This is a genomic window from Bradyrhizobium sp. Kon58 (genome assembly GCF_055807455.1).
The window spans coordinates 227441-285111 of sequence record NZ_JBVVOT010000006.1; the positions used below are offsets into that span (position 1 = coordinate 227441).

49 protein-coding genes and 1 pseudogene (2 of these 50 running past the window's edge) are annotated in these 57671 nt (G+C 64.4%); 20 read left to right on the forward strand and 30 right to left on the reverse strand.

Going from position 1 to position 57671, the window contains the following annotated elements:
• The 9 genes from AC0L20_RS13975 to AC0L20_RS14015 all read right to left on the reverse strand — a co-directional run.
• Positions 1 to 1851: the 5' portion of a cation-translocating P-type ATPase gene (locus AC0L20_RS13975; protein WP_473288979.1), read on the reverse strand. The gene continues 342 nt to the left of window position 1, outside the view; the window shows 1851 of its 2193 coding nt (coding positions 1-1851); the start codon lies at positions 1849 to 1851; the stop codon falls past the left edge of the window.
• An 11-nt stretch (positions 1852 to 1862) separates the two neighbouring features.
• Positions 1863 to 2348: a FixH family protein gene (locus AC0L20_RS13980; protein WP_473288980.1), complete on the reverse strand. Its 486-nt coding sequence runs from the start codon at positions 2346 to 2348 to the stop codon at positions 1863 to 1865.
• 15 nt (positions 2349 to 2363) lie between these two features.
• Complete coding sequence (gene ccoG, locus AC0L20_RS13985; protein WP_473288981.1) at positions 2364 to 3830, reverse strand: cytochrome c oxidase accessory protein CcoG; 1467 nt, start codon at positions 3828 to 3830, stop codon at positions 2364 to 2366.
• Between the two features lie 111 nt (positions 3831 to 3941).
• Positions 3942 to 4817 carry a cytochrome-c oxidase, cbb3-type subunit III gene (gene ccoP, locus AC0L20_RS13990; protein ID WP_473288982.1) on the reverse strand — a complete coding sequence of 292 codons (876 nt, stop codon included), beginning with the start codon at positions 4815 to 4817 and terminating at the stop codon, positions 3942 to 3944.
• Positions 4818 to 4823: 6 nt separating this feature from the next.
• Entirely contained in the window at positions 4824 to 4988 is a 165-nt protein-coding gene (locus tag AC0L20_RS13995; protein ID WP_007594016.1) for a CcoQ/FixQ family Cbb3-type cytochrome c oxidase assembly chaperone, read from the reverse strand.
• A 13-nt stretch (positions 4989 to 5001) separates the two neighbouring features.
• On the reverse strand, positions 5002 to 5736 hold the full coding sequence (gene ccoO, locus AC0L20_RS14000; protein WP_247288469.1) for a cytochrome-c oxidase, cbb3-type subunit II: 735 nt from the start codon (positions 5734 to 5736) through the stop codon (positions 5002 to 5004).
• 10 nt (positions 5737 to 5746) lie between these two features.
• Positions 5747 to 7396, reverse strand: a complete 1650-nt coding sequence (ccoN, locus tag AC0L20_RS14005) for a cytochrome-c oxidase, cbb3-type subunit I (protein WP_473288983.1) — start codon at positions 7394 to 7396, stop codon at positions 5747 to 5749.
• A gap of 317 nt (positions 7397 to 7713) precedes the next feature.
• Entirely contained in the window at positions 7714 to 8139 is a 426-nt protein-coding gene (locus tag AC0L20_RS14010; protein ID WP_473288984.1) for a CBS domain-containing protein, read from the reverse strand.
• A gap of 38 nt (positions 8140 to 8177) precedes the next feature.
• Complete coding sequence (locus AC0L20_RS14015; protein WP_473288985.1) at positions 8178 to 9011, reverse strand: universal stress protein; 834 nt, start codon at positions 9009 to 9011, stop codon at positions 8178 to 8180.
• Between the two features lie 204 nt (positions 9012 to 9215).
• Between AC0L20_RS14015 and fixL the strand changes: the two genes are divergently transcribed.
• The 4 genes from fixL (at position 9216) to AC0L20_RS14035 (ending at position 12640) form a co-directional block, all read left to right on the forward strand.
• Complete coding sequence (gene fixL / locus AC0L20_RS14020; RefSeq protein WP_473288986.1) at positions 9216 to 10733, forward strand: sensor protein FixL; 1518 nt, start codon at positions 9216 to 9218, stop codon at positions 10731 to 10733.
• A 3-nt stretch (positions 10734 to 10736) separates the two neighbouring features.
• Positions 10737 to 11354 carry a response regulator FixJ gene (fixJ, locus tag AC0L20_RS14025; protein ID WP_473288987.1) on the forward strand — a complete coding sequence of 206 codons (618 nt, stop codon included), beginning with the start codon at positions 10737 to 10739 and terminating at the stop codon, positions 11352 to 11354.
• Between the two features lie 58 nt (positions 11355 to 11412).
• Positions 11413 to 11835: a response regulator gene (locus AC0L20_RS14030; RefSeq protein WP_473288988.1), complete on the forward strand. Its 423-nt coding sequence runs from the start codon at positions 11413 to 11415 to the stop codon at positions 11833 to 11835.
• 103 nt (positions 11836 to 11938) lie between these two features.
• The gene (locus AC0L20_RS14035) at positions 11939 to 12640 is read left to right on the forward strand and encodes a helix-turn-helix domain-containing protein (RefSeq protein ID WP_007594028.1); all 702 of its coding nucleotides are present in this window, start codon (positions 11939 to 11941) and stop codon (positions 12638 to 12640) included.
• A 38-nt stretch (positions 12641 to 12678) separates the two neighbouring features.
• Here the strand turns inward: AC0L20_RS14035 and AC0L20_RS14040 are convergent, their stop codons facing one another.
• From AC0L20_RS14040 to AC0L20_RS14055, 4 genes are read right to left on the reverse strand one after another with little or no spacing between them, the layout of a single operon-like run.
• The gene (locus AC0L20_RS14040; protein ID WP_473288989.1) at positions 12679 to 13992 is read right to left on the reverse strand and encodes an MFS transporter; all 1314 of its coding nucleotides are present in this window, start codon (positions 13990 to 13992) and stop codon (positions 12679 to 12681) included.
• Between the two features lie 23 nt (positions 13993 to 14015).
• Positions 14016 to 14537, reverse strand: a complete 522-nt coding sequence (locus tag AC0L20_RS14045; protein ID WP_473288990.1) for a PRC-barrel domain-containing protein — start codon at positions 14535 to 14537, stop codon at positions 14016 to 14018.
• Positions 14538 to 14559: 22 nt separating this feature from the next.
• Entirely contained in the window at positions 14560 to 16764 is a 2205-nt protein-coding gene (locus tag AC0L20_RS14050) for an amylo-alpha-1,6-glucosidase (RefSeq protein WP_473288991.1), read from the reverse strand.
• Positions 16765 to 16820: 56 nt separating this feature from the next.
• Positions 16821 to 18584, reverse strand: a complete 1764-nt coding sequence (locus tag AC0L20_RS14055; RefSeq protein WP_473288992.1) for an ABC transporter ATP-binding protein — start codon at positions 18582 to 18584, stop codon at positions 16821 to 16823.
• A gap of 277 nt (positions 18585 to 18861) precedes the next feature.
• Between AC0L20_RS14055 and AC0L20_RS14060 the strand changes: the two genes are divergently transcribed.
• On the forward strand, positions 18862 to 19932 hold the full coding sequence (locus AC0L20_RS14060; RefSeq protein WP_473288993.1) for a glycosyltransferase family 4 protein: 1071 nt from the start codon (positions 18862 to 18864) through the stop codon (positions 19930 to 19932).
• Positions 19933 to 20108: 176 nt separating this feature from the next.
• On the opposite strand, the gene AC0L20_RS14065 is transcribed toward AC0L20_RS14060, so the two are convergent.
• The 5 genes and pseudogenes from AC0L20_RS14065 to AC0L20_RS14085 all read right to left on the reverse strand — a co-directional run bounded on the left by AC0L20_RS14065 (position 20109) and on the right by AC0L20_RS14085 (position 26261).
• Positions 20109 to 22040 carry an alkyl/aryl-sulfatase gene (locus AC0L20_RS14065; protein WP_473288994.1) on the reverse strand — a complete coding sequence of 644 codons (1932 nt, stop codon included), beginning with the start codon at positions 22038 to 22040 and terminating at the stop codon, positions 20109 to 20111.
• Positions 22041 to 22163: 123 nt separating this feature from the next.
• Positions 22164 to 23444 carry a TRAP transporter large permease gene (locus AC0L20_RS14070; protein WP_473289061.1) on the reverse strand — a complete coding sequence of 427 codons (1281 nt, stop codon included), beginning with the start codon at positions 23442 to 23444 and terminating at the stop codon, positions 22164 to 22166.
• 216 nt (positions 23445 to 23660) lie between these two features.
• A pseudogene (locus tag AC0L20_RS14075) lies at positions 23661 to 24224 on the reverse strand (TRAP transporter small permease); the annotation flags it as partial.
• 67 nt (positions 24225 to 24291) lie between these two features.
• A complete protein-coding gene (locus AC0L20_RS14080; protein WP_456765409.1) occupies positions 24292 to 25305 on the reverse strand; it encodes a DctP family TRAP transporter solute-binding subunit in 1014 nt (337 codons plus the stop codon).
• 185 nt (positions 25306 to 25490) lie between these two features.
• Positions 25491 to 26261 (reverse strand): methyltransferase domain-containing protein, encoded by a 771-nt coding sequence (locus AC0L20_RS14085; RefSeq protein ID WP_473289062.1) that lies wholly within the window; start codon positions 26259 to 26261, stop codon positions 25491 to 25493.
• A gap of 137 nt (positions 26262 to 26398) precedes the next feature.
• Between AC0L20_RS14085 and AC0L20_RS14090 the strand changes: the two genes are divergently transcribed.
• Together AC0L20_RS14090 and AC0L20_RS14095 are read left to right on the forward strand one after the other, a co-directional pair.
• The gene (locus AC0L20_RS14090) at positions 26399 to 27142 is read left to right on the forward strand and encodes an SDR family NAD(P)-dependent oxidoreductase (protein WP_007594043.1); all 744 of its coding nucleotides are present in this window, start codon (positions 26399 to 26401) and stop codon (positions 27140 to 27142) included.
• A 149-nt stretch (positions 27143 to 27291) separates the two neighbouring features.
• On the forward strand, positions 27292 to 28335 hold the full coding sequence (locus tag AC0L20_RS14095; RefSeq protein ID WP_473288995.1) for an alpha/beta hydrolase family protein: 1044 nt from the start codon (positions 27292 to 27294) through the stop codon (positions 28333 to 28335).
• Between the two features lie 94 nt (positions 28336 to 28429).
• Here the strand turns inward: AC0L20_RS14095 and plsY are convergent, their stop codons facing one another.
• Positions 28430 to 29110 (reverse strand): glycerol-3-phosphate 1-O-acyltransferase PlsY, encoded by a 681-nt coding sequence (gene plsY, locus AC0L20_RS14100; RefSeq protein WP_473288996.1) that lies wholly within the window; start codon positions 29108 to 29110, stop codon positions 28430 to 28432.
• Positions 29111 to 29458: 348 nt separating this feature from the next.
• Positions 29459 to 30520, reverse strand: coding sequence for an isocitrate/isopropylmalate dehydrogenase family protein (locus AC0L20_RS14105; protein WP_473288997.1), 1062 nt, complete (start codon positions 30518 to 30520; stop codon positions 29459 to 29461).
• A 168-nt stretch (positions 30521 to 30688) separates the two neighbouring features.
• On the opposite strand from AC0L20_RS14105, the gene AC0L20_RS14110 reads away from it, so the two are divergent.
• Positions 30689 to 32077, forward strand: coding sequence for an MFS transporter (locus AC0L20_RS14110; protein ID WP_473288998.1), 1389 nt, complete (start codon positions 30689 to 30691; stop codon positions 32075 to 32077).
• Positions 32078 to 32081: 4 nt separating this feature from the next.
• On the opposite strand, the gene AC0L20_RS14115 is transcribed toward AC0L20_RS14110, so the two are convergent.
• Complete coding sequence (locus AC0L20_RS14115) at positions 32082 to 33701, reverse strand: B12-binding domain-containing radical SAM protein (RefSeq protein ID WP_473288999.1); 1620 nt, start codon at positions 33699 to 33701, stop codon at positions 32082 to 32084.
• 257 nt (positions 33702 to 33958) lie between these two features.
• Between AC0L20_RS14115 and AC0L20_RS14120 the strand changes: the two genes are divergently transcribed.
• From AC0L20_RS14120 to AC0L20_RS14165, 10 genes are all read left to right on the forward strand, one after another.
• The gene (locus AC0L20_RS14120) at positions 33959 to 34408 is read left to right on the forward strand and encodes a (2Fe-2S)-binding protein (protein ID WP_473289000.1); all 450 of its coding nucleotides are present in this window, start codon (positions 33959 to 33961) and stop codon (positions 34406 to 34408) included.
• 11 nt (positions 34409 to 34419) lie between these two features.
• Positions 34420 to 36606: a xanthine dehydrogenase family protein molybdopterin-binding subunit gene (locus AC0L20_RS14125; protein WP_473289001.1), complete on the forward strand. Its 2187-nt coding sequence runs from the start codon at positions 34420 to 34422 to the stop codon at positions 36604 to 36606.
• Between the two features lie 54 nt (positions 36607 to 36660).
• A complete protein-coding gene (locus AC0L20_RS14130) occupies positions 36661 to 37932 on the forward strand; it encodes an FCSD flavin-binding domain-containing protein (protein WP_473289002.1) in 1272 nt (423 codons plus the stop codon).
• Complete coding sequence (gene soxX / locus AC0L20_RS14135; RefSeq protein WP_473289003.1) at positions 37925 to 38377, forward strand: sulfur oxidation c-type cytochrome SoxX; 453 nt, start codon at positions 37925 to 37927, stop codon at positions 38375 to 38377. Before AC0L20_RS14130 ends, soxX begins: the two co-directional genes overlap by 8 nt.
• 8 nt (positions 38378 to 38385) lie before the next feature.
• Positions 38386 to 38853: a SoxY-related AACIE arm protein gene (locus AC0L20_RS14140; protein WP_473289004.1), complete on the forward strand. Its 468-nt coding sequence runs from the start codon at positions 38386 to 38388 to the stop codon at positions 38851 to 38853.
• Positions 38853 to 39170 (forward strand): thiosulfate oxidation carrier complex protein SoxZ, encoded by a 318-nt coding sequence (gene soxZ / locus AC0L20_RS14145; protein ID WP_473289005.1) that lies wholly within the window; start codon positions 38853 to 38855, stop codon positions 39168 to 39170. The genes AC0L20_RS14140 and soxZ overlap by 1 nt, the downstream gene beginning before the upstream one ends.
• Positions 39167 to 39946: a sulfur oxidation c-type cytochrome SoxA gene (gene soxA / locus AC0L20_RS14150; protein WP_473289006.1), complete on the forward strand. Its 780-nt coding sequence runs from the start codon at positions 39167 to 39169 to the stop codon at positions 39944 to 39946. Before soxZ ends, soxA begins: the two co-directional genes overlap by 4 nt.
• A gap of 78 nt (positions 39947 to 40024) precedes the next feature.
• Positions 40025 to 41347, forward strand: a complete 1323-nt coding sequence (locus tag AC0L20_RS14155) for an ABC transporter substrate-binding protein (RefSeq protein ID WP_473289007.1) — start codon at positions 40025 to 40027, stop codon at positions 41345 to 41347.
• Entirely contained in the window at positions 41344 to 42282 is a 939-nt protein-coding gene (locus tag AC0L20_RS14160) for a carbohydrate ABC transporter permease (RefSeq protein ID WP_473289008.1), read from the forward strand. The genes AC0L20_RS14155 and AC0L20_RS14160 overlap by 4 nt, the downstream gene beginning before the upstream one ends.
• The gene (locus AC0L20_RS14165) at positions 42279 to 43103 is read left to right on the forward strand and encodes a carbohydrate ABC transporter permease (protein WP_204510551.1); all 825 of its coding nucleotides are present in this window, start codon (positions 42279 to 42281) and stop codon (positions 43101 to 43103) included. The genes AC0L20_RS14160 and AC0L20_RS14165 overlap by 4 nt, the downstream gene beginning before the upstream one ends.
• On the opposite strand, the gene AC0L20_RS14170 is transcribed toward AC0L20_RS14165, so the two are convergent.
• Complete coding sequence (locus tag AC0L20_RS14170; protein ID WP_473289009.1) at positions 43104 to 44759, reverse strand: regulator; 1656 nt, start codon at positions 44757 to 44759, stop codon at positions 43104 to 43106. It lies immediately after the preceding gene.
• A 10-nt stretch (positions 44760 to 44769) separates the two neighbouring features.
• A complete protein-coding gene (locus AC0L20_RS14175; RefSeq protein ID WP_473289010.1) occupies positions 44770 to 45471 on the reverse strand; it encodes a cysteine hydrolase family protein in 702 nt (233 codons plus the stop codon).
• Positions 45472 to 46153: 682 nt separating this feature from the next.
• Between AC0L20_RS14175 and AC0L20_RS14180 the strand changes: the two genes are divergently transcribed.
• Positions 46154 to 49630, forward strand: a complete 3477-nt coding sequence (locus tag AC0L20_RS14180; RefSeq protein ID WP_473289011.1) for an indolepyruvate ferredoxin oxidoreductase family protein — start codon at positions 46154 to 46156, stop codon at positions 49628 to 49630.
• A 132-nt stretch (positions 49631 to 49762) separates the two neighbouring features.
• Here AC0L20_RS14180 and AC0L20_RS14185 read toward each other — a convergent pair whose 3' ends face one another.
• The 4 genes from AC0L20_RS14185 to AC0L20_RS14200 all read right to left on the reverse strand — a co-directional run bounded on the left by AC0L20_RS14185 (position 49763) and on the right by AC0L20_RS14200 (position 54704).
• A complete protein-coding gene (locus AC0L20_RS14185) occupies positions 49763 to 51478 on the reverse strand; it encodes an FAD-dependent oxidoreductase (RefSeq protein WP_473289012.1) in 1716 nt (571 codons plus the stop codon).
• A gap of 59 nt (positions 51479 to 51537) precedes the next feature.
• Complete coding sequence (locus AC0L20_RS14190) at positions 51538 to 52557, reverse strand: S1C family serine protease (RefSeq protein WP_473289013.1); 1020 nt, start codon at positions 52555 to 52557, stop codon at positions 51538 to 51540.
• 91 nt (positions 52558 to 52648) lie between these two features.
• Positions 52649 to 53098: a gluconate 2-dehydrogenase subunit 3 family protein gene (locus tag AC0L20_RS14195; RefSeq protein WP_473289014.1), complete on the reverse strand. Its 450-nt coding sequence runs from the start codon at positions 53096 to 53098 to the stop codon at positions 52649 to 52651.
• A 7-nt stretch (positions 53099 to 53105) separates the two neighbouring features.
• Complete coding sequence (locus AC0L20_RS14200; RefSeq protein WP_473289015.1) at positions 53106 to 54704, reverse strand: GMC family oxidoreductase; 1599 nt, start codon at positions 54702 to 54704, stop codon at positions 53106 to 53108.
• A 196-nt stretch (positions 54705 to 54900) separates the two neighbouring features.
• On the opposite strand from AC0L20_RS14200, the gene AC0L20_RS14205 reads away from it, so the two are divergent.
• Positions 54901 to 55689 carry a thermonuclease family protein gene (locus AC0L20_RS14205; protein ID WP_473289016.1) on the forward strand — a complete coding sequence of 263 codons (789 nt, stop codon included), beginning with the start codon at positions 54901 to 54903 and terminating at the stop codon, positions 55687 to 55689.
• 217 nt (positions 55690 to 55906) lie between these two features.
• Here the strand turns inward: AC0L20_RS14205 and cyoD are convergent, their stop codons facing one another.
• The 3 genes in view from cyoD to cyoB are tightly spaced (each overlapping or abutting the next) and all read right to left on the reverse strand, a layout consistent with a single transcriptional unit that may run on beyond the window.
• A complete protein-coding gene (gene cyoD, locus AC0L20_RS14210) occupies positions 55907 to 56296 on the reverse strand; it encodes a cytochrome o ubiquinol oxidase subunit IV (protein WP_247367096.1) in 390 nt (129 codons plus the stop codon).
• On the reverse strand, positions 56293 to 56934 hold the full coding sequence (locus tag AC0L20_RS14215; protein ID WP_456765434.1) for a cytochrome (ubi)quinol oxidase subunit III: 642 nt from the start codon (positions 56932 to 56934) through the stop codon (positions 56293 to 56295). The genes cyoD and AC0L20_RS14215 overlap by 4 nt, the downstream gene beginning before the upstream one ends.
• Positions 56934 to 57671: the end of a cytochrome o ubiquinol oxidase subunit I gene (gene cyoB, locus AC0L20_RS14220; RefSeq protein ID WP_473289063.1), read on the reverse strand. The gene runs 1263 nt beyond the window's last position; 738 of the gene's 2001 nt are visible here — the last part of the coding sequence; the start codon falls outside the window, past its right edge; the stop codon is at positions 56934 to 56936. The genes AC0L20_RS14215 and cyoB overlap by 1 nt, the downstream gene beginning before the upstream one ends.

Consider the following 57671-nt stretch of genomic DNA (forward strand, 5'->3'; position numbering starts at 1 on the left):
GACCTTCATGCCCCGCTGCTTCAAGACCTCGATCCGCGCGATCTTGTCGGCCGGCGTCACCCCGGCCCGCCATTCGGAGATGCCCAGCGCATGGGCCGCCGCGATCACCGCCGGCTCACGGTCGCCGGAGAGAATCTCGATGCCGATATTGCGCGCCTTCAGCGCCGCGATCACAGCCTGCGCATCGGGGCGGAGGCCCTGGCGCACAGAAAGGATGAATTTTTCGCCGCCCTTGCTGAAAGCCACGACGGAGGCTTCGGGATCGAGATGTGTCACGTCGGAGACCAGCGTCTCGGCGCCGCAGAAGGACGGACGGCCGAGGCGGAGCTCGATGCCATCGACCATGGCGCGCACGCCCTGGCCGGCCTCCTCCACCGCGCTAACGATCGGCGATCTGGCGTCGGAGGCCTGCGCGACCGCGGCCGCGACCGGATGATGACTCGACAGCGCGAGCCGCCCGGCAAGCTCGAAGATCTCAGCGGGGATGTCGGCCGCATTCATCACTTCGAGATCGGGCAGCGTCAGCGTGCCGGTCTTGTCGAAGATGACGTGATCGGCTTCCGCGAGACGCTCGATGGCATCGCCGGAGTTCAGCAGGACCCCCGCCTTGAACATCGCGCCCGAGGCTACTGTCTGCACCGTCGGAATGGCGAGCCCGAGCGCGCAGGGACAGGTGATGATCAGCACCGCGACGCCGGTCACGATCGCATCATGCCAGCCGGCGCCCGCGATGACCCAGCCGAGGATAGTGACGAGCGCGGTGGCATGCACCACTGGCGCGTAGAGTCGCGAGGCGCGGTCGGCGAGCCGCATGTAGCGCGAGCGCGCCTGCAGCGCATTGTCGAGCAGCCGCGTGATCTCGGCGAGCAGCGTCGCCTCGGAGGCCGCGGAGACCCGTACCCGCAAGCTGCCCGAGATGTTCATCGAACCCGCATAGACCGGCGTGCCCTGCTCGGCCGTGACATAGAGCGTCTCGCCGGTGATCAGGCTCTGGTCGATTTCGGAACGACCTTCGATCACGGTGCCGTCGACCGCGCAGCGCTCGCCGGGTCGCAGCAGCACGATGTCGCCGGGATAGATCGCGGCCACCGGCACTTGAGATATCTCGCCAGGTCCGACGAACTTGGCCGCGGTCTCCGCCTTGAGCGCGGCGAGATTGCCCGCGACCGCGCGGGTCCGCCGCCGCATGTTCTGGTCGAGGAAGCGGCCGACCAGGAGGAAGGTGAGCAGCATGATCGCGGCGTCGAAATAGGCGTGCTCGGCGTGGTTGACGGTCTCGACCACCGACATGCCGAGCGCCAGCGTCACGCCGATCGAGATCGGCACGTCCATGTTGGTGGTCTTGGCCGACAGCGCGCGCCAGGCCGAGCGGAAGAACGGCTGGCCGGCATAGGCCGCCGCCGGCAGCGCGATCAGCGCCGACAGCCAGTGGAAGAAATCGCGCTGCTCCGGCAGCATGTCCGAGACGTTGCCGGACCACACCGGGATCGACAGCATCATCACGTTCATGGTGGCGAACGCGGCGACGCCGAGGCAGCGCAGCAGGAATCGCGATTCGGCGACCTCGGTCGCCTCCGCGCTCGCGGTCTCGTAAGGATAGGCCTTGTAGCCAAGCTCTTCGAGGCGGTCGATAAAGCGGGCCGGATCGAGCGTGCCCGCCTTCCATTCCAGCGCAACGCGCCGGTCGGTGAGGTTCACGCGCGCCAGCGTGACGTCGGGAATCGCGGACAGGCCGCGCTCGATCTTGGCCATGCAGCCGGCGCAGTGAACGCCCTCGACCGCGAGATCGATGTGCTGGACGCCCTCGCCCGCAGTCCGGACGTAATGCGAAAAATCCCGCGAGACGTGCATGGCAAAATCCTTCAGTTCAGGATCACGCGGTTGCGCGACATGAACACGCGCGTTCCCCGCGCCCCGCCCTCGATCACCAGGTCCCACTGGCCCGGCGCGACCGATGCGGCATTGCCGCGATAGAGGCCGATGCCAGCCTCCGAGAGCTCGATGGCGAGATCGGCGCGCTTGTCGGTCGGCCGCTCCAGGCGGCCGCCGAATTTCAGTCCGGCGATCGGCTGTCCGCTCGCGTCGCGCGCCTCGACCTGAAGCACGGCGCCGCCATCGGCGCGGCGCTCGACATGGGCGTTGACTTTCCATTTGCGCGCGGCCTGGTCCTGCGCCGCCGAAATTTCGCGATCATAGGTGAGGCCCGCGGCATAGGGACTGTCGACGTCCGTGCCCGGCAGCGTCGCGATCGCGAGCTTCATCATGGTCACGTTGACGCCGATCACGACGCCGAAGAAGGCGACCAGCATCAGAAACACCTTGGTTCCGGTCAGCGGCTTGGTTGCCATGGCGGGCTCCTGATCCTACGGCGCGACGAAATTGTCGGTGGCGCTGGCGACTTCGCCGAGGCCGATATCGGTGACGTGAAAGCGAACCGGGATCGACTTTTCCGGATTGCTCTCCACCGGCGCGGTCACGAGCACCCGCAGCTCGCTGGTGGAGTCGCGCGGAACCACGATCATCGGCCGGTCCTGCGTCACGGAATCGATCCCGATGACATGGATCGTCGCATTGACCGGACCGTTCGCGTCGATCGCGATGACGCGGTCGTAGCCGCTCTTGTTGAGCAGCCGCACCGTATAGGCGTTGCGGATCGAGCCGTCGCTGAGCCTGACCGCGACCGGATTGCGGTCGTGCAGCACGTTGACGTCGAGCAGGCTGCGGGTCGCCAGCGTATAGATCATGATGCCGCCAACCGCCGCGATGATCGCACTGTAGGCGACCGTGCGGGCCCGGACGATGCGGTAGATCGGCGCCTTACCTTCCTGGCGGCGCTGGATGTTGACGTCGTTGTCGTAGCCGATCAGCCGCTTCGGCCGGCCGATCTTGGTCATCACGTTGTCGCAGGCGTCGATGCAGAGCCCGCACTGGATGCATTCGAGCTGCGGTCCATTGCGGATGTCGATGCCGGTCGGACACACGGCGACGCATTGATAGCAGTCGACGCAGTCGCCGACTTGCTCGCCGAGCGCGCGCAGCTCGGCAGCCTTCTTCACTGACGTACGCTTCTCGCCGCGATCGTAACGATAGGTCACGTTGAGCGCCCATTCGTCGGTGAGCGCGGCCTGGATCCGCGGCCACGGGCACATATAGGTGCAGACCTGCTCGCGCATGAAGCCGGCGAGCACGTAGGTCGTCGCGGTCAGGATGCCGATCCAGATATAGGCGATCATCGGCGCCTGGAAGGTGACGAGTTCCCTGACCAGCGTCGGTGCGTCGTTGAAATAGAGCACCCAGGCGCCGCCGGTCCACCACCCGATCAAGAGCCAGATCGAATGCTTGAGCACGATCTCGGAGATGCGCTCCAGCTTCATCGGGTCGGACGATTTGTCCTTCTTCATCCGCTCGCGCCGGTCGCCCTCGATCAGACGCTCGACCGCATAGAACAGGTCCGTCCACACGGTCTGCGGACAGAGATAGCCGCACCAGATGCGGCCGCCGACCGAGTTCATCAGGAATAGCGCCACCGCGGCGACGATCAGCAGGCCGGTGAAGTAGTAGACCTCCTGCGGCCACAGTTCGATGAAGAAGAAATAGAAGCGGCTGTTGGGAAGATCGATCAGCACCGCCTGGCTCGGAGCACCGAGGCCGCGATTCCAGCGCACGAACGGCAGGAAGTAGTAGACGCCGAGGCAGAACGCCATCAGGCCCCATTTGATCCGGCGGAAGGTGCCGGAGATGCTCTGGGGATAGACTTTCTTCTGGGCCACATAGAGCGGCCCGTTGTCATCGTCTAATGGGAGCTCTTTTGGGTTCACGGTCCTGTTCATCGCCTGGAGCTTTTCGAGAGGTGCGATTAAACCTAGACCCGACGCCGCAGCATCAGTTGATCCAGCGCAAGCGGGGGCGTTTTTTGTTCGCCCCCGCCTGTCCCGAATTGGCTATTTTCCGCCGCCCAGCGAGTGGACGTAAACTGCCATCGCCTTGATGGTGGCGGGATCGAGCCGCCCTTCCCAGGCTGGCATCACACCCGCCCGGCCCTGGCCGATGGTCTCGATCAGCGACGCCTCGTCCGAACCATAGAGCCAAATCTTGTCGGTCAAATTGGGAGCGCCCATCTCCGGGTTGCCCTTGCCGCCGTCGCCATGGCAGGCGACGCAATTCTCCGCGAAGATCTTCTCGCCCTTGGCAGCGTCATAGCCCTTGCGGGTCGGAAGGCCCGACAGTGCCCGGACATAGTTGGCGGCCGTGACGATCTCATCCGGCTTCAGCACGCCGTCCTTGCCGAAGGCGAGCATCTGGCCTTCGTGCCCCTTGGCGTGGCCGGAACGTGCGCCGAACTGGATGGTCTGCATGATCTGGTCGAGCGATCCGCCCCACAGCCAGTCGTCGTCGTTCAGGTTCGGATAGCCCTTGGCACCGGCGCCGCCTGAGCCATGGCACGGCGCGCAATTGTCGCCGAACACGGTCTTGCCCTTGGCGCGTGCGAGCGCCAGCAGCGCCGGATCCTTCTCGATGTCGGCGAGCGAGGCCGCGCCCAGCGCCACCATCTTGGCTCCGCGGATCTTCTCGAGATTGGCGAGCTCGACCGCGACGTCGGCGCGCGTCGAGTAGCCGAACAGTCCCGTGGTATTGCTGGAGATCAGCGGCCAGGCCGGATACACGATCCAGTAGCCGATCGCCCAGACGATGGTGAGGTAGAACGTGATTACCCACCAGCGCGGCAGCGGCGTGTTGAGCTCCTTGATGCCGTCCCACTCATGTCCGGTCGTGGACCTGCCGGAGACGGGATCGATGTCGCTATGATGATCGGTCATGATCTCTTACTCCTCCCGCAACGGCAAATGTGCCGCTTCGTCGAAAGCTGCCTTGTTACGGGGCCAGAATGCGTAGGCGATGATCGCGACAAAGATCGCGACGAACACCGGCGTCCAGATCGTGGTCACGAGACCGGACGCGAGATTGTCGAGGGTCAGGATGGCTTTCATCGTTGGTGCCTTCTCAGCGAAGATTGGCTTTCTCGTTGTAGATCTTGAAGTCGACCAGCGTGCCGAGCATCTGGAGATAGGCGATCAGGGCGTCCATCTCGGTCGGCGTGCCGGCCTTGCCATCGAAGTTGCGCACCACGGCCTTGGCGTAGCGCTTGGTGAAAGCGTCGGAGCCGGCATTGTCAGGATCGGCCTGCGCCTTCATGTCGGCGCCCGCATTGGCGATCTGGTCGTCGGTATAGGGCGTGCCGACGGTCCGCAGCGTGCGCATGTGGTCGGCGATCGTGTCCGGATCGACCTCGGTCTTGCTGAGGAACGGATAGCCGGGCATCACCGACTGCGGCACGATTGCGCGCGGGTTGGTCAGATGGGTGACGTGCCAGTCGTCGGAATATTTGGCGCCGACGCGGGCAAGATCGGGACCGGTGCGCTTCGAGCCCCACTGGAACGGATGGTCGTACATGCTCTCGGCGGCCAGCGAGAAATGGCCATAGCGCTCGACCTCGTCGCGCAAGGGCCGGATCATCTGCGAATGGCAGAGATAGCAGCCCTCGCGGATGTAGACGTTGCGCCCGGCGAGCTCCAGCGGCGTATACGGCCGGATCCCGTCGACCGCCTCGATCGTGCTCTTGAGGTAGAACAGCGGGGTGATCTCGACGAGACCGCCGATCGCGATCACCAGCAGGATGCCGACGATCAGGATGATCGAGTTCTTTTCGAAGATTTGGTGGCGTGTCCAGAACGACATGGAAAACTCCTCATTCCGCCGGCTGGAGAGCGACGGGCATCTGGACTTCCTGTTCGCCGACGCGAACCGTCATCCAGAGATTATAGGCCATGATCAACGCGCCGATCAGGAACAGCCCGCCGCCGGCAGCGCGGATGATGTAGAAGGGATGCATCGCCTCGACGGTCTCGATGAAGGAATATTCGAGGAAGCCGAGCGAGGTGTAAGCGCGCCACATCAGGCCCTGGAGGATGCCGGACACCCACATCGCCGAGATGTAGAGGACGATGCCAAGCGTCGCGATCCAGAAGTGCCAGTTGACGAGCTTGAGGCTGTAGAGGCCCTTCCGATTCCAGATCCAGGGTACGAGGCAGTAGAGCGCGCCAAAGGAGACGAAGCCGACCCAGCCGAGCGCGCCGGAGTGCACGTGGCCGATGGTCCAGTCGGTGTAGTGGCTGAGCGAGTTGACCACCTTGATCGACATCATCGGGCCTTCGAAGGTCGACATGCCGTAGAAGGCGACGGAGACCACGAGCATGCGCAGCACGGGATCAGTGCGCAGCTTGTCCCAGGCGCCCGACAGCGTCATCAGGCCGTTGATCATGCCGCCCCAGGAGGGCATCCACAGCATGATGGAGAAGGTCATGCCGAGCGTCTGGGTCCAGTCCGGCAGCGCCGTGTAGTGCAGATGGTGCGGGCCGGCCCAGATGTAGAGGAAGATCAGCGCCCAGAAATGGATGATCGAGAGACGGTAGGAATAGATCGGCCGCTCGGCGCGCTTGGGGATGAAGTAGTACATGATGGCAAGGAAGCCGGCGGTCAGGAAGAAGCCGACCGCGTTGTGGCCGTACCACCACTGGAACATGGCGTCCTGGATGCCGCCCCAGGCGATGTAGGATTTCGAGCCGAACACCGAGACCGGCAGCGCCGGGTTGTTGCCGAGATGCAAGACCGCAATCGTCACGATGAAAGCGAGATAGAACCAGTTCGCGACGAAGATGTGCGGCTCCTTGCGCTTGATGATCGTGGCAAGGAAGACCAGCAGATAGGTGACCCAGACGATGGTCAGCCACAGATCGGCGTACCATTCCGGCTCGGCATATTCCTTCGACTGGGTGACGCCGAGCAGATAGCCGGTGCCGGCGATCAGGATGAAGAAGTTGTAGCCTACGACGACGAACCAGGGCGCGAGATCGCCTGCAAGGCGAACGCGGCAGCTCTTCTGGACGACGTAGAAGGAGGTCGCGATCAGGACGTTGCCGCCAAAGGCGAAGATCACTGCGGACGTGTGCAGCGGACGCAGGCGGCCGAAGCTGGTCCAGGGCAGATCGAAGTTCAGCGCCGGCCACGCCAGTTGCGAGGCGATGATGAGGCCGACGAGAAAGCCGGCAATGCCCCAGAACATCGCCATGACCGAGGAGAACTTGATCGGCCCCATGTTGTAGTTGGGGCGTCCGTTGATCTCCGCAGGCGGCAGCGCCGCCGGCCGGTCGAGGTAGCGGTTGATGATGCAGAAGACCGCGGCGACGCTCGCTGCCGCGCCCAGCGCGGCGTGGAAGGCGAAGGGCGCATCGAGCGCCTTGGCCGAGGCAATCACGCAGAGGAAGGCGGTGACCGCGAACACGACAGCCAGGCCGCTTTCACCTGACGTCATGGACTTGGAGATGGAGGGCTGGCTCATGCGGATTCTCTCTGAAAGAACACAGGGCCAGAAACCACATTCGCCCTCGCGGGGAATTGATTGAAATCAAGCTATGTGGATTTCTGTTAATGTGGGTGATGCGGCGCCAGTTGCAGTGCCCTCTCCCCTTGCGTGAGAGGGCAGCGAGGACGGCGCGGCAATCTCACTTGGGTGAGGGGTTGGTCTCGACGAAGAGTCTTTCGGTGGAGAAAACCCCTCATCCGGCGCCATAGCCGAAGCTTCGCTTCGGCGTTCTCAAGAACGGCGGCCGAAGGCCGCCTATGCCACCTTCTCCCACAAGCGGAGAAGGGGAAACGTCACTCTTGTGCCGTCGCCTTGAGCGCCGCGATGACGTCCTCGCGCGCGACGATTCCGACCAGCTTCTGCGCGCCGTCGAGCACGATGATGCTCCTGATGCGGTGCTCGACCATAATCTGGAGCACGCGCGTCAGCCGCGTGTCGGGGCTGACATAGATAAAGTCGGGCGTCATGACGTCGCCGATCTTGCGGCTCATCAGGTCGCGATAGCGCGGCAGCATCTGGCTCGGCGTGAAGGCGAAGCACTTCAGGATGTCGAATTTCGTGACGATGCCGACGACCTGCCCGTCGTCCTCGACGGGATAGGAATTGAAATCGTCGCGTTCGAACATTTCGCTGAGCGCGAGCAGGTCGAGGTCGCGCCTCACCGTCCTGACCTCGTGCGTCATGTAGCCGTCGACGGTCTGCTCAAGGAATCTGTACACGGCGCGTCCTCTTTGATTCGTCTTGCACCGCTCCCGCGTCAGTGCGACAGCAGCACGCAGCGGGCAGATTGAGTGACCAGGTACTGGGTGACGCCGCCGAGGATCAGTTCGCGGAAGCGCGAATGACCGTAGGCACCGGCGACGATCAGGCTGGCGCCGACATCGCCGGCAATTTTCTCCAGTTGCCCGGCAACGGTTTCGTTGCGGGCCGCTTCGGAAACGCGCGCGATCGCGGTCACGCCATGGCGGGCAAGCCACGCCGTCACGTCGGTCACGCCAGCGACCGCGGCGGCGCGATCGTCGTCGCCTTCGGGAATTGCAAGGACGGTGACATCCCTGGCCTTGCGCAGTATCGGCAGCGCATCGACCAGCGCCCGCCGCGCTTCCGGCGTATCCTTCCACGCCACCAGGACGCTGCGCAGATCGAGCCAGTTGACGCCGTCAGGCACGACCAGGATCGGCCGGCCGGCTTGCATCACCAGATCCTTTGGGCTCGCGAGCGCGAAGGCGTCGGAGAAGGCCGGGCTCTGCCCGCCGGCGACCACGATGTCGGCGCAACGCGCCTGGGTGAACGTAAAGCGCGCCGGGAAATCCATGGCGCTGCGCCATTCCACATGTCCGCCGCGATTCCTGATCGCGGCGCGGAATTGCGCCTCGAGCTCGCCCAGGCGTCGCTTGACCGAGGCTTCTCCCTCATCGATCAGTCCCTGCCCTGCGGCGCCATCGCTGAAGTAGAGCGGCGGGGCGAACTGCGCCGCGGCAACGCCGATGATCGACGCCCCAAATCGTTCGGCAAGCTCGCCCACGACCTGAAGCCGCGCCTCGTTCGGCTGATCGAGCGCCAGGCTGACCATCACGGTCGCGTATGTCATCGGAATCTCCGGGGCAATGAGCTTTGATCCGATCGTAAGCCGGCCGCCGGCTGGCAGGATGAGATAGATCAAAACCTTGGATCACCGCGCGGGGCCGAAATCTGCCAATGGTATAAGACATCGGAACTTGCCTCTGGCCCCCCCTTGGGTACATTGCCGACGGTAACGCTGTGCGGTTCCCCGCATCAGAATGGGAGTGATCGTGTGGCGCCGACCCGTGTGATTCATCCGCAAGATGACGGCCGGGGCGAACATTTCCGCGTTCGAATCGAAGGATTTGGCGTCGGGACCTGGGATCTCGATCTCAAGACACTGGAATTGGAGTGGTCGGAGACGGCCAGAATCCTGTTCGGAATCGAATCCGGCCAATCGGTGAGTTACCCGCTGTTCCTGTCCCGGCTGGAGCCGAACGACCGCGAGCGGATCGAGAGTGCGATCCGGCGCGTCTCCGAACGGGGCGGCAGCTTCGACGTGTCGTTCAGGGTCACGGGGGCGTCGGGCAGAACGCAGTGGATCCGCGCCCGCGCGGGGCTGATTCGAGACGACGCCGGCGCCGCCCGACATCTCAGCGGCATCTTTCTTGACGTCGATGAGGAGAAGCAGGTCGAGGAAACCCTGCGCACCCGCGAGAGTCACCTCCGCTCGATCCTCCAGACGATTCCCGACGCCATGATCGTCATCGACGGCCATGGCGTCATCCAGCTCTTCAGCGCGGCGGCCGAGCGCCTGTTCGGGTGGGTCGAGTCGGAAGCGATCGGCCAGAACGTCCGCATCCTGATGCCGGAGCCCGACAGCTCACGTCACGACGGCTACATCGCGCGCTACCGGACCACCGGCGACCCGCACATCATCGGCATCGGCCGGATCGTGACCGGCAAGCGTCGCGACGGCACGACCTTTCCGATGCACCTGTCGATCGGCGAGATGCAGTCGGGCGGCGAGCCCTATTTTACCGGTTTCGTCCGCGATCTTACCGAGCATCAGAAAACCCAGACGCGGCTCCAGGAACTGCAGTCCGAACTTGTCCACGTCTCGCGGCTGAGCGCGATGGGCGAAATGGCGTCCGCGCTCGCTCACGAGCTCAACCAGCCGCTGGCAGCGATCAGCAACTACATGAAGGGGTCGCGGCGGCTGCTCGCCGGAAGCCAGGATCCGAATACGCCGAAGATCGAGAGCGCCCTGGACCGCGCCGCCGAGCAGGCGCTGCGCGCCGGCCAGATCATCCGCCGCTTGCGCGACTTCGTCTCCCGCGGCGAATCGGAGAAAAGGATCGAGAGCCTGTCCAAGCTGATCGAAGAGGCCGGCGCCCTCGGGCTGGCAGGCGCGCGCGAGCAGGACGTGCAGCTTCGCTTCAGCCTCAATCCCAATGCCGATCTCGTGCTCGCCGACCGGGTGCAAATCCAGCAGGTGCTGGTCAATCTGTTCCGCAACGCGCTGGAAGCGATGGCGCAGTCGCCTCGGCGCGAGCTCGTCGTCGCCAACACTCGCGTCGCCGACGACATGATCGAGATCGAGGTCTCCGATACCGGCTCCGGATTCCAGGACGACGTCATGCCAAACCTGTTTCAGACTTTTTTCACCACCAAGGACACCGGCATGGGAGTGGGACTGTCCATCAGCCGCTCGATCATCGAGGCTCACGGCGGCCGGATGTGGGCCGAGAGCAACGCATCGGGTGGAGCGACATTCCGCTTCACGTTGCCGGCAGCCGACGAGAACTGATCCATGACGACCAAGGGAATCATCTACGTCATTGACGACGACGAGGCGATGCGGGATTCGCTGAATTTCCTGCTGGATTCAGCTGGCTTCGGCGTCACACTGTTCGACAACGCGCAGAGTTTTCTCGATGCCCTGCCCGGCCTCGTCTTCGGCTGCGTCGTCTCCGACGTGCGCATGCCCGGCATCGATGGCATCGAACTTCTCAAGCGCCTGAAGGCGCAGCGCAGCCGGTTTCCGATCCTGATCATGACGGGCCATGGCGACGTGCCGCTCGCGGTCGAGGCGATGAAGCTCGGTGCCATGGATTTCCTGGAAAAGCCGTTCGAAGATGACCGCCTCGTCGCCATGATCGAATCCGCGATCCGCGAGGGCGAGCCGGCGGCCAAGAACGAGGCCATCGCCCAGGACGTCGCAGCTCGCGTCGCTTCCCTGAGCCCCAGGGAACGCCAGGTCATGGAGGGGCTGATCGCGGGCCTCTCCAACAAGCTGATCGCCCGCGAGTACGACATCAGCCCACGCACCATCGAGGTCTACCGGGCCAATGTGATGACCAAGATGCAGGCCAACAGCCTGTCGGAACTGGTGCGGCTGGCAATGCGGGCCGGAATGCTCAACGATTGAAGTCAGCAGGATTGAGGCAAGTCAAAACCGTCCGCCCGCCCTGTGCTACCAGATCGGAATGATTGCGATCAGCTCCCATCCTGAGCGGCTCCCGATGTCGTCACCCGCGAAACCAACCGTCTATGTGGTGGATGACGACGCCGCCGTGCTGGGCTCCCTGCGCTTCCTGTTGGAAACCGACGGTTTTGCCGTGCGGACCTTCAGGAATGCCACGGCGCTGCTCAATGCGGCGAGCCCGTCCGGTGCAGACTGTTACGTCATCGATTACAAGATGCCCGACATCAACGGCATCGAGCTGGCCGGGCGACTGCGCCAGTCCGAGGGCGACACCCCGGTGATCTTGATCACCGGCTATCCCGACCCGAATATCTCGGCCCGGGCGGCGGCCGCAGGCGTGAATGAAGTGATTCTGAAGCCGCTTCTGGATGAAAACCTGGTCAAACGCATTCGCCACGCCATCCAGAACCGGGTCCATAGCTGACCTACGGGATTGTACGTAAGGCACCCCCCTTAAGATATCTCGCGAAATTTTCGAGGCACCCGATACCGCGTACCAAAGCGTCATCACAACGGAGATGGCGCAGATGCTGACCCAGACGATCAACACCCAGGCGATCAAGACCCAGATCAACGGCAGCAAGATCGCCCCGGGCCATCCCGTCTCTGACCAGTTCGGTGCGATCGCTGGCCATGTCGGCCTCGTTGCCACCGAGTTCTCCTACCGCAAGGAAGAGGAGATCTATGGCGAGGACGAGCCGGCCGAGTACGTCTATCAGGTCGTCACCGGCGCCGTGCGCAGCTACAAGCTTCTCTCCGACGGCCGCCGCCAGATCGGCTCCTTCCACCTTCCCGGCGACGTGTTCGGCCTCGAATCCGGCACCACCCATCGCCTTGCCGCTGAAGCTATCATCGACACCACGGTGCGCCTCGTGAAGCGCGCGAGCCTCGAGAAGGCCGCAGCCACCGACGTCCAGGTCGCCCGCAAGCTCTGGGCCATGACCGCCGGTGAACTTCGCCACGCCGAAGACCACATGCTGCTGCTGGGCCGCAAGACCGCGATGGAGCGCGTCGCAACCTTCCTGCTCGAAATGGACCGCCGCCTCGCGGTTGCCGGCATGATGGCGCTGCCGATGTGCCGCCGCGACATCGGCGACTATCTCGGTCTCACGCTCGAGACCGTCTCGCGCGCGCTGTCGCAGCTTCACGCCCAGGGCATTCTCGGCTTCTCGGGCGCCCGCCAGATCGTACTGCGCAACCGGGCACGCCTGCACAATCTCGACGCCTGATCTCCCCTCTCCCACCCCCTCATGGCCGGCTGATTGGTTCAGCCGGCCATTTCTTTTGCTGCGATCATGCCCTTGCGCCGCGTCTCCGGCATCACAAGCAGAATCAGCAGAAGTCCCGTCGCCGCGACGCCGGAGAGTCCGGTGAACGCCATGGCATTGCCGAATTTATCGCTGACATAGCCGCCGAGCGCGGTGCTCAGCGACGCGCCGATGCCCATGGCCGTGCCGACGATGCCCTGCGCAAGGTTGAAATGGCCGCTGCCGAAGGCGACGTCGGCCACGATCAGCGGGATCATCACCGCGAACACCGCCGCGGTGAGGCCGTCGAACACCTGCACGAGTACCAGCAGATACGGATCGCGCACGGTCGCAAACAGCAGGCCGCGAATCGTCAGCGCCGCAAATCCAATCAGCAGCAGCGGCCTGCGCCCCCACGCTTGCGCCTTGCGCCCGACGCTCGGCGACAGCAGCGCCACGATCGCCTGCGGCACGACGATGCAAAAGGCGACGAGCACCGTCGCCCACTCGCTCGATCGCGCCGTCACCGCGCTTGCCATCAGCGGCATCATCGAGGCGTTCGCGAGCTGCAACAGGAGCACGCTGAGCGCGAAGACGATGAGCGGCCGCTGCCGGATCAGATGCCAGATATTGGTGTCGCCGCGATCCTCCGCCTCGCGCGGCATCTCGCCGTGACAGCGCGCGATGTCGACCTCGTGCTCGCGGATGCGAGAGAGCGCGATCAAGGTGGGGATTGCGAGTAGGAACGTGACCAGGAAAACCGAGCGGCTCGACAGCAGATAGCCGGCCGTTCCCATCACCGCGGCCGCAACGCCGTTGCCAAGCGAAGCAAAGCGCGCGTTGCGGCCGAGACGCTCGCCGATCGCGAACGGGCCGACCAGACCGAGGCTGATCGCCGCGATCGCCGGTCCGAGCACGCAGCTCGCCGCCGCGTGCAAGGTGGCCGCAGCCACCACCACGGGGAAGATCGGCATCGCCGCATAGGCGAGCGCGCAGCAGCCGATGGTGGCAATCGCGAGGCCTGCGACCAGCCGCTCGGACTTTGCGGCATCGATGATGGCGCCGCCCGGCATCTGGCCGATCAGGGCAACGATGCCGCCGATCGACAGCACGAGGCCGATCTCGACCTGGGTCCATTTCTGGGTCGTCAGATAGACCGCGATGAACGGCCCGAATCCGGTCTGAACGTCGGCGAGGAAGAAGATGAACCAGTCGAGGCCGCGCAGGCTCTGGCGCGACGGCGCCGGAATGCCGGCAGGCGACGGCGCCGCAAATTTGTCCTGCTCAACGCGACCCTCGCGATCCGCATGATTCGGCTTCCTCGACAACAGCACCGGCGGCCATCCCTCCCCGCGCCTCACTGAACGGCTTGCAGCGGCTGCAGGCTGCCGGACGCGCCGAGCACCACCATCGGCGTGTCCTCCTTGTATTCCGGCGCGGCTGCGACCTGTGCCTTGGTCAATTCCAGCGTGATGCTGTCCTTCTTGTTGACGATCTTGCCGAACCGCATCGCGTTCCAGTCCACCACGATCTTGCGGCTGCCGACGCCGAGGAAGCCGCCGAAATCGATCACGGCGGCACGCACGTGCCCGCTCCGATCGACGATGACGTCGACGATGCGGCCCATGTCCTCGTTCGCCGCGCTGAGCACGTCACGGCCGAGCACACCGTGCGCATCGCTCGCGCCGATGATCGTGACCGACGGCGGTGGCGCGGCATTCTTTGGCGTGACGGGGACCGATGACGCCGGCGGCTGCGCCGTCGGCGGTGCATTCGCTTCAGTCGCGGGTGCGGGCGGCTCCTCCGCGGCGCGTGACACGGCGAGCGTCATTCCGCAGACGATCACGACGCCCAGGGCCAACCATCCGGCGGTACGCATGCACCCTCCTTCCGGCGCGCCGCTAGCGCGCCAGCACGATCGAGACCTGGATCTGGCCACGCGTGCGCAACACCTCCAGCGCCACGTCGTCGCCATGGCGGCTGACGCGCAGGTCCACGCTGGACTCGCCCAGACGCAGATCGCGCAAGATCACCTCGTGCAGAAACGCTGGCAGATGCGGATTGCGCAGCCGGATCTCGCCGCGCGCCACGTCGAACTCGATGCCCAGCGCCGCCTCCAAGAGCGTGAACGCCGTCGCGCTGGCCCAGGCCTGCGGCGCGCAGGCGACCGGATAGAGCGTCGGGCCCCGCCGCTTTTCACGCCGGAAACCGCAGAACAATTCGGGCAACCGGCGCAGGTCCATGTAGGTCGCGGCGTCGAACAGACCCTTGAAGACATGCGCGACCGAATGCTTGAGCCCGTAGCGCGCGAGCCCAAGCGCGATCAGCGCATTGTCGTGCGGCCAGATCGACCCGTCATGATAGGACATCGGGTTGTAACGCACCTCGCCGACAGCGACGGTGCGGATGCCCCAGCCCGAGAAGAAATGCGGCCGCATTAAATCGGCGGCGACGAGGCGCGCGCGGTCCTCGCGGATCATGCCGCTGAACAGGACCTGGCCGGCGTTGGAGGTCCGCACCTTGCAGGGCCGCTTCTTGCCGTCGAGCGCAAGCGCATAGGTGCCGAGCTCCTCGCACCAGAACGCGGCCTCGAAACGCTCGCCCAGCGTCTTGGCCTCGGCTTCGAGCTTCCTGGCGAGATCAGGCTTGCCAAGCCGGAGCGCGCAGCGCGCGGCGAGCCGCTTGGCGGCAAAGACGTAGCCTTGCACCTCGGCCAGCGCGAGATTGCCTTCCGCAAGCTGGCCATCGGCATGGAAGATCGCGTCGTAGGAATCCTTCCAGCCCTGGTTGGCGAGGCCCTTTTCCGTCGCGCGCTGATATTCGACGAAGCCGTCCTTGTCGGGATCCCCGGGGCCGTCGATCCAGGCCAGCCCCGCCTCGATGGCCGGCCACAGCTCGGTCAATGTCTTCTCGTCGCCGGTGCGTTCGAAATAGCTTCCTGCCAGCAGGACGAACAAGGCCGTGGAATCGACGCTGCCGTAATATTGCGCGAACGGCACCTCGCGCAGCGCCGCCATCTCGCCGCCGCGCATCTCATGCAGGATCTTGCCCGGCGCGGCATCGGCGAGCGGATCGACCGCCTTGGCCTGGAAATGGGCGAGCCGCCGCAGCACACCCTTGGCAATCCGCGGATCGACCCACAGCATCTGCAGCGCCGTGATCAGCCCATCGCGGCCGAACGTCGTCGAGTACCAGGGAATCCCCGCATAGGGATAGCGCCCCTGCGGCGTCTCCGTCATCAGCATGTTGAGGTCGGCCATGGCCTGGCACAGCACCTCGTTGAAGATGTTGTTGGAGGTCTCGATGCTGGCGGCCCCCATCGTCGATTGCCGCATCTCGCGGCGATGGGCGAGCAAACTCTGGAAAAAGCGCGCCGGCTTCTCCGCGATCGGCCGATTGCAGGACACGGCCACGAACAGGGATTTCGACTCATGCGGGTCGAGTTCGAGCTGCCAGGTCGCGGCGTTCACCGACAACTTCGTCGGGCGCGGATCGAAATGCAGGCCCGTGGTGCGCTCGGCGTCATCGAGACCGCGGTAGTCGAACAGCACGTCGGTCGGTCCCAACAGCCGGCTCGAGCCGATGCCGCGGCGCGGGCGCCGCTCGCCGCGGACCTCGAACAGATCGGCGAAATCGTTGTCGAACAGCAGCGTCAGCGCGAAGCCGGCCGGGCGGTCGCCGTGGTTCTGCACGCCGATGCGCTGATAGGCGGTGCCGCGCCACAGGAAGATCGTGCGCACGATGTGCAGCAGGTCCTTTTGCAGCACGAGGCTGCCCTGCCGGTAGATGTCCGGATTGGTGAGATCGACGGTCAGGGCTGAATTGTCGTCGCGCAGGTTCGAGCCCAGCAGCAACGGCTGGAGATCGTCGAGCACGAGCTCGAGCCTGGCAAGATAGCGCGTGTCGTGATGAAACAGGCCGTCGGGCCCGCCGGCCGAAGCGCCGATGTCGCCATGGCTGTCGAGCACGATAAAGGTGTCGTCGTGCTTGAGCGAACGCCGCGGCCGCGCCGACGGTCCCGTCATCGGAATATAGAAAGGCTGCTCCGCGACCTGGTCCACGGTCCGCGTCACGGAGACGAATTGGGTAACGGCTTCAGCCGACATCAGCAGCTCCCCTGCGCTTGTTTCGACACGCAACCGACTCAAACGCGACTGTTGGTTTACGCGGCGGCCTGGGCGAGCCGGCTCATTTCCTGCGTGACCAGCTCACGATAGGGCCCGTGGCCCTGCATCAGACGCTCGGGCGACCCGTCCTCGATGATCTTACCACCCCTCAACACGACCACGCGATCGAAATTGCGCAGGGTCGCGAGGCGATGCGCGATCGCAATGACCGTGCGGCCGCGCATCAGCCGCGACAACGCCTCGCGGATCGCCTCTTCGGATTCGCTGTCGAGCGCGGCGGTCGCCTCGTCCAGCAGCAGGATCGGCGCGTCCTTCAGGAAGGCGCGCGCAATCGCGATGCGCTGGCGCTGACCGCCGGACATCTTGACGCCGCGGTCGCCGACCATGGTGTCGAGACCACCAGGCAGGCTTTCGACGAAATCGCAGCGCGCCGCAATCGCGGCACGCAGCACCTCGTCGTCGGTCGCGTTCGGGCGGCCATAGCGGATGTTCTCGCGAATCGAGCGGTGGAACAGCGAGATGTCCTGCGGCACGACGGAGATCGCCTCGCGCAGGCTCTGCTGCGTCACCTTGGAAATGTCCTGGCCGTCGATGGTGATGCTGCCCTCGTCCGTATCGTAGAAGCGCTGCAACAGCGTGAACAGCGTCGACTTGCCGCCGCCGGACTGGCCGACAAGGCCGACGCGCTGGCCGGGTTGCAGGCGCAAGCTGAAGCGCTCGAAGATCTTTTCAGCCCCGGGATAGCCGAAGGTGACATTGTTGAACGCGATCGCGGCGCCGCTCTTCACCAGCGGCTCGGCCTCGGGGTGGTCGCGCAATTCATGCGGCACCAGCAGCGTGGCGATCGCCTCGGTGAGCCGGGCAACGTGCTGGGTGACGTCGACCAGCGCCACCGCGAGATCGCGCGTCGCGTTCAGAATGGAGAGACCGAGGGTGCAGACCAGCACCACGTCGCCGGTGGTCGCCCGGCCATCCTGCCAGAGCATGATCGCCCAAGCCATCAGGGCGATCGTGAGCACGACAGTGACGCCGGCATGGATAAGCCGCAGCTTCTCCAGATAGCGCAGGCTGCGGCCGCGCGCGGTGAGCTCCCGATTCACAGTCGCGTCGAACCGCTCATGCTCGTGCCCGATGCCACAGAAGGCGCGCACCAGCGGCATGTTGCTGATGACGTCGATCATCTCGCCGTCGACGACGGCGGCCTTGTCGGCGAAGTCGTCATGCAGCGGTTTTCCCGCGGCGGCGAGGCGGAACATCGCAAGCACCATGCCGCCGGCAATCACCATCAGGCCGAGCGCCATATAGGGACTGACCGTTCCAATCAGCGCGATGGCCGCAACCGTTGCGATGCACGGCGGCAGCACATTCCAGACGAACATGTTCTCGACCGTGAACACCGCGTTCGACGTCGCCGTGATGCGGCTCGTCAGCATGCCGGGCATGCGATCGGAGAAGTAGCTCGGCGCATGGCCGGTCAGATGGCGAAATATGTCACGGCGTAAGTCACCGGTGACACGGACGAAGGTGAAGCTGGCCGTCCAGCTCGCGATCCGCCAAAGGAAATTGTCGGCGGCGATGAGCGTCATGAGGAAAATGAATGCCAGCCATACGCTCCCACCATGCGCAGCGCCGGCCGACAAACTGTCGACGAGGGATTTGACGCCATACTGAGTGCCTACGGAGCAGGCAACGGCCGCCACCACAGCCGTCAGGATCACGAGATGCGACGCGAGCCGACGCCGAAGATAGCGCAAAACAAAGGCAAACGGCCGGTGCGCATACCCAGAAAGATGATCCATGTGACTATCGACCCCGTCGTGATGATTCAAACTTTTATTGTTAGTCGACTGAACATCGACACTTCGCCTCGGTTCCCGGGCACACTCATCACGACATGCGGATGCGGGCGTTCTGCGATGATGTGATGGCAGCATCGCGACGGGCATCCGACGTGTCGAATAAGTAACGTTCGGAAGGAGGAACTTCGCAAGTGCGGGAACGTTCCCTTGTCTGGCGTGCCGGTGCTGAACAGGCGGGGGCTTTCTACAATCATGATCGCACAGAGGAGATGGTGAGATGCGCATCGCGCAGGTAGCTCCGTTGACGGAGGCTGTTCCACCCAAGCTGTATGGCGGCACCGAGCGGGTGGTGCATTGGTTGACGGAAGAGCTGGTGGCCCTTGGGCACGATGTGACGCTGTTCGCGAGCGGCGATTCGCAAACCTCGGCAAAGCTGGATGCGCTGTGGCCGCGGGCGCTCCGCCTCGACGGTTCCGTGCGCGATCCCAATGCGCTGCACATGGTGATGCTGGAGCGGGTGCGGCAGAAATGTGACGACGAGGAGTTCGACTTCCTCCACTTCCATCTCGATTATTATCCGTGGTCGCTGTTCTACCGGCAGCCGACGCCGTTCCTCACCACGCTGCACGGCCGGCTCGACCTGCCGGAGCATCAACCGGTCTTCAACACCTTCTCGAAGGTCCCCGTCATCTCGATCTCGAATGCGCAGCGCCGCCCGGTGCCGCAGGCGAACTGGGTGAGGACGATCCACCACGGCCTGCCGGAGAACCTGCTGACGCCGAAGCCGGCGAAACAGGAATATCTCGCCGTGCTCGGCCGCATCGCGCCGGAAAAGGGCGTCGACCGCGCCATCAAGATCGCGACGCATTGCGGCATTCCGCTCAAGATCGCCGCCAAAGTCGATCGTGCCGACCAGGATTATTATGACGAGCTGATCCGACCGATGATCGAGAACAATCCGCTGGTGGAATTCATCGGCGAGATCAGCGATCACGAGAAGTCGGACTTCTTGAGCGGCGCGCTCGGCCTCTTGTTGCCGATCGACTGGCCGGAGCCGTTTGGCCTGGTGATGATCGAAGCCATGGCCTGCGGAACGCCGGTCGTCGCCTTCAACCGGGGCTCGGTGCCGGAGATCATCGACGAGGGCCTCACCGGCTTCGTCGTCGAGGACGTCCTCAGCGCAGCCGGCGTCGTCGGTCGCCTGTCGCAACTCGACCGCTCCGTCATCCGCAAGCAGTTCGAGACGCGCTTCACGGCGCGGCGCATGGCGCTGGATTATCTCGCGGCCTATCGCAGCCTCGGCGAGGAACAGGCGCCGCGGATCAAGCTGGTGAGCAGCGCGGAGTAGCAGGAGCACGCGCCCATCCCGTCGCGATCGTCATGGCCGGGCATGTCCCGGCCATCGACATTTGCGCCCTGCTCCATCAACACGTCATTGCGAGCGTAGCGAAGCAATCCAGACTGCCTCTCCGGAAAGACTCTGGATTGCTTCGCTACGCTCGCAATGACGGAGAAGGCGGTAGCCTACCTCACCACCGCCCGCTTCGGCTCGACGATCTCGAACATGCGCGGGAATTCGTCCATCAGGCCCATCAGCTCGGCGAGGCGCATCGGGTTGCCGGCGAATTTGACCTTGCCGGCGGCCACGGCCTCCGGAAAGCTGGTCAGTTTCGCGATCACCTCGTCGAGCGTCGACCGCGCGAGCGTGAAGCTGGCATCGGCATTGTCCGCCTGCATGCCCTCCGTGTAGGTCAGCGCGCAGTTCTCTAGATTGAGCACGAAGTTCTCGCCGGTGTCGGAAAAGCTCCAGTTCAGCACGATGTGCTTTCCTTCCGCCTTCGGTCCGTTGAGGCGGATCCCGAGCACGTCCCAGAGCTGCGAGGTACGCAGCGCCGCCAGCGTCTCGCGCGGCATCGGCGGGCGTGCCGGCACCTTCGGCATGCCCTGGCGCAACTCCTGCGCGCCGAACAGGTAGGCATTGCGCCAGGTCGCGCTTTCCGCGACGTAGCCGAGCTGCTCCAGCGTATCCGCCAGCAACGCACGTGCAGCCTGATTGTCCGGCTCGGCAAAGACGAGATGGCCGAGCGCCTGCGCCACGAAGCGGAATTCGCCATTGTCGAAATCGGCACGCGCCCGCGCGAGGATGGCGTCGGCGCCCCCCATGTACTCGACATATTTCCTGCCGGACTCCACCGGCGGCAGCGGATCGAGGTTGACCGGATTGGCGTCGTACCAGCCCAGATACTTTTGATAGATCGCCTTCACATTATGCCGGATGTGGCCGTAATAGCCGCGGCCGTGCCAGGCGCCCTCCAGGCTCTCGGGCAGCTGGATCGTCTCGGCGATCTCGGCCGCGGTGAGGCCGTGGTTCATCAGGCGAATGGTCTGGTCATGCGCGAATTTGTAGAGGTCGCGCTGCTGCCGGATCATGGTGCCGATGCGTTCGCGTCCCCACACCGGCCAGTGATGCTGGCCGCACATCGCCTCCGCCTTGCCATCCCAGAGCTGCAAGGCCTCGCCCAGATATTTCGACCAGGCCAGCGCGTCGCGCACGTCGGCACCGCGGAACGGCAGCAGATTGTGGAAATTGTGGGTGCAGTTCTCGGCCAGGTTCAACAGCTTGTAACGCGGGATGAAGAAATGCATCTCCGCCGGCGCTTCGCTGTTCGGCGCCATCTGGAATTCGAATGCGACGCCGTCGATCACGCGCCGGTCGCCGGTCGCCATGATCAAATCGGTCGGCCGCAGCAGCGCCACTGAACCTGCCGCCATCGACTTGCCGAGGCCGCAATCGACCTGCCCGCGCGCGCCCTTGGCGAGGAGCGGCCCGAACTGGTATTGCGCCCGGCGCAGCATCGCAGGGCCCGCGATGATGTTCTCGGAGACGGCATGCTCCATGAACAAGTTCGGCGCGATGATCGGCACGCGGCCGGTCGCGAGCGCGTCCTGCTCCAGCACGCCGCGCGCGCCGCCCCAATGGTCGGTGTGGGTGTGCGTGAAGATCACGGCCGCGACCGGTCGCTGGCCGCGATGCTTGTAGTAGAGATCGAGCGCGGCGCGCGCGCCCTCGATCGAAGTCAGGGTGTCGACGACGATGACGCCGCTGTCGCCTTCGATCAGCGTCATGTTGGCGATGTCGAGCCCACGCACCTGGTAGATTCCGGGCACGACCTCGAACAGGCCGTGCTGCATGTTGAGCCGCGACTGCCGCCACAGGCTCGGATTGACCGTGGCCGGCGCCTGCTCGGCGGCGAGAAAGCCGTAAGGCTCGAGGCTCCAGACCGTCCGCCCTTGCGGATTGGTGATCTCCGCGTTCTCGATGGTGCCGAGGAAGCCGCGTGCGGCGTCGTCGAAATCCCGCGTGTCGGAGAACGGCAACGCATTCAGCATCGCCGTTTGCTGCGCGATGACGGACGGCGTTGCGCCCTTCGGCTCGTTGCTGGACGTGTCCGTCATCTGCGTTCCTCCCGGCCTATTGCGCGGCATCTAACCGCATTCCGCGGTCGATTGCCATGGCGGCAGGACGCAGCAATGCGTAGCCTCGCGCCCACGGATGGAGAGAAGCAGCGTGTTCGCGGGCTACATGCCCAGCAATCTCGGCAGCCACAGCGACAGGCCCGGCCAATAGGTCACGACCACGAGGAATCCCAGCATGGTCAGCAGCCATGGCCACACCGCGACCGTGAGCTCGGTGATGCCCATCTTGGCGATGCCCGAGGCCACGTAGAGATTGAGGCCGACCGGCGGATGGCACAGCCCGACCTCCATGTTGACCGTCATCAGGATGCCGAAATGGATCGGATCGATGCCGAGCTTGATCGCAACCGGAAACAGGATCGGCGCCATGATCAGGATGATCGAGGACGGCTCCATCACGTTGCCAGCCAATAGCAGCAGGAGATTGACGACGAGGAGGAAGCCGATCCAGCCGAGGCCCTGGTCGATCATCCATTGCGCGAGCGCCTGCGGCACGTTCTCGTAGGTCATCAGGAACGAAAACAGGACGGCGTTGGTGATGATGTAGAGCAGCATCGCCGAAAGATTCGCTGACGACAGCAGCACCCGCGGCACGTCTCGCAGCTTCAGATCCTTGTAGATGAACACGGCGACGATGAAGGCGTACACCGCGCTGACGGCAGCAGCTTCGGTCGGTGTGAACAGGCCGCTGTAGATGCCGCCGATCACGATCACGATCAGCAGGATACCCCAGATCGACTTGCGGAACGCATCGAAGCGCTCGGAGAGGGTTGCTTTCGGCATCCTCGGATAGTCGTTACGCCAGGCCCGATAGAACGTCGTGGCGCCGAGCAGCATGGCGAGCACCATTCCCGGCACGATGCCGGCGATGAACAGCTTGCCGACGGAGGTGTTGGTGGAGACGGCAAAAAGCACCATCGGAATCGAGGGTGGAATGAGAATTCCCAGCGAGCCCGAGGTCGTGATCACGCCCGCCCCGAACCTCTTCGGAAATCCCTGCGCGATCATCGCGGGCAGGATCACCGATCCGATCGCCACCACGGTGGCCGGCGACGAGCCGGAAATCGCGGCGAACAGCGCGCAGGCGACCACGCCCGAGAGCGCAAGGCCGCCGTACCAATGGCCGACGAGCGAAGTCGCGAACGTGATCATCCGGCGCGCCACGCCGCCATGGGTCAGGAAGTTGCCGGCAAGGATGAAGAACGGGATCGCCATGATCTCGAAGCTCTCGATGCCGGTGAACAGCTTCAGCGCCACCGATTCCGTTCGCACGTCGGTCAGTGTGAACATGAAGCTGAGCACGGTCAGGCCGAGCGCGATCGAGATCGGCATGCCCGTGAGCATCAACGACAGCAGGAGGCCGAAGACGACGGCGACACGCAGGCCCTGCGGCAGCGTGATCACGTGCGCCGAATGGGCGAAGCACACGGCGACGATCAGGACCGGCAACAACATCAGGACCCAGCCGAGCGGGCTGCGTTCGTCGCGGACGACCTGACTGCGCGTGACCGGGGCCGGGTGGACCGGGTCTATTTCGACGCCCTCGACGCCGGCCATGTCGTGATGCGGCAGCTCGCCGGTGCGATAGAACGACCAGGCGACCTGCAGGAAGCGGAAGCACATCAGCCCGGAGCCGAGCGGGATGGTGAGATACACCAGCCACATCGGTGCTTCCAGATCGTTGGATTGCTGGCCGGTCTGCCACATCTGGCCGACGAACGCGGCGCCGAAATAGCATACGATGGCAGTGAAAAGGGCGCCGCACATCAGGCCGAACGTGATGACGCGGCGGCGCGATCCGCCGGGAAGGATATTGACCAGGACGTCGACGCCGACATGGATGCCGGTGCGCACGCCGTAGGCCGCACCGAACTTCGCCATCCAGATGAACATGTAGATGCAGAGTTCCTGCGCCCAGGACAAGTCGAGAGCGGCAAGCCAGACGAACGCGGCTCGCGCGGGGACGGCCAGCAAGGCCAGGTTGCGCGCCTCCGCCCATTTGGCGATGTCGATCGACAGCCCGGCACCATATCGGTGCAGCACGGCAACGAAGATGAGCAATGTCGCGGCCGCGATCATCGTCGCGATCAGCCATTCCTCGAGATGATCGAGCACACGATTCAATGCACGCAGCAACTTGGTCCCCTCAGCTTGGCTGATCATTCAAGAGCAACGGCCGGGAGTGCGATCACCCCCGACCGTTCATGGTTGTTCTCAAAGCGCGCCGGCGTCAGTTCATCTTGACGTCGAGTTCCTTGGCGACGAGATCGAGCACCTCCTGCCCGACCCGCCCCTTCGCCCATTTGTAGGTCGGCTGCATCGCTTCCTGCCACGCCTTGCGATCGGCGTCAGTCAGATAATGCAGCGTGGTCTTGCCCGTCTTCTTGATCTCGGCCAGCGCATCCTCGTTTTCCTGGTGCGCGATCTGATTGGTGTAGTCGGTCGCCTCGTTCATCGCCTTTTCGAGCTGGGCGCGGATATCGGGCGGCAGGCCGGACCAGAATTTCGAATTGACGATGACGGCATATTGCAGGTGCGCGTGATAGGACACGGTGATGTCCTTCTGCACCTCGTAGAACTTCTGCGTCAGGTAGTTGGACGCGGTGTTCTCGCAGCCGTCGACCACGCCCGTCTGCAAAGCCTGGTAGACCTCGGAAAACGCCATGATCTGGGGGATCGAGCCCATGATCCGGAGATATTGGTCGGCGACCTTCGATCCGGAGATGCGGAATTTGAGACCCTGGAAATCGGCCGGCTTCATCAGGGCACGGTTGGCGGAGAGCATGTGGAAGCCGTTGTCCCAATAAGCGAGCCCGGTGATGCCCTTGGTCTCGAGCCTCTCGAACAGCCACTTGCCGATCGTGCCCTTCATCGCGTTGGAATAGGTTTGGTCGTCCTTGAACAGCCAGGGCAGGTCGAGCGCCTCGAACTCCTTGATACCGAGCGGGGCGAATTTGGCGGTTGAAGGCGCGAGCATGTGCACCGAGCCGAGCTGCAGCGCCTCGATCTCCTCCTTGTCCTTGTACAGCGTGGAGTTCGGGTAGATCTCGACCTTGACCTTGCCGTCGGTGTATTTCTCCGCGAGCTCCTTGAACTTCAAGGCGCCCTTGCCCTTGGGAGTGTCGTTGGCGACGACGTGGCTGAATTTGATGACGATCGGGCTCTGGGCCTGGGCCAAGACAGGAGACAAGGCAGGAGCCACGAAGATAGCTGCGGCGGCGGCCGCAAGAAGCAGCTTGCGCATGAACGAACCTCCCAACAACCTCTAAAACCGGGTCTTTTTTGTTTTCCGGTTTCTGTAGTGACAGCAATCCGCCACCCGAACAACTAGACCTAAGCCCAATTTGCCGCAGCCAAGCCATCTTGCGCAACCCGGCACCCGCTGCCGTTCCCGGAAGCGAGCGCTTATGTCGCATTGCGGCAGTGCGATCAGCCGTTGCGCTGGGCGACCATGAACAGACGCCGGAACGGAAACAGCGTCTGTCCCGCGGCGTTCTTCGGATAGGCTCTTGCGACCCGCTCCCCATAGGCGGCTTCGAACGCGGCCTTCTCGTCGCCCTGCAAGATGTCGAGATAGCGCGTCAGCCAGGTCCCCTTGGTCCATTCCTTCACGGGATTCTCGCCTTCCAGCACCTGCAGATATTCGGTCTCCCAGATGTCGATATTGGCCGACATCGGAGCGAGAAGACCGTGATAATAGGCCGGCGCTTCGACCGGCGGCGGCGTGACGAGATGCTCGACCTTGGACCGCCAGGGACCGTTCAGCGCGGTCTCGCCAATCAGCACATGCGAGGGCGCCAGAAAGTTGCGCGGCATCTGCACAGCGAGCATTCCGCCGGGCGTCACCTTCTCCATGATCGACGGAAACAGTGCCGCATGATTGGGCAGCCAGTGCAGCGCGGCATTGGAGTAGACGACGTCATATTGCTTCGTCGGGCGCCAGTGACCGAGGTCCTCGTGTGACCATTCCACGTCCGGCGCCGCCTTGCGGCCGGCGGCAACCATCTCGGCCGAGCCCTCGACACCGGTCACCGTCGCGTCCGGCCAACGCTCCTTGATCAGCTTGGTGACGTTGCCGGCGCCGGCGCCAAGATCGGCAACCGCACGCGGACCAGTATCCGGAATCCGCATCAAGAGGTCGACGGCGGGCCGGAGCCGGTGGCCGGAGAACTTTAGATACTGCTGCGGGTCCCAGACCATCGCCACGCCTTTTCTTTTTCGTGTTTCCTTCGCCGTTGCTCTTGGTTACCACTGCTCGTCCCGTTCAGGCAATTCGCTAGCCGGCGGGACGGGGCAGGAAACGAACAGCAAAAAAGCAAACGAGAGGGCGTGTCACCATGGATCTCGGGCTCAAATCCAAAACCGCCGTCGTCACCGGTGCGAGCGTCGGCATCGGCCGCGCCATCGCCAAGGGCTTGGCTGCCGAAGGCGTGCGCGTCGTCGGCGTGGCACGGCGCACCGACCTGCTCGCAGAGCTGGTGAGCGAAGTCGGCTCCGGTCTGATCACGCCGTTCGAGCAGGACGTGATGGCCAAGGACGCGGCGGAGAGGATTTCGGCCTTCGCCGTGAGCGAACTCGGCCATGTCGACATCCTCATCAACAATGCCGGCGGCAGCCGTCCCCTCCCCGTCGATGCGCCCGACAGCCAATGGGACGAGGCGATCGCGCTGAATTTCACCAGCTACCGCCGCATCGCGCATGCGCTGCTCCCGCAGATGATCGAACGCAAATGGGGTCGCATCGTCAACATCACCGGCAAGTCCGAGCCGGAAGGCCTCAACGCCGCGTTTGCCGCCAAAGCCGCCGTGCACGCCTGGGCCAAGGGCCTGTCGCGCGAGATCGGCGAGCACGGCATCACCATCAACTGCATCCCGCCCGGCCGCATCATGAGCGAACAGATCCGCCGCAACTACGCGCCTGATTATCGCGAGCGCTTCGCGGAAGAAGAGATTCCCGTCGGCTATTGGGGCGAGCCGGAAGACCTCGCGGCGTTAGCGGTGTTTCTGGCGTCACCCGTAGCGCGGTACATCACGGGCACGGTGATCCCGGTGGACGGGGGGCTGAGGAGGTATCAGTTTTAGGGCCGATTGGAGTCCGTAGGATGGGTAGAACGCAGCGAACCCATTGGCGGCATCCAACGTCACATGCGGTGAGCCTTTTGGGGCGAGCGTAGACTTGAGTCTGCGGACAAGCTAAATTCTCTCGGTGACGCGCGTGGGGCGAAGATAGGATGGCATGGGCCAGTGGAGAATTCCGATCGCTGGAGTTCGATCGGATACCGAGCTGCGTTGTGGTGTACATGCGTGCCCTGCTTCTCGCGCTCGCACTGCTGGTCGCAGGCACATCTGCACAAGCAGATCCACGGCGATTTCGCGCTGGCGTCACGCACATCACAGTGCAGGATGTTGTCCCATTCGACACATTGATTGTGTATCCGACAGACGCGGCCGAAATTCCCTTTCAGGATGGTCCATTCACAATTGACGCCAGCCGCGATGCGCCGATCGCTTCTGGGGCGCGCTTTCCAGTTGTTCTTTTCTCACATGGCGGAGGGGGAACGATCAGAGCAGGAGGCAGCTCGCTCCCTTATGCCGCTCTTCTCACCTCATTGGCGCGCCAGGGTTTTGTCGTGGTCGCGCCGTTTCATCCCGGGTCTAAGCGTCCTCGCGAAGCTCTCGAAGATCGACCACGCCAGATTCACAAGGCGCTCACCGGAATGTTGGCCGATCCACGCTTCGCGGTGCATGCCGATCCTAACCGTCTTGGCATGATGGGATTTTCCTACGGCGGAGCCGTCACGCTGATCGTCGCGGGGGCGGCTCCCAGCCTGGCTCACCTGGCGGCTTATTGCCGGGACCGTAGCGATGATCCGATGGCTTGCGACGGCGTGCCGACCGACGGCTCCTTGGCCAATGCGGTCGGCAAGAGATCGCCAGATGCGCTCGCCGTGAGCGCCCTCATACTATTGGAGCCGTTCGGCGCCTTGTTCGATCGAGACGGATTGACGCCGGTCGGCATGCCGACGCTGCTCTATCGGGCGGAAGGCAGCGACCTCAAGGCTGATGGCAACATCTTTGCTCTCGCGGCAGCATTGCCCCATCCGCCACGACAAGAGTTGGTGCCGGGCGGGCATTTCATAATTTTCGGCCCATGCTCTCCCACGCTGCAAGCCGAGGCGCCTGCGGCCTGCAAGAATGCTTCCGGGATCGACCGTGCGGCGGTCCATCGGCGGATCGAGGCTGAAATTGGCGACTTCCTGCGCCGGAATTTATAGTAGTCTACAGGATGGGCAGGCGCATCGAAATGCACCGACAGCATCCAACGTGACGCGTGATGGGTTTCGCAATTGCTCTAGCCATCCTGTGGCCCTAGGCTTCTGCTTTCGCATCCGGGCTGCTCTGACCGAGGCGCGGCTCCGTTCCCACCAGCAGCCGTTGAATGTTGGCGCGGTGGCGAACGATCACATAGATGCCGCCTCCGATCACCAGCAGCCGATAGGGCCACGGTTGCTCAAAACCGCAGACGAGAACGATTGCCGTCAACGCCGCGAGCATCGAGCTGACAGAAACAATCCGAGTAATGGCCAGTGCGAGACCAAAGACCGTGGCGGCCCCCAATCCCACGGGCCACGACATCGCCAGCAACACACCCAGCCCGGTCGCAGCGGATTTGCCGCCCGTAAAGTTCAACCAGATCGAGCGGCTATGCCCAAGCAGCGCGGCAATCCCGGCCATGCAAACCGCCCATGGCACCCAGATCTGCAAATCGGGCGCCGCCGGAAGCGTCGGGGACAACTCGGTATAGAGCCAGGGACAGAATAAGCGAGCAACGACGACGGCACCCACACCCTTCAGTACATCGGCGACAAGCACCACCAGCGCAGGCCATTTACCCAGGGTCCGCAGCACATTGGTCGCGCCCGTGGATTTGGAACCATGCTCACGGATATCGATGCCCCTCAGTAGCCTCCCCGCCAGATAGCCTGTGGGCGTAGACCCGAGGAGATAGGCGATCACCAGTCCAACCGCACTCGCTGTCCAGAAAGCCATGGGGCCTGTTTCCAGTTTCAGGTAGCCGGCGCTTTATGGCTCGACTTGTTTTGACCACGACGGGTCAGAGGCGAAATGCCGGAGTTGGCTGTGCAGATCTGCCCGATCTGGAAGCGGTGACATCGCGCATACATGCGCACGCAGTCTGGTCTTCGCCCGGACCTCAGCCACTCTAGCATCCTGCCAGTGTTTTGCCCGACGCGTCAACGTCATGGCCGCGGCGAATGTCGTCGCTGCGCGGTTCGGAAATCCCTTATTAATCAAGGGGCCTTCTACTGTGCATGGGGTTGTTTTCGCGTTTTTTGTTTTGAGCCCTTCAAAAAAACACGCAAGACCCCGCGTGACCACTCACTCGCCCTGCAAGATCTCCGCGATCACGGCCCCCGCGGCGATCGTGCCGAGCTTGCCGCCGACGTCGCGCGTCGCCCTGCCCTCGCCGATCGCCTTCGCCACTGCCGCCTCGATCGCACGTGCGGCTTCCTCGTAGCGCACCGCGCCGCTGTTCTCGCCGTGCCAGGCCAGCAGCAGTGCCGTCGAGAGGATCAACGAGACTGGATTGGCAACGTCCTGCCCGGCTATGTCAGGCGCCGAGCCGTGCGCGGCCTGCGCCATGGCGTGGCTGTGACCGACATTGAGCGAGCCGCCGAGGCCGAGGCTGCCGGAGAGTTCGGCGGTGAGATCGGACAGGATATCGCCGAACATGTTGGTGGCGACGATGACGTCGAAACGGTCGGGGTTGCGCACCACATGCGCCATCATGGCGTCGACGAGGATGTCGTCGACCCCAAGGCCGGGATAGGCCTTCGCCACCTCGCGGCAGATGTCGAGGAACATGCCGTCGCCGAGCTTGAGCACATTGGCCTTGTGCACGATGGTGAGATGCTTGCGCCGCTTCATCGCCAGCCGGCACGCCGCATGCGCGATGCGCTCACAGCACAGGCGCGTGATCCGGCGCAGCGAGATCACGACGTCAGGCGTGACCAGCATCTCGCCATTGCCCTGCTCCATGTTGCGGTCGGCGTAAAACCCCTCCGTGTTCTCGCGCACCACGACGAGGTCGAAATCGCCGACCCGGCCGGACCGCCCCGCATAGGTGCGCGCGGGCCTGACATTGGCGTAGAGGTCGAGGTTCTTGCGAAAATACCGCGACGGGTTGATCTCGCCATGGGCTTCGTCCTTGAAGTCGAAGGTCGCGGTCGGGCCGAGGATCAGGCCGTCGGCGGCGCGGACGATGTCGAGCAGCTCGGGACGCACCGTCGTGCCAAATTGTTTGAGGCTCGCATGCCCGACCGCATGCTCCTCCAGGCGCAGATTGAGCTGGAAGCGTTCGGAGGCCGCGCGCAGCACGCCTGATGTCGCGGTCGTGATCTCGGGCCCGATGCCGTCACCGGGCAAAACGACGATGTGCATGGCGCTCCCCTGAAATGCAGCAGTTCGCGCGATCATACGCCGGCGCGCAGGTTCATCGCCCAGCCTTCGCGCATACACTGCATGCAAGCATATGCCTGTGGAAGGCGGCCGCGCCGTAGTACATGCCAAGGCCCCTGGAGCCGGCGGCCGGAGCAACGCGCTAACGCAATGACAATCACGTTACCTGCCGCCACGCGCAAGCCCGACCACACCATTTCCGACGGTCTTCCGCCCGCACAGCGGCGCTGGGCCATCGCCGCGATCTTCACCGCGCTGGCGATGGCCTCGCTCGACACCGCGATCGCCAACATCGCGCTGCCCGCAATTGCCGGCGACCTGCATGTGAGCCCGGAGCAATCGGTCTGGGTGGTCAATGTCTACCAGATCGCGCTGGTGGCGACGCTGCTGCCGCTCGGCGCACTCGGCGAGATCGTCGGGCACCAGCGCATCTATCTCGGCGGCCTGATCCTGTTCACCATCGCCTCGCTGTTCTGCGCGGTGGCGTGGTCGCTAGAGAGCCTGCTCGTTGCGCGCACGCTGCAAGGGCTGGGTGCGAGCGGCATCATGAGCGTCAACACGGCGCTGGTGCGCTTCGTCTATCCCGGCCGGATGCTCGGCCGCGGCTTCGGCCACAACGCGCTGGTGGTCGCGACCGCCTTCACCTTGGGTCCCTCGATCGCCTCCGCCATCCTCGCGGTCGGCCCGTGGCCATGGCTGTTCGCCGTCAACATCCCGTTCGGTCTGGTCGCGATCGGCATCGGCTTTGCGATGCTGCCGAAGACGCCGCGCGCCGATCACGGCTTTGACTTTCTCGGCGCAGCCCTCGCGTCGGCCTGTCTCGGCCTGTTCATCACCGGCATCGGCAGTGCCGCGCACAATCTCTCACCGGTGGTCGTGGGCATCGAGCTGGTCACGGCCCTGGTGCTGGGCGTCGTCCTGATGCGCCGCCATGCCGACCATCCGGCGCCGATGCTGCCGATCGACCTGTTCAGTCGGCCGATGTTCGCGCTGTCGGCGGCGACGGCGGTGTGCTCGTTCGCGGTGCAGGGCCTCGCCTTCGTCTCGCTGCCGTTCTACTTCGAGGACGTGCTGGGGCGTTCGCAGGTCGAGACCGGCTTCTTCATGACGCCGTGGCCGCTGGTGGTCGGCATCATGGCGCCGATCGCGGGGCGCCTCTCCGACCGGCATGCGGTGGGATTGCTCGGCGGCATCGGGCTCGTGCTGCTCGGCCTCGGCATGGCGCTGCTGGCGATGCTGCCGGCCAATCCTGCGATCCCCGACATCATCTGGCGGATGGTGATCTGCGGTATGGGGTTCGGCTTCTTCCAGGCGCCGAACATGAAGGCGGTGATGTCGAGCGCGCCGCCGCATCGCAGCGGCAGCGCCTCGGGCATCGTCGCCACCGCGCGCCTGACCGGGCAGACGACGGGGGCCGCGCTCGCCGCAGCCTGCTTCTCGCTGGCCGGTCACGACGGCGCAGTCGTGGCATTGGCACTTGGCGCGGGCTTTGCCGCGCTCGGCAGTGTGATGAGCTTTTTGCGGCTGGCGGTGAAGTAGACCGTCAGGCCAGATGTCGGGCCGCCGTCACCTCGACAGCCGCCACCGGAACGACCGCCTCCTCGTCGAGTGCGGCGAGGCGCTGATCGATGGCAGCGATGACCTTGCGCGAGAACGGCCCGAGATGCGCATAGGCGGCGATCATCTGCACGGCAATCCGCGCCGACGTGGTGTCGCGCTTGGCGCAGTTCATGAATGTCTGCCACAGCGGCCCACGCGCCTCGGGAAGCGCTGTGACCACCTTGTGCACCGTTTCCATCGCGCCGATCCGGGCGCGGATATCGCCTTCCGCGAGCTCCTGGCGCTGGCGAGAGCGGTCGAGCAGCGTCATCAGACGATCGATGCGCCTTGCATAGGCCTCCGGGCTGTAGATGTGCTCCAGCACGCGCTTGTAGTCCGTCAGGATGTCGCGCAACGGGCGCACCGGATCGAAGTTGATCCCTGCGGTGCACTGATCCGCGCCGATGGTCGGCGCCAAATCATGGCCCGGATGCAGCCGGCCTTCGCGCTCCAGGCGACGCGTCAGTTGCGTGTTCGGCAAGGCATAGAGCAGGCCGACCATGCTGACCGGGATCGCCGCCTCCTCGATGAAGTCGATCATGGCATCCGCCATCGAGAGCTTCTCATTGTCGAAGCCGACGATGAAACCCGCGGTGACGAGCATGCCCGCGGCGTAGATCTTGTGGATGCTCTCGGCGATGTTGCGCCGCGTGTTCTGCTTCTTCCGCATGGCGACCAGCGTCGCCGGATCCGGACTTTCGATGCCGACGAAGATTGCGAAGAAATTCGCCTGGCCCATCAGGTCCAATAGCTCGGGATCGTCGGCCAGATTGACAGAGGCTTCGGTCGACAATTCGAACGGATAGCCGTGAGCGCGCTGCCATTCGGCGAGCTGGGGCAGGAACAGCCGCAGCGACTTCTTGTTGCCGATGAAATTGTCGTCGACGAAGTCGAGATGGCCGCGGTAACCCATGGCGTAGAGCCTGTCGAGCTCGACCAGCATTTGCTCATTCGTCTTGGTTCGCGGCACCCGGCCATAGAGCTCGATGATGTCGCAGAACTCGCAGGTGAACGGGCAGCCACGGGAGTACTGCACACCGAGATAAAGGTAGTCCTCGAACTTGAGCAGGTCGAAGCGCGGCACCGGCGTCTTGGTGACGTCGGCCTGGAATTTCGGCGCGATGAAGACGCCGGAGCGTGCGCCACTGTCCCAGGCCGCGACGAATTCGTGGAGAACGCTTTCGGCCTCGCCGAGCACCTGGAAGTCGGCCCTCTCATAGATATGGGGGCTCGAGGTGGGATCGGGACCGCCGACGACCACCGGCTTGCCCGCGGCACGGCAAATTTCGATCAGGCGCAGCGTGTCGGCCTGCTGCGGCATCATACCGCCGGTGAAGACCACATCGGCCCAGGAAAGATCCTCGTCGCTGAAGGCTTCCGTGTTGCAATCGATCAGCCGGACCGTCCAGTGCTCGGGCAACATCGCGGCAACGGTGATCAGCCCCAAAGGGGCGGCCGGGCGCTTCACGCCCAACACTTTGCAGGATTCGCCAAAGCTCCAGAAGGACTCTGCCGAGAACAGCGGATAGAGCATCAGGACTTTGCAAGGCTGCGGTACGTTCATGGAACCTCTTTTTGGCTGATTCCACTGTAGCAGAGCATTGTCGACTTGCACCCCGGCAAAAGGGACAAACTGTCGCTCTCGGTTCCAGGGGCGTGGGCGCGGAAGCCGGAGGACGGCGCCCCAAGCCGTGCCGCGGGCGTCCAGGGAGGGAATCTCCGGCGGCTACCCCTCGGACTGTTGATTTGAACGTTTCCAATTTGCCGGACACATTGCGCCGCTGAGTCCAATCGGTGGATTGGGCCAATCAGGGGACTGCGATGGCAAACCTAACAATCAACGGAAAAACCTTCACGCTCGACGTCGAGCCGGATACGCCCCTGCTATGGGCGATCCGCGAGAATGCCGGCCTGACCGGCACCAAATATGGCTGCGGCATTGCACAATGCGGCGCCTGCACCGTTCACATCGACGGCGTCGCCACCCGTTCCTGCGGCGTTTCAGTCGACGAGGCCGCAGGCAAGAAGATCACGACCATCGAAGGGCTCGCCTCCGGCAACGCACTGCACAAGGTGCAGGAAGCCTGGATTGCCCAGGATGTTCCGCAATGCGGCTATTGCCAGAGCGGCATGATCATGGCGGTGGCGGCGCTGCTGAGCGAGAAGCCGAAGCCGACCGACGCCGACATCGACGAGGCCATCACCAATATCTGCCGCTGCGGCACCTTCCAGCAGGTGCGCGAAGCGATCCACACGATCGCAAGCGCGTAAGGAGCCGCCACATGAACAAGCATGTCTCTTCCAGGATGAACCGCCGTGCCTTCGTCATCGGCACCGCCGCGGTCGGCGCAGGTCTCGCCATCGGCCTCGATATCCCCTTCGGCGGCCCCGCAATGGTCCGCGCGGCCGACGGCTTCCCCGAGATCGGCGCCTGGGTCGTGGTCAGGCCCGACGACACCGTCGTCATCCGCATCGCCCGCTCGGAAATGGGCCAGGGCTCGCTCACCGGCCTTGCCCAGCTGGTCGCCGAGGAACTCGAATGCGACTGGTCGAAGGTCTCGACCGAATATCCGACACCGGGCCAGAGCGTCGCCCGCAAGCGCGTCTGGGGCGATTTCTCGACCGGCGGCAGCCGCGGCATCCGCTCTTCGCAAGACTATGTCCGCAAGGGAGGTGCCACCGCACGCGTGATGCTGATCCAGGCTGCCGCCGAGGCGTGGAAAGTGCCGGCGTCGGAATGCACGGCCGCCAACAGCGTCATTACCCACACGCCGACCGGCAAGACCACGACCTACGGCAAGGTCGCCGAGGCCGCGGCCAAGCTGACACCGCCGGCCGAGGTCAAGCTGAAGGACCCCAAGGACTGGAAGCTGATCGGCAAGGGCGTGAAGCGGCTGGACACCGCCGAGAAGACCACCGGCACCATGATCTACGGCATCGACGTCAAGCTGCCGGGCATGCTGAACGCCGCGATCAAGGACTGCCCGGTGTTCGGCGGCAAGCTGAAGAGCTATGACGAAGCCAAGATCACCGGCATGAAGGGCGTCAAGAAGGTCGTCAAGGTCGGCGACACCGCGGTCGCGGTCGTTGCCGACACTTGGTGGCACGCCAAGACCGCGCTGGAGGCGCTGCCGATCGTCTGGGACGAGGGCGACAACGCCAAGGTCTCGAGCGAGTCGATCGCGAAATGGCTGACCGAGGGCCTCGACAACGGGCAGCCGGCCTATGTCGGCAACAAGAACGGCGACGCGAAGGCGGCGATTGCCGGTGCCGCCAAGAAGATCGAGGCCGTCTACAGCTATCCCTACCAGAACCACGCCACCATGGAGCCGATGAACGCCACGGCGGTCTACACGGCGGACAAGTGCGAGGTCTGGTGCGGCACGCAGAATGGCGAGGCCGCCTTCGCGGCCACGTTGGAAGCGTCGGGCCTGCCGGCGGAGAAGTGCGACGTGCACAAGGTGATGCCCGGCGGCGGCTTCGGCCGGCGTGGCCAGACCGACTATGTCCGCCAGGCCGTCTTGATCGCCAAGGAGATGCCGGGCACGCCGATCAAGCTGTTATGGTCGCGCGAAGAGGACATGGCGCACGGCCGATATCACCCGATCACCCAGTGCAAGATGACCGGCGCGTTCGATGCGGACAACAATCTGGTCGCGCTGCACTACCGCTTATCGGGGCAATCGATCCTGTTCTCGCTCCGCCCCGAAGCGCTGCAGAACGGCATGGATCCGGCCGCATTCCAGGGCGTCGCCCAGACCGGCGAAGCCGCGTTCGGTTACTCCGTGCCAAACCTCCTGGTCGAGCATGCGATGCGCAACCCGCACGTTCCGCCCGGCTTCTGGCGCGGCGTCAACGTCAATCACAACGCGATCTACATGGAATGCTTCATGGACGAGCTCGCCCAGGCCGCAGGCCAGGACCCGCTTGAGTTTCGCCGCAAGCTGATGGGCAATCACCCCAAGCATCTGGCGGTTCTCAATGCCGTGGCCGAGAAGATCGGCTGGAGCACTCCGGCGCCGCAGGGCATCTATCGCGGCATCGCGCAGGTGATGGGCTATGGCAGCTATGTCGCCGGCGCCGCCGAAATCTCGGTGACCGACGGCAACAAGATCAAGGTGCATCGCATCGTCGCCTCCACCGATCCCGGCTACGTCGTCAATCCGGCGCAAGTGGAGCGGCAGATCGCCGGCTCCTTCGTCTATGGCCTTAGCGCCTTGTTCTACGGCGGCTGCACCGTCAAGGACGGCAAGATCGAGCAGACCAACTTCGACACCTACAATTCGATGCGCATCAACGAGATGCCGAAGGTCGAATCGGTGATGGTGCCGAGCGGCGGGTTCTGGGGCGGTGTCGGGGAGCCGACCATCGGCGTCGCGGCACCGGCGGTGCTCAATGCGTACTTCGCAGCGACGGGCAAACGCATCCGCTCGGTGCCGCTGCGAGACCAGAACATCACCTTCGCCTGAGAAACGCCGCGGCGGCCGTAACGCTCGCCGCGGCACACTTTCCGGACAAGCCTCATGAATGCGTCGGTGACACGGCGGGATGCCGTCCTCGGCATCGCCGCCGCGGCTACATCATTCGCCGTTCCTTCGATCCTGCGCGCGCAATCGGCGGGCCGCGTCGTCGTGGTCGGCGGCGGTTTTGGCGGTGCGGCGTGCGCCCGCGCGCTGAAGCGCGCGCAGGCAAACTTGCAAGTCATCCTGATCGAACCCAATGCGGTCTTCACCTCCTGCCCCTTCAGCAACGAGGTGATCGCCGGCCTGCGCGAGATCGAGGCGCAGCAGTTCGACTATGACAAGCTCGTCGCCGAAGGCGTCACCGTGATCGGCCAAGCCGTGACCACAATCGAACCGCAACGGCGCAGCGTCATAACGGCCGATGGCGTTGCGCTGCCCTATGACCGTCTCGTGCTCTCGCCCGGCATCGACTTCCACTTGGAGGCTCTGCCCGGCTATGACGAAGCCGCATCAGCAAAAATGCCGCACGCCTGGAAGGCCGGCGCGCAGACGCTGCTGCTGCGTCGGCAGCTGGAGGCCATGCCGGACGGCGGCACTGTCGCCATTGCCATCCCCGCCAATCCCTCGCGCTGTCCGCCGGCGCCTTACGAGCGCGCCAGCTTGATCGCGCATTACCTGAAAACCAAGAAGCCGCGCTCAAAGGTCCTGGTCCTCGACGCCAAGGACAATTTCTCCCAGCAGCGACTGTTCGAGAAGGCATGGAAGGAGCTTTACAGCGACATGATCGAGCGCATCGGGCTGTCGCAAGGCGGCCGCGTGACCTCGGTCGATCCCGCGACCAGGACCATCGTCACCGAGTTCGGCAATTATATCCCTGACGTCGCCAACGTCATCCCGCCGCAGCGTGCCGGACGCATCGCCGAGATCGCGGGCGCTACGGATGCCACCGGCTGGTGCCCGATCGATCCCGTCACCTTCGAGTCGAAGCTTGTCCAGAACATCCACGTCATCGGCGATGCCTGCCTCGGCGGGGGCATTCCCAAATCGGCCTCCGCGGCAAGCGCGCAGGGCAAGGCCTGCGCTGCCGCGATCGTGAACCTCCTTGCCGGCCGCGCGCCAGAAACGCCGCGACTGACCGGCGTCTGCTACAACATTGTCGCACCCGGCTACGGCTTTTCACTCGCGGGCCATTACCAGCCCAGAGGCGACATCTTCGCCGAGGTGGAGGGCGGAGCGACCAGTCCGGTCGATGCGCCGCGCGAATTGCGCGCCCGCGAGGCGGCTGAAGCCGAGCGCTGGTTTCAAACCATCACGGCGGACACCTTTGGCTAGAGCATTGGTCCGTATCGCAGCTCTGATCGCCGCCAGTTGCGCCTTCGCCTGCCATGCGGGAGCCGAGGAACTCCTGCCCTACAACGTCGCCGGCGACGGCATTCCGGAGTCGCTCACCGGCGCACCCGGCGATGCCGCGCGCGGTCGCGCGCTTGTGCTGGCGCGCACGACGACCTGCATCCTCTGCCATTCCGGGCCCTTCCCCGAAACCCGGTTCCAGGGCGACCTCGCGCCTGACCTCTCGGGTGCGGGGAACCGCTGGACGGCGAGCCAGTTGCGGCTTCGACTGGTCGATGCAGCGCGCTTCAACCCTGAGACCATCATGCCGTCCTATTATCGCACCGATCACCTCGTGCGGGTCGGGCGAAATTTCGCCGGCAAACCGATCTTGTCGGCCACCGAGATCGAGGACATCGTGGCTTTTCTCGCAACGCTTCGGGACTAGGACTGTTCATGCTGACCACGCGACGACAATTCCTGAACCTCGCCGGAAACGTGACGGTCGCCGGGACGATCCCGATCGTCACGCTGCGGCCGCTCGAGGCGACACCGGCGATGCTCACCGCCGCGATCCGTAACGTCGTCGGCGAAGCACCTGTACGCACTGGCAAGGTGAAGCTCGACATTCCGCCGCTGGTCGAGAACGGCAACACGGTGCCGCTGACCGTGAGCGTCGCGAGCCCGATGACGGCGAACGACTACGTCAAGAGCATCCACGTCTTCAACGAGAAGAACCCGCAGCCGAACATCGGTAACTTCCATCTCGGCCCCTCCTCCGGTCGCGCCCAGGTCTCGACCCGGATCCGCCTCGCCGACACCCAGAAGGTGGTGGCGATCGCGCGTCTTTCCGACGACACGTTCTGGCAGGTCACGACCGAAATCGTCGTGACGCTGGCCGCCTGCACCGAGGAGATGAATTGATGGCGGCGCTCATCAACGTTCCGGCGAAAGCCAGGCGCGGCGAAATCATCGAGATCCGCACGTTGACCTCGCACATCATGGAGACCGGCTTCCGCCATACCGCGGACGGCGCGCTGGTCCCGCGCGACATCATCACGAGCTTTACGTGCCGCTACAACGGTACCGAGATTTTTCGCGCCGATCTCTTCCCGGCGATCGCGGCCAATCCCTATCTGTCGTTCTTCACGGTCGCGAAGGAGAGCGGCAAGTTCGAGTTCGAATGGATCGGCGACAACGGCTATTCGTCCAGCGCATCGGCGTCGATCGCGGTCGAATGAGTTTTTGGCGCGCGATAGCGGCCGCGGCGCTTCTCGCCACCGCCCCTGCCCTGCTCGCCGGCGAGATTCCGCCGGACGCGCGCCGCTCCGGCTATTCGTTCATGGGGCCCGACACGCGTGCGATGCAGGATGACGACAGCTCAAATCCCGGCATGCTGTTCGTGCTCGACGGTGAGGCGTTGTGGACGAAGAGGACCGGCAGTGCCGACAAGGCCTGCGCTGACTGCCATGGCGATGCACGCGGCAGCATGAAGGGCGTCGCGGCGCGCTATCCGGCCTTCGACAAGGCGCTGGCGCGGCCCGTCACGCTCGACCAGCGCATCAATCTGTGCCGCAGCAATCATCAGCAGGCACCGGCGCTACCCTACGAGAGCCGCGACCTGCTGGCGCTGTCCGCCTTCGTCGCGCACCAATCGCGCGGCATCGCGATCACGACGGGCGACGATCCGCAATTGAAGCCATTCGTCGAACAGGGCCGCGACCTCTTCATGCAGCGCGAGGGCCAGCTCAACCTTGCCTGCACCAATTGCCACGACGACAATTTCAACAACCGGCTTGCCGGCGCGCCGATCACGCAGGGACAGCCGACCGGCTATCCGCTTTATCGCCTGGAATGGCAGACGCTGGGATCGCTGGAGCGGCGGCTACGCAGTTGCATGACGGGTGTCCGCGCCAAGGCCTATGATTTCGGCGCGCCCGAGCTGGTCGCGCTCGAACTCTATCTGATGTCGCGAGCGCATGGCTTGCTGATGGAAACGCCGGCCGTGCGGCCCTGAATTCCACAGATTAGGGCTAGGCAGACGCAGAACGGCCGCTAGTATCCGCCCAAATTGAGTCACAGGGAGGGACCTAAAGTGGTCAACCACAAAATCTCGCGTCGTACGCTCTTGACGGGCACTGCCGCAGCTGGCGCGCTCAGCCTGACGGGATTGCCGGCGCGCGCCGAGGTGAACTGGAAGAAATACGCGGGGACCAAGCTTGAGGTGATTCTCGCCAAGGGGCCTCGCGGCGACAATTTGCAAAAATACGTCAAGGAGTTCACCGAACTCACCGGCATCCAGGTCGAAGCGGAGCAGATTCCCGAGCAGCAGCAGCGCCAGAAGGTGGTGATCGAGTTCACCTCTGGCCGTCCAAGCTTCGACGTCGTCCATCTCAGCTATCACGTGCAGAAGCGGCAGTTCGAGAAGGCCGGTTGGCTCGCCGACTTGACGCCCTTGATGAAGGACCCGGCGCTGACCGCGCCCGATCTCGTCGAGAGCGACTTCTCGGCCGCGGGCCTGCAATACGCCAGGAACGACAAGGGCCAGATGCTGTCGCTGCCGTGGTCGGTCGATTATTTCATCCTCTATTACAACAAGGAGCTGTTCGAGAAGAAGGGCGTCGCCGTTCCCAAGACCCTCGACGAGATGGCCGCGGCGGCCGAGAAGCTCACCGACACCAAGGAAGGCATCTACGGCTTTGTCGGGCGCGGCCTGCGCAACGCCAACATGGCGATGTGGAGCAACTTCTTCCTCAATTATGGCGGGGAATTCCTCGACGCCAAGGGCAATATCCTGACCGACGGTCCGGAAGCCATTGCCGCGACCAAGCTGTATCAGACGCTCCTGACGAAATCGGCACCGCCCGGCGTCGCCGGCTTCAACTGGATGGAGTCGATGGCCTCGTTCACGCAAGGCCGATCCGCGATGTGGATCGACGGCGTCGGCTGGGCACCACCGCTGGAAGATCCGGCCGCCTCGCGCGTTGTCGGCAAGGTCGGCTACACCGTCGTGCCCGCCGGCCCCAAGGGGCAATATTCCTCGACCTATGGCGACGGCATCGGCGTTGCCGCTGCGAGCAAGAACAAGGAAGCCGCCTATCTGCTCTGCCAATGGGTGGTTTCGAAAACCCAGGGTGCGCGACTGCTGCAGGCCGGCGGCGGCGTGCCGTTCCGCAACTCGATCCTTGGCGATCCCGAGGTCCAGAAGGGTGTCAAGACCAAGGAATGGCTGCAGTCGGTGATCGATTCCGGCAAGATTAGCAAGCTGGGCCTGCCCGTCGTGATTCCGGTCGCCGAATTCCGCGACATCGTCGGCGCCGCGGTCACGGCGACCTTGTCCGGCGCCGATCCTGCCGCCGAGTTGAAGAAGGCCAACGATCAGTACCGGCCGATCCTGGAGCGTAGCGAGAAGGCGTGAGTGCGTTGACACAATCGGCTCCGGGCGTGGCACAGTCTGATGCCGCGCCGGAGAAGGAGTTGCGGCCGCCGTCGTACTGGCCGTTCGTGGTGCCGGCGCTGGTCGTCGTGATCGCGATCATCATCTTCCCGTGGGTCTTCACGATCTGGATGAGCCTGAACGAGTGGAAGGTCGGCTCGTCGACCACCTTCGTTGGCTTGTCGAATTATCTGCGGCTGACGACCGATCCCCGCTTCATCGAGGCCGTCGGACATACACTGGTCTACACCATACTCTCCGTGCTGCTGCCGCTCGTGCTCGGCACGTTTGCGGCCGTGGTGTTTCACCAGAAATTCCCCGGCCGCGGCTTTCTGCGCGGCGTCTTCATCATGCCGATGATGGCGACGCCGGTGGCGATCGCGCTGGTATGGACCATGATGTTCCACCCGCAGCTCGGCGTGCTGAACTATCTGCTGTCGCTGGTCGGGATCCCTGCGCAGCTCTGGGTATTCCATCCCGCGACCGTCATTCCCTCGCTGGTGCTGGTCGAGACCTGGCAATGGACGCCGCTGGTCATGCTGATCGTGCTCGGCGGCCTGGCCGCGATCCCGACCGAGCCTTATGAAAGCGCACAGATCGACGGCGCCAGCATCTGGCAGGTATTCCGCTTCATCACCCTGCCGCTGATCATGCCGTTCCTGTTCATCGCCGGCATGATCCGCATGATCGACGCCGTGAAGAGCTTCGACATCATTTTCGCAATCACCCAGGGCGGACCGGGATCGGCATCGGAGACGATCAATATCTATCTCTACAGCGTCGCCTTCTCCTATTACGACCTCGGCTACGGCTCGGCGATCGCGGTCGTGTTCTTCCTGCTGATCGTCCTGCTTGCGGCGGTGATGCTTTATGCGCGCCAACGCATGCTGTGGACCGAGATCGCGAGCGGCACATGAGTCCAAGGCAAATCATCGGCAAAATCGGCCTGTGGTTCTCGGTGTTCCTCATCGTGTCGCCGGCGATCCTGTTCTTTCTCTGGATGCTGTCGCTGTCGCTCAAGTTCGAGATCGACAATGCCGCCTACCCGCCGGTGTTCTTCCCCGAGCATGTCGCCTGGAAAAACTATGCCGACGTGCTCGCCTCCAACCGCTTCCTGACGTATTTCATCAACAGCCTGATCGTCACCGGCAGCGCGACGCTGCTTGCGCTGCTGGTCGGCGTTCCCGCCGGCTACGGGATTGCGCGGATGGCCGCGCATAAATCCGCGATCGTGATCCTGATCGCCCGCATCACGCCGGGCCTGTCCTATCTGATCCCGCTGTTTCTCATGTTCCAGTGGCTGGGACTGCTCGGCACGCTGGTGCCGCAGATCATCATCCACCTCGTGGTCACGGTGCCGATCGTGATCTGGATCATGATCGGCTATTTCGAGACGACGCCGATGGAGCTGGAAGAAGCAGCCCTGATCGACGGCGCCACGCGCTGGCAGGTCTTCCGCCATGTCGCGCTGCCGATCGCCAAGCCGGGCATCGCCGTCGCCTTCATCCTGGCCGTGATCTTCTCCTGGAATAATTTTGTCTTCGGCATCGTGCTGGCCGGACGCGAGACCCGCACCCTGCCGGTCGCCGTCTACAACATGATCTCGTTCGACCAGTTGAGCTGGGGGCCGCTCGCGGCCGCCGCGCTGATTGTCACGTTGCCGGTGCTGCTGCTGACGGTGTTCGCCCAGCGACAGATCGTCGCCGGGCTCACCGCTGGTGCCGTCAAGGGCGGGTAGCTACTCCGCCGGTGCCGCGTGCATGTCCGCATGCGGCATGTAGGACTCGCTCGCGCCGAGCCTGCTGGCCGCGAACAGACCGGCGGCCATCACGGCATAGGCGAACGCAACCGCGGGCGTGACGCCAAAGCCGCCGCCGATGCCGACGGCTTCGCCGTGCATGAAGCCGAAATAGGTCAGGACCGCGCCAACCAGCGCGAATGCCGAGGCCTTCTCGAAGTCGCGCTCGATGATGAAGACACCGATCGCACCCAGGATCAGGCCGCCGAGGATGGAGCCGCCGCCCATGATCTCGAGCCCGTGATAGAACACGCCCTGCTGCGGCAACGCGGCGATCGCGGCAGCCTTGACCGCGTCGGCCTTGTCGGCGGCCATTCCGCCCACGGTCGCAGCCGCGTTCATGGTCGAGCCCAACATCGTGTCGATCTGGAGCTTGGCCCAGGCGGCAAGATGCGGGGTCAGCGCCAGCACGATCGCGGGCGCGTGCTTGACCGGCGTGGTCTGGAACGCCTGCGCGCCGATCAGCATGCCGATATAGAGCAGGATCGGCGAGATCGCGACCACCGGCACCAGCGCCAGCAGCACCGAGATGATGCCGAACCAGGCCAGCACCACCACCATGATGCCGGTCGCGGCCGAATAGCCGATCCGGCCGCCCATCGCCTTCCAGCCGGGATGGCCGATATAGACGGCGTTGATGAAGGGATTGCCCATCAGGCAGCCGATCAGGCTGACGATTCCGTCGGCGGTGAGGACGCGCGTGGTCGGATATTCGTCGCCGGCGGCTTCCGCGCTCTCGACATTGTCCATGGCCTCGACCAGATCATAGATGCCGAACGGAATGGCGGTGACCAGGATGATCCCGAGGAATTCGAAACCGGAGAAGACATAGCCTACCGCCGGGATCGGCACCGAGAAGCCGAAATTGGCAAAGGCATCGCCGACGCCCTTGACGCTGAGCCCCCCGAGACCGAGGCCGAACAGGTTCGAGCCCCAGGCGATGACCATGCCCACCGCGATCGCAACGAGACCGGCGGGAATGCCGCGCCAATATTTCACGCCCCCGAACCAGCTCACCAGGATGATGGCGAAGCAGACCAGGCCGATCTGCGGCGTCATGTACATTTCGAGCGCCGGCCGCATCGAGATGAAGGTGACGGATACACCCGCAAGCGTGCCGAGCAGCGCCGCGCGCGGCGTGATCTTTCGGATGAAAGGCGCGATAAAGCCGCCGATCATGAGAATAAAACTCTGGAAGAACACCCAGACCAGGCCTGCCGACCAGCCCTTGAGCGGATCACCGGTCTTGATCGTGATCGGCAGCATGATCACGAAGGTGACGATGAACATGTGCGGCACGCTGACGCCCGAGGGCAACGCGCAGACATCGTTGCGGCCGGTCTTCTGCGCCAGACGATAAGCGAGGAACGCGTAGTAGAAGGTGGAGAGACACATCATCAACCCGAGCGCGGGAAGGATGCGGCCGAACACGAGACTGTCGGGCATCTTCAACACGAAGCGCAACAGGCCCGTGAGCACCAGCATGTTGACGAGGATGTTGGTGCCGAAGCCGAAAAACGCGTTCCAGTCGCCCGGTGTCCATAGTGCCGGCTTGAACTCGGAGGTGCCGGCCGTCCCTGTCGTGCCTGTGCTCATCGTGATGCCCCTACGCTGATGTGGAAATCTTCATCGCCTCCAGTACCGCGGCTGAGCTTGCGACCCAGCCGAAGATGCCGCCCTGGGCCTTGATCATCTTCAGGCCCATCTCGTGAAACTCAGGGAAGTAGGACGCGCAGCCGTCCGAGATCACGACGCAGCGATAGCCGCGATCATTGGCCTCGCGCACGGTGGTGTTGACGCACACTTCGGTGGTGACGCCGCACACGAGCAGATTTTCGATGCCGTATTTCTCCAGCACGTCGGTGAGCTCGGTGGCGTAGAACGCGCCCTTGCCGGGCTTGTCGATCACGATCTCGCTGTCGAGCGGATAGAGCTCCGGGATGATGTCGTGGCCGGCCTCGCCGCGAATGAGAATGCGTCCCATCGGACCGGGGTCGCCGATGCGGAAGGATGGCGCGCCGCGCTCGATTTTCGCCGGCGGCGCGTCGGAGAGATCGGGCAGATGGCCCTCGCGCGTGTGGATCACCAGCATGCCGGTGTCGCGCGCGGACTTCAGCACGGCACCGATCGGCTTCACCGCGCGCGCGAGCTGGCTGACGTCGTTGCCCAGCGTCTCGCCGAAGCCGCCGGGCTCCATGAAGTCGCGCTGCATGTCGATGATGAGAAGCGCGGTGGCCGGCCAGTCGAGCTTGACCGGCTCCGGTTCGGCGCTGATGACACCCAGTGTCGGCTTGGTTGAGTTCAACATGACTCAAGGCCCCCGCGAGAACTCTCTCTGCGGGAGTTCTGCAAGCGCCATGCCATTGTGTACAATTGGAGTTGAACCGACGGCGCAGGAAAATTTACTGCGCTGTCAGAATGTTATTGGAAAAGCCGGGGTCTGCTTATTCGCTGTGCGGCGGCTTTGCGACGTGCATTTGCCCAAAGGATAAGCGCTCCCTGTCGTCATTCCGGGGCGACGCGTAAGCGTCGAACCCGGCGGCTGAACACGCGGCGAAATGGATTCCGGGCTCGCGCTACGCGCCCCGGAACGACGAAGGTGGCGTTAGCGACCCGCTCCGTACGGCCGGCGATACTCCTCCCCGTAAGGTGCGCAAGAGGCCTTCAGCGTCGCCATGTAGAGCGACCTTCGGCCGTGCCGCGCAATACTTCTGCGTGGAGCATCTGGTGCGGGTGACGCCATGGCCCGATCAGCGCCTCAGCCGTCTCCGTGATCTCGGTATCGAACGCGCTTGCAGCCATCCTGTCCTCCGCAAGCAAGCCATGACCAGCAGGAGCGCCACGGATGCGGCCAGCGATATTGACTTCGTCTGTGCATGCCTTTGACTGTCACAATTCGCGTCGCGCAGCCGCTCCTCCCTCCCGCAGCGCAAACCCCAAGTCGAATACCAAGTCGAATAAAAGCCGAACAAGAGACGAGGACTCCTGAAATGACGCTGATGCAGGTCGAGCTGGACGACAAATACCGGCTCGAATCGAAGCGGATCTTCCTGTCCGGCACGCAGGCGCTGGTCCGGCTGCCCATGTTGCAGCGCGAACGCGACCGGCTGCAGGGGCTCAACACCGGCGGCTTCATCTCGGGCTATCGCGGCTCCCCGCTCGGCATGTACGACCACGCGCTGTGGCGCGCGAAGGAACATCTCCAGCAGCACGACATCGCCTTCGCCCCCGGCCTGAACGAGGACCTCGCGGCGACCGCCGTCTGGGGCAGCCAGCAGGTCGGCCTGTTTCCCGGTGCCAAGGTCGATGGCGTGTTCGGCATCTGGTACGGCAAAGGGCCCGGCGTCGATCGCTCGGTCGACGCGCTCAAGCATGCGAATGCCGCCGGCACCTCGCTCAATGGCGGCGTGCTCGCGCTCGCCGGTGACGACCACGGCTGCCAATCCTCGACACTGGCGCACCAGAGCGAGCAGGTCTTCGCAGCAGCGCTGATCCCCGTGATCAATCCGGCGACGCTGCAGGATTACCTCGACCTCGGCCTTTACGGCTTTGCGCTGTCGCGTTTCTCCGGCTGCTGGGTCGGCTTCAAGGCGATCAGCGAAACGGTGGAGAGTTCGGCCTCAATCTACAGCGATCCCGAACGCATCCAGATCAAGCTCCCCGACGATTTCGAGATGCCGCCCGGCGGCCTCAACATCCGTTGGCCGGATCCGCCGCTCGACGCGGAAAAGCGCCTGTTCGGCCCTAAGATGGCGGCGGTGCAGGCCTTTGCGCGCGCCAACCAGCTCGACCGCATCGTGCTCGACTCCAAGCCGGCACGGCTCGGCATCGTCGCGACCGGCAAGGCTTATCTCGATCTGCGACAGGCGCTCGCAGACTTGGGCATTACCGACAAGGACGCGCAGGACCTTGGCCTTCGCATCTACAAGGTCGCACTGACCTGGCCGCTGGAGGAGAGCGGAGCCAAGCGCTTCGCGGAAGGACTTCAGGACGTGCTGGTCGTCGAGGAGAAGCGCGGCTTCATCGAAGACCAGCTGATGCGCATCCTCTATAATATCGATGCGTCCAGGCGTCCGACCGTGACGGGAAAACGCGACGAGCGCGGCGCGCCGCTATTGCCGAGCGAGGGCGAGCTGACGCCGACCCTCGTTGCATCCGCGCTGGTGGCGCGGCTGCGCAAGCTCGGCCACCATAGCCCGGTGCTGGAGCAGCGCCTCGCCCGGCTCGAGGCGTTCGACACTCCTGTTCCGGCCTCCGCGCAGATCAAGCTCGCGCGCACGCCGTTCTTCTGCTCGGGTTGCCCGCATAACACCTCGACGCGCGTGCCTGAAGGAAGCCGCGCCATGGCCGGCATCGGCTGCCACGGCATGGCCCTGAGCATGCCGACCCGCCGCACCGATCTGATCTCGCATATGGGCGCCGAGGGCGTGAACTGGATCGGGCAAGCGCCCTTCACCACCGAGCAGCACATCTTCCAGAATCTCGGCGACGGCACCTACACCCATTCCGGACTACTTGCCCTTCGCGCGGCATCGGCCGCCGGCATCAGCATCACCTACAAGATCCTTTACAACGACGCGGTCGCGATGACCGGCGGCCAACCGGCCGAGGGCGGCTTCAACGTCGCCCAGATCGCGCATCAGGTCTGGGCCGAGGGCGTCAAGCGCCTCGCGATCGTCTCGGACGATCCCACCAAATACCCTGACGGCAATTACTTCCCGCAAGGCGCGACCGTCCATCACCGCCGCGAGCTCGACGCCGTTCAGCGCGAGCTGCGCGACATCAAGGGCCTTACGGTCATCGTCTACGACCAGACCTGCGCCGCGGAAAAGCGCCGCCGCCGCAAGCGCGGGCTGTATCCGGATCCCGCAAAACGCGCCTTCATCAACGAGCTGGTCTGCGAAGGCTGCGGCGACTGCTCGCAGGCCTCGAACTGCGTCTCGGTGCAGCCGCTGGAAACCGAGTTCGGCCGCAAGCGCCAGATCGACCAGTCGAACTGCAACAAGGACTTCTCCTGCGTCGAGGGTTTTTGCCCGAGTTTCGTCACCGTGCATGGCGGCACGCTCAAGCGGATCAAAACCTCGGCGGTGGATTCAGGCCAGTTGTTTGCCGACCTGCCGCTGCCGCCCGCGCGTGAGCTGGACGCCCCCTACAACATCCTCGTCACCGGCATCGGCGGCACCGGTGTCATCACCATCGGCGCGCTACTCGGCATGGCCGCCCATGTTGACGGCCGCGGCTGCTCGGCGCTCGACTTCACCGGCCTGTCGCAGAAGAACGGCGCCGTGATGAGCCATGTGCGCATCGCCGCGAAGCCGGAAGACATCTCCGCGGTCCGGATCACCACGGGCGGCGCCGACGTCATCCTCGGGTGCGACATGATCGTCTCGGCAGGTCCCTCTGCGCTCAGCCGCGCCGAACGCGGAACGACGAAAGCGTATATCAACGCCGACCTGCAGCCGACCGCGAGCTTCGTGCAAAACCCCGACCTCGATTTCGAGATGGGCACGATGCAGACGGTGCTGCGGGACGCTGTCGGCGACAAGAACCTCGACATCATCGATGCCACCGGCATTGCCTCCGCGCTGATGGGCGATTCGATCGCGACCAATCCCTTCATGCTCGGCTTCGCCTTTCAGAAGGGCGCAATCCCGCTGTCGCTGGAAGCGCTGCTCCGCGCCATCGAGATCAACGGCGCCGCGATTGAGATGAACAAGCTCGCCTTCACCTGGGGACGCCTCGCCGCCCACGACATGTCGCGGGTACGCAGCGTGCTGCAGTTCAGGAGCCGGGCCTCCACGCCGACGAGGTCGCTCGACGACATCATCGCGACGCGCGCCGAGTTTTTGACCGGCTATCAGGACAAGGCCTACGCCGACCGTTACCTCGCCGCCGTCGCCAAGGTGCGCAAGGCAGAAGCGACCGCCTCGCCCGCGTCCACGGAGCTGACCGAGGCTATCGCGAAAAACCTGTTCAAGCTGATGTCCTACAAGGACGAGTACGAGGTCGCGCGGCTCTACACCGATGGCAGCTTCTCCAAGAAGATCTCGGAGAAATTCGACGGCGACTTCAAGCTGAAGTTCTATCTGGCCCCGCCGATCTTCGCACAGCGCGACAAGACCACCGGACATCTCCAGAAGAAGGAATTCGGCGGCTGGATGATCCATGCCTTCCGCGTACTGGCCAAACTAAAATTCCTGCGCGGCGGCGCGTTCGATCCGTTCGGCCGCACCGAGGAGCGCCGGACCGAGCGGAAGCTGGTCGCAGATTATCTCGGCATGATCGATCGGCGGATCGCCGGGCTGAAAGCGGAGCAAATCCCGCTGCTGACGAGACTCGCGCGGCTACCGGAGACGATCCGCGGCTTCGGACATGTCAAGGAAGCCAACATCAGGCAGGCGGCGGCCGAGAAGGCGCGGCTTGAGGCAGAGCTGGAGAACAGCCGCTTTGCGGCGGCGGCAGAGTAGCGATTGGAGCCCACGCTCTCTCCACGTCATTGCGAGGAGCCCTTGCGACGAAGCAATCCAGACTGCCTCCGCGGAACGATTCTGGATTGCTTCGCTTCGCTCGCAATGACGGGGATATAGCGGAGACGACAATCAGGCAGTTGCCGTCGCCGCACTCGCCGTCACCGCCCCCTCCGCCAGATGCCTTCCCGCGATATACCCGAACGTCAGCGCCGGCCCCAGCGCGATCCCCGGCCCGGGACAATTGCCGTTCATGATCGAGCCCATGTCGTTGCCGCAGGCGTAGAGGCCCGCGACCGGCGTGTCGTCCTCGCGCAACACGCGCGCCTGAGCATCCACCTTCATGCCGATCGCCGTGCCGAGATCGGCGGGGAAGATCCGCATCGCATAGAACGGCGCGCGGAGGACGGGCGCGACGCAGGGGTTCGGCTTGTGGCTGATATCACCGAGATGACGCTGGTAGATGGTGCTGCCGCGACCGAATTCCGGGTCACGGCCCTCCTTCGCATCGGAATTGTAGTTTGCGATGGTCACCGCGAGTGTCGACGGCTTGATGCCGATCTTCGCTGCGAGCTGCGCGATATCGGCGGCCTCGACCAACTCGCCGCTCGCCGCATAACGCCTGATATTGCGCGTGAACGGCAGGATGCGGCCGAGGCCGTAGCTCCACAGAAACTGGCGGTCGCAGATCAGGTGGAACGGCCGATCCGGTTCGCCGTCGCGCAGCATGGCGAGAACGAACTCGTGGTACGACAGTGTCTCGTTGACGAAGCGCCGGCCGGCCGCATTGACGGCGATCACGCCGGGCTTGGCGCGGTCGGTCACCATGTGCGGGAAAACACCACGGCTTCCGTCAGTACGCCGGAACAGCGAGGCCGGCACCCAATAGGCCGGGCTCGTCGCATCCGGATTGAGCGCTGCGCCGGTTGCAGTCGCAAGGCGGAGCCCGTCGCCCGTAGCGGACGTGTGGGCCGCCGAGATAAATCCGGCCGCGGGCGGGAAGAAGCGTTTGCGCAACGTCGCGTCGTGCGAAAAGCCGCCGGTCGCCAACACCACACCGCGTCGCGCGGCGATCAGCCGATCGCGCGCGCCATGACGGATGACGACGCCGCCGACGCGCTCGCCCTGCATCGACAAATCCTCGACGTCTACACTGAAGAGGATCTCGACCTGCCGGGCCAGCAGCGAGGCATACAGCCGCGCGGCGAGCGCATTGCCGAGATGCAGCGTCGTGCCGCGCGGGCTGCGCAGGCGCTGCCACGCATACTGCGAAACCAGCCGCGCCGCGCGAAGAGTCGAGCGCAGCGATTGTCCGACCCGGCGCAGATACGGGATGTCGAGGCGGTTGACCATCATCCCGCCGAACCGCGTGAACTCCGGCAGCGGCGCGCGCAGCCGCGCGACATGCCCGCCCAGGCGCGTGCCGCCGAAGACGACCGGCTCGAGCACGCGCCCGCCCGGCGTTGCGCCCAGCCGCTCCGGATAATAGTCCGGACAGGCTTTCACCGGCTGGAGGCGCACTTGCGTGTTGGCTTCGAGATAGGCGACCGCTTCCGGTCCGCGCGCGAGGAAGGCGGCGCGGAGGCCCGCATTGGCGGGCTCCGGCACCGTGTTCGACAAATATCGCACGGCGTCCGTGACGCTGTCGGAGAGCCCCGCCTGTTTCATTTTGGCATTGGCGGGAATCCAGATCATGCCGTCGGACCATGCGGTGGTGCCGCCGACGAAAGCGGTCTTCTCGATCACCAGCACGCGCAGGCCCTCGGCGGCGGCGACGGCCGCGGCCGTCATGCCACCGGCGCCGGCGCCGACGACGATGACATCGTAGGTCTCATGCGCCGGCATCATGCGGCGGGGTTCCCGAAGCGAGGCATGACACCGTCATACCTCGCTTCGGCGCCCACACGCTAGCGCGCCGGCTTGCGCTCGACCGGGTCGATCTCGATCTCCCGCAGACGGCCGAGCCGCAGCACGTCCATGGCCAGCCGCCGGCCGATCCGGTCGCGATCGAGCACACGGATCAGATCGTCGACGCCGTTGATCTCGACACCGTCGAGGCCGATCACGACATCCCCGGACAACAGGCCCGCCTTCGCCGCAGGCCCGTCCGGCTCGATCTGCGCCAGCAGCGCGCCCATCTTGTTCTCGACGCCGGCCAGCACCGCGTGCCGCCGCGGGATCGGCGCGGTCTGGCCGGCCACGCCGATATAGGCGCGGCGGACATAGCCGTGGCGGATGATCTCCGACAGCACGAATTGCGCGGTGTTGCTGGCGACCGCGAAGCAGATGCCTTGCGCGCCATTGATGATCGCGGTGTTGATGCCGATCACCTCGGCATTCGACGACACCAGCGGCCCGCCCGAATTGCCGGGATTGAGCGCAGCATCGGTCTGGATCACGTCCTCGATGGTGCGGCCACTGACCGAGCGGATCGAGCGCCCGAGCGCCGAGACCACGCCGGCGGTGACGGTCGATTCAAAGCCGAGCGGATTGCCGATCGCGATCACGAGCTGGCCGCGCCGCAAGGTCTTGGAGTTGCCGAGCGCCGCATAGGGCAAGTCCCGCACGCCGTTGGCGCGCAGCAGCGCAAGGTCAGTGTCGGGATCGACGCCGAGCACCCGGGCGTCGCCGACATGGCCCTCGACGTCGCGCAGCCGGATCTCCTTCGAGGAGCCGACCACGTGGCTATTGGTGAGAACGAGCCCGTCCGGCGAGATCACGATGCCCGAGCCAAGCCCGCCGCGCTCGCGGCCGTTCGGCACTTTTGGTCCGGTCTCGACGCGCACGACGGCAGGACCGACGCGGTCGGTCACGTCGATGACGGCATTGGAATAGGCGTCCAGCAGGTCCCGGTCATTGTCCGGGACAGCCGCTGTCGCCCGCGATGACGCGGCGTCATCGACGATGTCTGAAGTAAAATCCAACATGGTAGGAGTCCTTGAGGCTCACACAGATGGTGGCCTGCCCCTTTAGGCGCAAGGGACCCGCCCGGGGTGCAAGGCTGGACTGCCCAGGTGGCTAGGGTGCCCGTCGCAGCGTGCCCGCCCTTGCCTTGACCGGGTCCAGCAGCGACCAGTCGCCATCCGGCAGCACGTAACCCAGGGGGAACGGCGCGCGTAGCTCGAGCCCGAGCGAGCGCAGCACACGGTCGTCGCGGTAGTAGCATTGCAGCACCACGCGGACGAGCGTCGCGGCAGCCGCGCCGCCGGAACTGCGAAACTCCTGCGCCACCGCATCGCGCCTGGCAGCATCGAGCTCGGCCAACGGCTGCCCCGCGAGCCGCGCCAAATGGTCGAGCGCCGCCGCCACCAATTTGGCGTCACGCCCCAGCGTCGCCAGCATGTCGGCCTGGATCGCGGGATCGTCGGCGCCGGGCACCTTGTACTCATCGCTCGCGGGAACGATCATCGCGGCGATAGCGCGGAGGTCGTCGCGCTGGCTGCGTGTCAGTTGATTGTCTGCGGACATGTCGGCCTCAATCGAACAAATTGGCGAGGCGCTGCTTCATCTGGTCGGCGATGTAGAGCGCGAGGGCCTGGATGGTGGATGTTGGGTTGACCCCACCCGAGGTAACGAAGATGCTGCCATCGACGATGAAGAGATTCTTGACGTCGTGCGAGCGGCCCCATTCGTTGACGACGGAGCGTTCGGGGTCGGTGCCCATGCGTGCCGTGCCGAGCAGGTGCCAGCCGCCCCATGGGATCGGCGAGTTGACGCAGATGTCGCTCGCCCCCGCCGTTTCGAGAATCTCCCGCCCGCGCGCCAGCGCGTGCTCCATCATCTTCCGGCTGTTCTCGCTGATCGTGTAGTCGATCTTCGGCGCGGGAATGCCGTGGCTGTCCTTCAAGACCGGATCGAGCGTAACCTGGTTATGCTCCTCCGGCAGGTCCTCGCAAATCGCGGAAAAGCCGAGCCGGTGGCCGTTGAGCTTGCGGAAGATGCGGTGATGATCGGCGCCCCACGGCAATATCCCCTTCTGCTCGCTGACGACAGCCTCGAACACCGGCCCCGCGCCGCGCACGAACTGAACGCCGTAGCCGCGCACGAAGCCGCGCGAGAGATCCGTGTCATACCATTCCTTGCTCCACAGGCAGGTCGGCGGCGCGCGGTTGCTATCGGTCGGCTCTTCTACGTAGCCGTAGATCTGCGCATAAGGATGGAACATCAGGTTCTTGCCGACGAGGCCGGACGAATTGGCAAGCCCGTTCGGAAAGCGGTTCGATGCCGAATTCAGCAGCAGCCGCGGCGTGCCGACGCCGTTGCAGGCGATGATAACCACATGCGCCGGCTGAAACTGCTCGACGCCGTCCTTGTCGTAATAGACCACGCCGGTGGCCATGCCGTTCTCGTCGGTGGTGATCTCGCGCACACGGCAGTGCGTACGCAGCTCGACGCCGGCGCGGACCGCGTGCGGCCAATAGGTGATGTCGGTCGAGGACTTCGCGCCTTGCGCGCAGGCCGGCGTGCAATGGCCGAGATTGATGCAGCGCGCGCGGCCCTCGTAGTCCATGGTCGCGACCGTCGTATCCGACGGCCACCAGTGCCAGCCGAGCTTGTTCATGGTCTTGCCGATGATCGCACCGGACAATCCGAGCGGCTGTTGCGGCATCGGCGGATGCGTCAGCGGTGAGAGCGGGTCGCCCGACAGGCCGGACGTGCCCATCATCCGGTCGTTCTCTTCGAAGAACGGGGTCAGCGCGTCGTAGTCGATCGGCCAGTCGTCGGCGACGCCGTCGAGCGTCTTCACCTTGAAATCGGAGGGGTGCAGCCGCGGCCAGTGCGCGGTGTACATCACCGTCGAGCCACCGACCGCATTGTAGTTGACGACCTTGATCGGCGAATCGTCGTCGTTGATCGGATAGTCCTCGGGCCGCCCGCGGACGTTGGGGCTCGACGACCACTCGCCGTAGAACTTGGCCTCCCAGTCCCGGCCCGTGCTGGGATATTCCGCCGGGTTCATCCAGCCGCCCTGCTCCAGGCAGAGAATATGCATCTTGGTCTCGGCCAGCGACCACGCCACCGCCGCGCCCGAAGCGCCGGCGCCGATGATCAGGACGTCCACGGGGTCTTTCATCGCGAAATTTTCCTCCCTTCGCCGCTTCCCGGGCGATTCGGCCTCCGCTCCGCAAGGCCAGCGAACGATAGGATCAGAGCTACGGCCGAGTAAAGCCGCGGGGCCGGAATGTCGCACTTCGCGGGGCGCAGACCATTGGTATCGCCACATCCGGATGCTAGGAACAAGGCGCACGAGCCATCGATAGCGAGACCTTATGTCCTTCCGAAAATCCTTTGCCAGCGCCCGCGCTTTTGCGTTCGTTTGCTTTCTCGCCCTGTCCGGATTTCTGGGCACCACCGGCCCCGCCTCGGCGCTGACCGCCGCCGCGACGGTCCGCGACGGCAACGCCGTCCAGCTTGGCGACGTCACCTATCGCCTCGACGGCGTCGACGCACCCGAGCTGGACCAGGTCTGCATCGACGATCACGCCGATCCCTGGACCTGCGGCATCGAGGCCCGCGACCAGCTCGCCAAGCTGATTGGCAAGCGATCGGTGCGTTGCGACGATGTCGGACCGGAAAAGAGTTTCGGCAAGCGGCACCGCGCGATCTGCACGGCCGAAGGCGACAAGACCAGCTTGAACGAGCAGCTGGTCAAGCTGGGCTTTGCCATCACCCGCGAGCCGGTCAAGGCGAACGTCAAGTCGGCCGCGGCCGACGCGAAATCAACCTCGGCCGGAATCTGGAAGGGCTGCTTTGTTGCACCGCAGGAATTCCGCGCCGGCAAGAAGGACGGCGCGCTCCTGGGCGCCGCCTGCCGCACCGACCGCGACAAGGAGATTCGCGCGGTGTTGTTTCCTGAGGATCTGACGATGCCGCCGAGCTGTGGCATCAAGGGCAAGCTTGCGGTCCGCGCGCGCGTGACCGGCAATATCGGCATCTACCATTTGCGGGGCTGCCCGAGCTACCCCGCGACCACCAAGCCGGATCGCTGGTTCTGCTCGGAGGACGATGCCCAGGCTGCGGGCTTCCGCAAGGCCTACAATTGCCGGCGGCCGAAATAACGACGCCCATCACGCACCCGTGAGCGGTAGTCGGAGACAGTATTCATCCGGAATTGAACTCTATCGGGAGTTGCTGCATTTGTAAGCGTACGCAAGCGCTTTGCGCGAGCGTTTCCTTGGCGGCAATCCGGCTCCGGCCCGATTGCTTTGCTCGGGCGTTTCCTCCCTAGACTTGGGCCGCTTGTCACAACAAGCGGCTCTTCTTTTTTGTGCGCCCTCAGTGACGCATTGGCATGATCTGATCCATGGCCGGCATGTTCGCATTCAGATGCGCCATGATCCAGACGGTGCCACCGACTACCAGGAACACGACCAGCAGCCCGAAAGCCAGCGCCAGCACGTTGTTGGTGTTGTCGGGGCCGGTGGTGATGTGCAGGAAGAACACGAGGTGCACGCCCATCTGCGCGATCGCCAGCACGATTAGCGCGACGGGAATCGAAGGCTGCCAGACCAGATCCGTGCCGGCGATAAAGAACGAGGTCGCCGTCAGCAGCAGCGCGAGGACAAGACCGACCACGTAGCCGAGGATACGCGTCCCAACGCTGTGTTGCTCCTCATCGCCCGGCGCAAGGTCATGGCCGGCCGGCATATGCGTCTGATCGCTCATACGCCACTCCCAAGCAAATAGACGACGGAGAAGACCCCGACCCAGACGATGTCGAGCGCATGCCAGAACAACGCAAAGCACATCATCCGGCGCAGCACGTCGGCACGAAAGCCCTTTGCGAAGACCTGGGCCATCATGGTGAGCAGCCACAATATGCCGGCCGAGACGTGGAGGCCGTGGCAGCCGACCAGCGAGAAGAACGAGGTCAGGAAAGCGCTGCGCGATGGGCCATAGCCGCGGGCAACGAGATCAGCGAATTCGCGAAACTCAATGACGAGAAAGATGAGGCCGAGCAAACACGTCACCGCCATCCCGAGATAGAACCAGAACCGGTTGCGCACATCGGCTGCGATGCTCGCCATGCCGCAAGTGAAACTCGACAGCAGCAGGCAGACAGTCTCGATCGCGACGTTCCGCTGCTCGAATATCTCTGAACCCTTCGGGCCGCCGGCGGTCTGGTCGGCCAGCACCGCGTAGGCCGCAAAGAAGCAGGAGAACATCACGATGTCGGAGAGCAGGAAGATCCAGAAACCATAGGCGGTCACGATGCGCTTCGGCGCAGGGCCGGGATGCTCGATGACGAGCCCGATGTGGTGGGGATCGGCGTGCGCATGGCCGGCGGTCGCGGTCATTGACATCAGACTGTCCCCGCCATGCTGACGAGGCTACGCCGCTCCTCGAGATTGACGCGATCGATCGCCGCGACCTCCTCGGCCGGAATGACGTATTCGTCATGGTCACGCCAGGCGAACACGACGAAGGTCGCGAACGCTCCGATGCCGCCCAAAATCACCATCCACCAGATGTGCCAGATCAGCGCAAACCCCATGACCGTGGCGAAGAACGCGCAGACGAAGCCGGTCGGCGAGTTCCTGGGCATCTCGATGTCATGATACTCCGGCGCATCATGCTGGAGCGATTGCTGCTTGGCATGGGCCTTGAGATCCCAATAGGCATCCTCGCCGCGCACATCGGGATTGAAAGCGAAGTTGAAAACCGGTGGCGGCGACGAGGTCGCCCATTCCAGCGAGCGACCATCCCAGGGATCACCAGTACGGTCGCGCAGAGCCTCGCGGTTGCGGATGCTGACCACGAGCTGCACGATCTGGCAGATCACGCCAATCGTCAGCACGGCCATGCCGGCGGCTGCAACCAGCATCCAGGGCCGCCACGCCGCGACGTCATAGTGCTGCATGCGCCGCGTCATGCCGAGCATGCCGGCGACGTAGAGCGGGATGAAGGTGACGTAGAAGCCGAGGAAAGTGAACCAGAACGCGAGTTTGCCCCAGCGGTCGTTGAGGCGAAAGCCGAACGCCTTGGGGAACCAGTACTCAAAGCCGGCGAAGGCGCCGAACAGCACGCCGCCGATGATGAC

Coding starts and splice junctions, on each gene's coding strand:
- AC0L20_RS14045 (WP_473288990.1), bottom strand. CDS start 14,537: ATGCGTACCGCCGGATGGTTGGCCCTGGGCGTCGTGATCGTCTGCGGA.
- AC0L20_RS14060 (WP_473288993.1), top strand. CDS start 18,862: ATGCGCATCGCGCAGGTAGCTCCGTTGACGGAGGCTGTTCCACCCAAG.
- AC0L20_RS14175 (WP_473289010.1), bottom strand. CDS start 45,471: ATGTTGAACTCAACCAAGCCGACACTGGGTGTCATCAGCGCCGAACCG.
- AC0L20_RS14120 (WP_473289000.1), top strand. CDS start 33,959: ATGGCAAACCTAACAATCAACGGAAAAACCTTCACGCTCGACGTCGAG.
- AC0L20_RS14015 (WP_473288985.1), bottom strand. CDS start 9,011: ATGACATACGCGACCGTGATGGTCAGCCTGGCGCTCGATCAGCCGAAC.
- AC0L20_RS14200 (WP_473289015.1), bottom strand. CDS start 54,704: ATGAAAGACCCCGTGGACGTCCTGATCATCGGCGCCGGCGCTTCGGGC.
- AC0L20_RS14140 (WP_473289004.1), top strand. CDS start 38,386: ATGCTGACCACGCGACGACAATTCCTGAACCTCGCCGGAAACGTGACG.
- AC0L20_RS14215 (WP_456765434.1), bottom strand. CDS start 56,934: ATGTCAATGACCGCGACCGCCGGCCATGCGCACGCCGATCCCCACCAC.
- ccoP (WP_473288982.1), bottom strand. CDS start 4,817: ATGACCGATCATCATAGCGACATCGATCCCGTCTCCGGCAGGTCCACG.
- AC0L20_RS14130 (WP_473289002.1), top strand. CDS start 36,661: ATGAATGCGTCGGTGACACGGCGGGATGCCGTCCTCGGCATCGCCGCC.
- fixJ (WP_473288987.1), top strand. CDS start 10,737: ATGACGACCAAGGGAATCATCTACGTCATTGACGACGACGAGGCGATG.
- AC0L20_RS14055 (WP_473288992.1), bottom strand. CDS start 18,584: ATGGATCATCTTTCTGGGTATGCGCACCGGCCGTTTGCCTTTGTTTTG.
- AC0L20_RS14080 (WP_456765409.1), bottom strand. CDS start 25,305: ATGCGCAAGCTGCTTCTTGCGGCCGCCGCCGCAGCTATCTTCGTGGCT.
- soxZ (WP_473289005.1), top strand. CDS start 38,853: ATGGCGGCGCTCATCAACGTTCCGGCGAAAGCCAGGCGCGGCGAAATC.
- AC0L20_RS14195 (WP_473289014.1), bottom strand. CDS start 53,098: ATGTCCGCAGACAATCAACTGACACGCAGCCAGCGCGACGACCTCCGC.
- AC0L20_RS14190 (WP_473289013.1), bottom strand. CDS start 52,557: ATGTTGGATTTTACTTCAGACATCGTCGATGACGCCGCGTCATCGCGG.
- AC0L20_RS14180 (WP_473289011.1), top strand. CDS start 46,154: ATGACGCTGATGCAGGTCGAGCTGGACGACAAATACCGGCTCGAATCG.
- AC0L20_RS14125 (WP_473289001.1), top strand. CDS start 34,420: ATGAACAAGCATGTCTCTTCCAGGATGAACCGCCGTGCCTTCGTCATC.
- soxA (WP_473289006.1), top strand. CDS start 39,167: ATGAGTTTTTGGCGCGCGATAGCGGCCGCGGCGCTTCTCGCCACCGCC.
- AC0L20_RS14105 (WP_473288997.1), bottom strand. CDS start 30,520: ATGCACATCGTCGTTTTGCCCGGTGACGGCATCGGGCCCGAGATCACG.
- AC0L20_RS14165 (WP_204510551.1), top strand. CDS start 42,279: ATGAGTCCAAGGCAAATCATCGGCAAAATCGGCCTGTGGTTCTCGGTG.
- AC0L20_RS14185 (WP_473289012.1), bottom strand. CDS start 51,478: ATGATGCCGGCGCATGAGACCTACGATGTCATCGTCGTCGGCGCCGGC.
- AC0L20_RS14170 (WP_473289009.1), bottom strand. CDS start 44,759: ATGAGCACAGGCACGACAGGGACGGCCGGCACCTCCGAGTTCAAGCCG.
- AC0L20_RS14065 (WP_473288994.1), bottom strand. CDS start 22,040: ATGACGGACACGTCCAGCAACGAGCCGAAGGGCGCAACGCCGTCCGTC.
- AC0L20_RS14035 (WP_007594028.1), top strand. CDS start 11,939: ATGCTGACCCAGACGATCAACACCCAGGCGATCAAGACCCAGATCAAC.
- ccoN (WP_473288983.1), bottom strand. CDS start 7,396: ATGAGCCAGCCCTCCATCTCCAAGTCCATGACGTCAGGTGAAAGCGGC.
- AC0L20_RS14115 (WP_473288999.1), bottom strand. CDS start 33,701: ATGAACGTACCGCAGCCTTGCAAAGTCCTGATGCTCTATCCGCTGTTC.
- AC0L20_RS14110 (WP_473288998.1), top strand. CDS start 30,689: ATGACAATCACGTTACCTGCCGCCACGCGCAAGCCCGACCACACCATT.
- AC0L20_RS14085 (WP_473289062.1), bottom strand. CDS start 26,261: ATGGTCTGGGACCCGCAGCAGTATCTAAAGTTCTCCGGCCACCGGCTC.
- plsY (WP_473288996.1), bottom strand. CDS start 29,110: ATGGCTTTCTGGACAGCGAGTGCGGTTGGACTGGTGATCGCCTATCTC.
- AC0L20_RS14205 (WP_473289016.1), top strand. CDS start 54,901: ATGTCCTTCCGAAAATCCTTTGCCAGCGCCCGCGCTTTTGCGTTCGTT.
- AC0L20_RS14050 (WP_473288991.1), bottom strand. CDS start 16,764: ATGTCGGCTGAAGCCGTTACCCAATTCGTCTCCGTGACGCGGACCGTG.
- AC0L20_RS13995 (WP_007594016.1), bottom strand. CDS start 4,988: ATGAAAGCCATCCTGACCCTCGACAATCTCGCGTCCGGTCTCGTGACC.
- AC0L20_RS14095 (WP_473288995.1), top strand. CDS start 27,292: ATGGCATGGGCCAGTGGAGAATTCCGATCGCTGGAGTTCGATCGGATA.
- AC0L20_RS13980 (WP_473288980.1), bottom strand. CDS start 2,348: ATGGCAACCAAGCCGCTGACCGGAACCAAGGTGTTTCTGATGCTGGTC.
- cyoD (WP_247367096.1), bottom strand. CDS start 56,296: ATGAGCGATCAGACGCATATGCCGGCCGGCCATGACCTTGCGCCGGGC.
- ccoO (WP_247288469.1), bottom strand. CDS start 5,736: ATGTCGTTCTGGACACGCCACCAAATCTTCGAAAAGAACTCGATCATC.
- AC0L20_RS14090 (WP_007594043.1), top strand. CDS start 26,399: ATGGATCTCGGGCTCAAATCCAAAACCGCCGTCGTCACCGGTGCGAGC.
- AC0L20_RS14030 (WP_473288988.1), top strand. CDS start 11,413: ATGATTGCGATCAGCTCCCATCCTGAGCGGCTCCCGATGTCGTCACCC.
- ccoG (WP_473288981.1), bottom strand. CDS start 3,830: ATGAACAGGACCGTGAACCCAAAAGAGCTCCCATTAGACGATGACAAC.